This is a genomic window from Streptomyces sp. NRRL F-5727, from assembly GCF_000719555.1.
Classification (GTDB): Bacteria; Actinomycetota; Actinomycetes; order Streptomycetales; family Streptomycetaceae; genus Streptomyces.
The window spans coordinates 1-56,382 of the sequence record NZ_JOGX01000039.1 but is presented as its reverse complement, the minus strand read 5'-3'; the positions used below and the strand labels follow the sequence as shown (position 1 = coordinate 56,382).

The window sequence follows — 56,382 nt, the reverse complement described above, 5'->3', positions numbered from 1 at the left end:
ATCGTGTTTAGGTGCAGCTGACCGAGTTCTCACGGACTCCTTATTGACAGTCGGCTCACGGGGGAGTGGTTCCGCATGCCCGGTGGAGGGTTCTGCAAGTTGCCGGGAGGCAGTGTGGTGGTCGCGATAGGACTGCCCAGTCCGGCCGGAGACGGCGCGACCGTACGCTTCCTCGTCCACGCCGCGAACCGCGCCCGGGCCCTGACCAGGCTCCGAAACCTGGGCCTGCGGTCGGTTTACCTGCGGGGGAACGCCGAGCCGCCCACGGGGGACGAGATCACGGCCGTGCTGCACCACCCGGACGGGCTGCTGTGGAGATCCACGCCGGGCGCCGCCCAGGAGCTGTGGCACCCGGCCCGCGCCCTGCCGAAGGCCCCGGCGGCCTGAGCCCCGGCGGCCTGCGTCCCGGCGGCCTGAGCCCCGGCTTTTCGGGTCTCAGGCGACGACCGGCTCGCCGGTGAGCTCCACGCCGGCCTCCCGGAGCTCGGCGAGGGCCCGGTCGGTGGTCTCGCGGGCCACGCCGGCGGTGAGGTCGAGCAGGACGTGGACGCGGAAGCCCTCGCGGGCCGCGTCCAGGGCGGTCGCCCGGACGCAGTGGTCGGTGGCGATGCCCACCACGTCGACCTCGGTCACGTCCCGCTCGCGCAGCCACCGCGCCAGCGTCTCCCCGTTCTCGTCCTGCCCCTCGAAGCCGCTGTACGCGGCGGCGTAGGCGCCCTTGTCGAAGACGGCCTGGACGGCGCCGCCGGCGACGGCGGGGGCGAAGTTCGGGTGGAAGCCGACGCCCTCGGTGCCGGCCACGCAGTGCACCGGCCAGGAGTCGACGTAGTCCGGCGCCTGCCCGGCCGGGGCGAAGTGCGCGCCCGGGTCGATGTGGTGGTCGCGGGTGGCGACGACGTGCCGGTACGCGGTGCCGGCCGCCTCACCGATCAGCTCGGTGATGGCGGCGGCGACGTCCGCACCGCCCGTCACGGCGAGGCTGCCGCCCTCGCAGAAGTCGTTCTGTACGTCCACGACGATCAGTGCGCGGTGCATGGCGGGTCCTCGGGTGGTCGGAAGGGGTGGGCCCGAGCCTAGAGACTCCGCCTCCGCTTCGGGAGGGGGAGTCACCGGGCTCTGGACGTATCTCTAGATGTACTCCGTCGGCAGCACCGGCTCGCCGCGGGAGAGCTGGATGGCGGACATCGGAAGCCCGGCGCGGGCCGCGATGTGCCGGGTCCGGGCCGCCTCCAGCGGCTCCCGGGCCACCACCTCGCCGCCCTTGACCAGCTCGACCAGGAGCTGGTCGGCGGCGAGCGCGTCCGGGACCGGTCCGGTGCCCACGACCTCGGCCGCGGCGACCCCGTCGGCGTCCTTGCGCCGCGCGGCCCACTTGCGGCCGCCGACGGACGCCTTGCCGCCCAGCGACTTCTTGGCGACCGGCACCAGCGGCGCCTTCGGGTCGGCCGAGGCGGCGCGGGCGACCAGCTTGTAGACCATCGAGCAGGTGGGGTGGCCGCTGCCGGTGACGAGCTGGGTGCCCACGCCGTACGCGTCCACCGGCGCGGCGGCCAGCGAGGCGATCGCGTACTCGTCGAGGTCGGAGGTGACCACGATCTTCGTGTCCCGGGCGCCGAGCTCGTCCAGCTGGGCCCGGACCCGGTGGGCGACGAGCAGCAGGTCGCCGGAGTCGATGCGGACGGCGCCGAGCTCGGGCCCGGCGATCTCGACGGCGGTGCGGACCGCCTCGGCGACGTCGTAGGTGTCGACGAGCAGGGTCGTGCCCCGGCCGAGGCTGTCGATCTGGGCCCGGAAGGCGTCCCGCTCGCTGTCGTGCAGCAGGGTGAAGGCGTGCGCCGAGGTGCCGACGGTCGGGATGCCGTAGCGGAAGCCGGCGGCGAGGTCGGAGGTGGCCTCGAAGCCGCCGACGTACGCGGCCCGGGAGGCGGCGACGGCGGCCAGCTCGTGGGTGCGGCGGGCGCCCATCTCGATCAGCCGGCGCCCGCCCGCCGCCGCCGACATGCGGGAGGCGGCCGCGGCGATGGCCGAGTCGTGGTTGAGGATCGAGAGGATCACCGTCTCCAGGAGCACGCACTCGGCGAAGGAGCCCTCGACGCGCAGCACGGGGGAGCCGGGGAAGTACACCTCGCCCTCGGGGTAGCCCCAGATGTCGCCGGAGAAGCGGTAGCCCGCCAGCCACTCCAGGGTCGGCTCGTCGACGATCGCCCGCTCGCGCAGGAAGCCGAGGACGGCCGGGTCGAAGCGGAAGTTCTCGACGGCGTCCAGGACCCGGCCGACGCCGGCGAGGACGCCGTACCGCCGCCCCTCGGGCAGCCGCCGGGTGAAGACCTCGAAGACGGAGCGCCGGTCGGCGGTGCCGGCCCGGAGGGCCGCCTGGAGCATGGTCAGCTCGTACTGGTCGGTGAAGAGCGCGGTCGACGGCACGTCCACCGGGAGCCCAAGGTCCGCAGCGTTCATGCCGATGATGCTACCGCAGTATTCGTCAGTTTGACGAATACTGCGCTGGAGGGGTGGCCCGTTTGTGCGACAGGGGGTCCCGGGTGGCAGCATGGGGTAAGTGAGCATCGCGCCTATCGAGATCGAACGGACCGAGTCGGCCGAGGAGGTCTCCGCGGTCGTCGAGCCCGACGTTCCCTGGGTCACCCTCGTGCACAACGACCCGGTGAATCTGATGAGCTATGTCACCTACGTCTTCCAGACGTACTTCGGCTACTCCAAGGACAAGGCGCACAGGCTGATGCTCGACGTGCACCACAAGGGCCGCGCGGTGGTCTCCAGCGGCACCCGCGAGGAGATGGAACGGGACGTGCAGGCGATGCACGGCTACGGACTGTGGGCGACGCTCTCCCAGGACCGCGGCTGATGGCCGGCCACTTCGAGGCCGTCCCGGGCGGCGGAGCGGCCGTCGCCCTCGACGAGGTCGAGGTCTCCATCCTGCGCTCGCTCGCCGTGCAGCTCCTGGAGCTGGTCGGCCCGGGCGACGAACCCGACGCGGACGCCGACCCGCTCGCCGCCCTCTTCGCCGAGGGACCCAGCGAACCGCCGTCCGACCCCGCCCTGCGCCGCCTCTTCCCCGACGCGTACGCGGACGACAGCGAGGAGCTGCGGGCCGCCGCGGCCGACTTCCGCCGCTTCACCGAGAACGACCTGCGGGCCCGCAAGCGCGAGGACGCCCTCGCGGTGGTGCGCGCCCTGGACGGCCTGGCCAGCGAGGGCCCGGAGGAGTCCGCGGTCCTCAAGCTGACCCCGGACGAGTCCCGCTCCTGGCTCGGCACTCTCAACGACCTGCGGCTGACCATCGCCACCCGGCTGGACATCACCGAGGACGAGGAGAGCGAGCGGCTCTACCGGCTGCCGGACAGCGATCCGCGCAAGCCGATGGTGATGGCGTACCTCTGGCTCGGCGCGCTTCAGGAGTCACTGGTCGAGACGCTCATGTCCTGACGGACGGCGAGGGCGGGATGTTCGCTCAGCGGACGCTCAAATCCGGATAACGAACTTGTTATCAGGGCGTGCACCTCGCCCTCTTGTGTCCCTTTCGCCCCCTCCTTTTCGTGGCGTGCGCCACACGCATCTCCGCCGATCACCCCTCACGCCGTGATAAATCTTCACGACCACTCGGGGACGCCACCCCTGTTCCCGAGGGCGCTTGAGCCGGCTGACCGCCGGTGGCACTCCATCCATATCCGGGGGGATCAGGACCTGATCCGCAGCAGACACCGTCGCGCGGATCAGCATGGAGAAAGGCGCACCACCATGACCTCAGTGCGGGTCGACAAGCAGCACGACGGCAATGAGGCCGCGGACTCCGCCTCCGGCGAGGGTTACCACCGGGCACTCGGCGCCCGCCAGATCCAGATGATCGCGATCGGCGGCGCCATCGGCACGGGCCTCTTCCTCGGAGCGGGCAAGGGCATCTCCAAGGCGGGCCCCAGCCTGATCCTCGCGTACGCCCTCGCGGGCCTCGTCATCTTCTTCATCATGCGGGCGCTCGGCGAGCTCCTCATGTACCGCCCCGTCTCCGGCTCCTTCTCGGAGTACGCGCGGGAGTTCATCGGCCCCTTCGCGGGCTTCGTCACCGGCTGGACGTACTGGCTCTTCTGGGTCGTCACCGGCATCACCGAAGTCACCGCCGCGGCCACCTATATGACGTACTGGTGGGACATCCCGCAGTGGATCTCCGCCCTCGTCTTCACCGTGATCCTCTACGGCGCCAACCTGATCTCCGTGAAGCTCTTCGGCGAGCTGGAGTTCTGGTTCTCCATGGTCAAGGTCACCGCCATCGTCGGCATGATCCTGATCTGCGCCGGCATCCTCACGATCGGCTTCTCCGACGCCGGTGACACCGCCTCGATCACCCACCTGTGGGACCTCGGCGGCTTCTTCGCCGGCGAGAACGGCATCGGCTCCACCCTCATGACCCTCCAGATGGTCATGTTCGCCTTCCTCGCGGTCGAGCTGGTCGGCGTCACCGCCGGCGAGTCGAAGGACCCGGAGACCGTCCTGCCCAAGGCCATCAACACCGTGCCGTGGCGCATCGCCGTCTTCTACGTCGGCGCGCTCATCATGATCCTGTCGGTCGTCCCGTGGACCGAGTTCCAGCCGGGCGTCTCGCCGTTCGTCGCCGCCTTCGAGAAGATGGGCCTCGGCATCGGCGCCGCGATCGTGAACTTCGTCGTCCTGACCGCCGCCCTCTCCTCCTGCAACTCGGGCATGTACTCCACCGGCCGCATGCTGCGCGACCTCGCGCTCAACGGCCAGGGCCCGAAGCTCTTCACCCGGCTCACCCAGAGCGGCACGCCGCTCGTCGGCACCACCTTCTCCGCCGGGCTGATGATGGTCGGCGTCTGGATCAACTACCAGTGGCCCGGCGAGGCGTTCAACTACGTCGTCTCCTTCGCCACCATCTCCGGCATGTGGGCCTGGATCATGATCCTGGTCTGCCAGATCCGCTACCGCCTCAAGGCCGACCGCGGCGAACTGCCCCAGTCCTCCTTCAAGGCCCCCGGCGGCATCTGGGCCAGCATCTTCGCCCTCGCCTTCATCGGTCTGGTCGTGGTGACCATGGGCATGGACGCAGGCAACCGCGTCGCGCTCTACGGCGCGCCGGTCTGGGGCCTGCTCCTCGCCGTCTCCTACCTGGTGCTCAAGGCCCGCAACCCCGAGGGCGCCGCCTTCGCCAAGCGCTCCTGACCTGCACCGTCTCGGCATCCGGGCCGCTCCGTACCATTCCTCGGTACGGAGCGGCCCGTCTGCTTATCCTGTCGTCATGCTGACCATCACCCGGGCCCTGTACGACCGGATCGTGGAACACGCCCGCGCGGACCACCCCGACGAGGCATGCGGCGTCGTCGCCGGACCCGTCGGTTCGGGCCGCCCCGAGCGGTTCATCCCGATGCTCAACGCGGCCCGCTCGCCCACCTTCTACGAGTTCGACTCCGCCGACCTCCTCAAGCTCTACCGCGAGATGGACGACCGGGACGAGGAGCCCGTGATCATCTACCACTCGCACACGGCCACCGAGGCGTACCCGTCCCGCACCGACATCACCTACGCCAACGAGCCCGGCGCCCACTACGTCCTGGTCTCCACGGCCGACACCGACGCCGCCGGCCCCTTCCAGTTCCGCTCGTACACGATCGTCGACGGGGTCGTCGAGGAGGAGGACGTCAAGGTCGTGGAGGAGTACGTCTAGGGAGACGGCCGGGGCACGCGCGGGCGCTGTCCGGCAGGTGGTCGGAAATCATCCAGTATCTGAGATCACACTCCGGGACCCGGTACGGGAATCGATACGATGACCGCATGGTTTCCCACGACGTGAGCGAAGAGACTCCGGGCACTGTGCTGCTCGTGGCACGCCTGCACGTCGACCTCTGCCGCCTCGCCAGCGCGATCTGTTCCTCCCGCGCCGCGCTCTGAGCGCCGGCCGAGCGCACGTACGTACGACCCCCCTCCGCGCGGGGGCCCCAGCAGCACGCCCACCACGTCACTTCCGAGTCTTCCGACAGGAGCCCACGCCATGGCCATCGAGGTCCGCATCCCGACCATCCTCCGCACCTACACCGACGGCGAGAAGGCCGTCGAGGGCAGCGGCGCGACCCTCGCCGAGCTCTTCGCCGACCTGGAGACCCGCCACAACGGGATCGAGGCCCGCATCGTGGACGGCGGCAAGCTCCGCCGCTTCGTCAACGTCTACCTGAACGACGAGGACGTCCGCTTCCTCGACGGCATCGACACCAAGCTGACCGACGGCGACAGCGTCACGATCCTGCCGGCCGTCGCCGGCGGCATGGTCTGATCCCATGCGTTACGACTCCCCGCTGGCGGCGGTCGGCAACACGCCGCTCGTCCGCCTCCCCCGGCTCTCGCCCTCGGACGACGTCCGCATCTGGGCGAAGCTGGAGGACCGCAACCCGACCGGCTCCATCAAGGACCGCCCCGCGCTCCACATGATCGAGCAGGCGGAGAAGGACGGCCGCCTCACCCCCGGCTGCACCATCCTGGAGCCGACCAGCGGCAACACCGGCATCTCGCTGGCCATGGCCGCCCGGCTCAAGGGCTACCGCATCGTCTGCGTCATGCCCGAGAACACCAGCGAGGAGCGCCGGCAGCTGCTCGCCATGTGGGGCGCGGAGATCATCTCGTCCCCCGCGGCGGGCGGCTCCAACACGGCGGTACGCGTCGCCAAGGAGCTCGCCGCCGAGAACCCCACCTGGGTGATGCTCTACCAGTACGGCAACCCGCACAACGCGGGCGCCCACTACGCCACCACCGGCCCGGAGATCCTCGCGGACCTCCCGTCCATCACCCACTTCGTCGCCGGCCTCGGCACGACGGGAACCCTGATGGGCGTCGGCCGCTACCTCCGGGAGCACAAGCCCGACGTCAAGATCGTCGCCGCGGAGCCCCGCTACGACGACCTCGTCTACGGGCTCCGCAACCTCGACGAGGGCTTCGTCCCCGAGCTGTACGACGCCTCCGTCCTCACCACCCGCTTCTCCGTCGGCTCCGCCGACGCCGTCACCCGCACCCGCGAACTCCTCCAGCAGGAGGGCATCTTCGCGGGCGTCTCCACCGGCGCGGCCCTCCACGCCGCGATCGGAGTCGGCAAGAAGGCCCTCAAGGCCGGCGAAACCGCGGACATCGCCTTCGTCGTGGCCGACGGCGGCTGGAAGTACCTGTCCACCGGCCTCTACACGGCCGCGACGACAGAGGAAGCCATCGAAACGGTCCAGGGCCAGCTCTGGGCGTAGACCCCGGTGCGGGACATGCGTTCCGCTCGGGGGTCCCCCTGGACGAAGCCCTCGGGGCCCACGCGCCGGAACCCGCACCCGCGGACGGCCCGCCCCGCTAGCGCGCGAGATGGCGGACCTGGTCCCACACGACCGGGTCCGCCTCACCCGCCCGCCGCCGAAACCCCCGCAGCGGCACGTCCCGCAACTCGTCCGTCTCCAGAAAGCTCGGCCGCCCCCGCGCGTCCCCCACGGCCCCCGGCGGCAGCGCGATCACCCCGGGCCGCTCGTCGTGGTACCTGCTGGTGATCTTCGCGACGAGCGCGCTGTCCCCCCGTACGGACAACACCAGGCACGGCCGGTCCTTCGCGCCGGGCCCGTCCTCGAACGGCACCTCGGCCCACCAGATCTCGCGCGCCCGCGGCTCCCGCGCACCCGATCCCCGGACCGGAGGCCGCCCCGGCGGACGGGTCCCTCCCGACGGCCGACCCGACGGCCGGGCCCGTACGGACGACCGCGTCCGCCCACCCGCGACCGCCACCACCAGCGCGATCACCACGACCGCGACCAGCGCGGGCCACCACGACGTGTCCATACCCCATGACGTTACCGGCGCCCGGCACACCGCGCCGCCGCGCCCCGCCGTCCATCCGAACCGGTGACAGAGCCCGTGAGTTCGCCCACAACGGGCCGTCACGAAGGAGCGACCGGCCCCCGTGCGCCTTACGCTCGTCTGACCGCACGGCCTCCCCCTCCCCTTTGCGTGCCTGACCGCACCCGTCCACGGAGGTTCACGCTCCTATGAAGCTCACCGTCGTCGGCTGCTCCGGGTCGTTCCCGTCCGCGGAATCGGCCTGTTCGAGCTACCTCGTCGAGGCCGACGGCTTCCGGCTGCTCCTCGACATGGGCAACGGCGCCCTCGGCGAGCTGCAGCGCCACATCGGCCTGTACGACCTGGACGCGATCTTCCTCAGCCACCTCCACGCGGACCACTGCATCGACATGTGCGGCTACTTCGTCGCCCGCTACTACCGGCACGAGGGCGGCCGCTGCGACGCGATCCCCGTGTACGCCCCCGAGGGCGCCGAGCAGCGGCTCACCACGGCGTACGCGGACACCCCGTCGCCGTCCTCGATGAGCGAGGTCTTCGACTTCCGGACGCTCGGGTCGGGCACCTTCGAGCTGGGCCCGTTCACGATCCGTACCGAGAAGGTGTGCCACCCGGTGGAGGCGTACGGCATCCGGATCGAGCACGGCGGCCGGTCCCTCGCGTACTCCGGCGACACCGGCGTCTGCGACGAGCTGGACGAGCTCGCCCGGGGCGTCGACCTCTTCCTCTGCGAGGCGTCCTTCACCCACGGCAAGGAGGACATCCCCGAGCTGCACCTCAACGGGCGGGAGGCCGGGGCGCACGCGGCCCGCGGCGGGGTGGGCCGGCTCGTCCTCACCCACATCCCGCCGTGGACGGACGGCGAGCGCAACCTCGCGGACGCCCGCGCGGTGTACGACGGCCCGGCGGAACTGGCGAAGGCGGGCGCGGTCTACGAGGTCTGACCGCACCGGTCACACGGGAAGGGCCCCGGAACCAGACAGGTTCCGGGGCCCTTCCGCGTGCGGGGTGAGGCTCACGCCTTGGTGAGGTCCTCGACCTCCTCCTCGGGCTCGCGGCCCGGGGTGGGGAGGTTGAACTTGGTGATCGCGAAGCGGAAGACCACGTAGTAGATCGCCGCGAAGACGAGACCGATCGGGATGATCAGCCACGGCTTGGTCGCGAGGTTCCAGTTCAGCAGGTAGTCGATGCCGCCGGCGGAGAAGGTGAAGCCCGCGTGGACACCGAACGCCCAGGTGACGGCCATCGAGACGGCGGTCAGGACCGCGTGGATCGCGTACAGGACCGGCGCGATGAACATGAAGGTGAACTCGATCGGCTCGGTGATACCGGTGACGAAGGAGGTCAGCGCGAGCGAGAGCATCATGCCGAGGACGGCCTTGCGGCGCTCCGGGCGGGCGGCGTGCGCGATGGCGAGCGCGGCGGCCGGGAGACCGAACATCATGATCGGGAAGAAGCCCGACATGAAGATTCCGGCGCTCGGGTCACCGGCGAAGAAGCGGTTGAGGTCACCGTGGACGACCTCGCCGGCGGCGTTGGTGAAGTCACCGATCTGGAACCAGGAGACGGTGTTCACGAACTGGTGCATGCCGACCGGGATCAGCGCGCGGTTGATGAGGCCGAAGAGGCCGGCGCCACCGGCGCCGAGGCCGGTCATCCACTCGCCGAAGTCGGAGATGCCGTTGCCGATGGGCTCCCAGACCAGGCCGAAGACGACACCGACGGCGGTGCCGACGAAGGCCATGATGATCGGGACGAGGCGGCGGCCGTTGAAGAAGCCGAGCCAGTCGACCAGCTTGGTGCGGTGGAACCTCTGCCACAGGACCGCGGAGAGCAGACCCATGAGGATGCCGCCGAGGACGCCGGGGTTGTTGTACTTCGCGGCGACGTCGGCGCCGTCCTGGATGACGGCCTCGGCGACCGGGAACGCCTTCAGCACGTTGCTGTAGACCAGGAAGCCGACCAGGGCGGCCAGCGCGGTGGAGCCGTCGGCCTTCTTGGCGAAGCCGATGGCGACGCCGATGCAGAAGAGCAGCGGCAGGTTGTCGAAGACCGCGCCGCCGGCGGTGGCGAAGACCGAGGCGACCTTGTCCCAGCCGAGCCCGTCCTTACCGAAGACGTCGGGCTGGCCGAGACGGAGCAGAATACCCGCGGCCGGCAGCACGGCGATCGGCAGCTGCAGGCTGCGACCGACCTTCTGCAGGCCCTGGAACAGGCCGGATCCGCGCTTCTTCGCGGGAGCGGCGGCCTGGGCGGTGGCCGTACTCATCAACTTCCTCCAGTAGGCAAGGCGCCGCCAGAGGACAGTGGAAAGGGGGTGACGGCGGCGTCTCGGGAACGCGGTGGTCTGGACCGCGTGGTCTACACCAATGAGTGGTGTAGACCAGTTGTAGCACGTGAGACTTAGATAAGGAACCTGCGAATTTTCGGCGCGGGGGCATAGTGATGAAGGCGTGACAAAAGGCCCCCGGACCATGAGGTCCGGGGGCCTTCCGCGGCTCCCGTCAGGGGTTCGAACGCCCCGGGACGGACAGCCCTACTTCACGTTCTCGCGCTCCATCGCGTCGCCCACCTCGTCCGGCTCGCGCCCCGGGGTCTGGAGGTCGAACCGGGTGATCGCGACCCGGAAGATCACGTAGTACACGGCCGCGAAGGCCAGACCGATCGGAATGATCAGCCACGGCTTCGTCGCCAGGTTCCAGTTGATGACGTAGTCGATCAGACCCGCCGAGAAGCTGAAGCCGTCCTTCACGCCGAACGCCCACGTCACCGCCATCGACACACCCGTCAGCACCGCGTGGATCGCGAACAGCACCGGCGCGATGAAGAGGAACGAGTACTCCAGCGGCTCCGTGATGCCCGTGACGAACGAGGTCAGCGCCACCGACAGCATCAGACCGCCGACCTCCTTGCGGCGGTGCGGCTTCGCGCAGTGGGTGATCGCCAGAGCCGCCGCCGGCAGCGCGAACATCATGATCGGGAAGAAGCCCGTCAGGAACTGACCGGCATCCGGGTCGCCCGCCAGGAACATCGGGATGTCGCCGTGCACCACCGTGCCGTCCGGCTTCTCGTACGTGCCGAACTGGAACCAGATCGGCACGTTCAGGAACTGGTGCAGACCGATCACCAGCAGCGCCCGGTTGGCCACGCCGAAGATGCCCGAACCCCAGGCCCCCAGCCCCACCAGCCAGTCGCTGAAGTTCTCCAGGGCGTCACCGATCGGCGGCCAGATCCACAGGCAGAGCGCCGCGAACGCGATCCCCACGAACGTCATGATGATCGGCACGAGACGACGGCCGTTGAAGAAGCCCAGCCAGTCCACCAGCTTCGTCCGGTGGTACCGCTGCCACAGATAAGCGGTCAGCAGACCCATCACGATGCCGCCGAAGACCCCCGGGTTCTGGTACGTGTACCCCGCGAAGGCGTCCTCGGCGCCCAGGCAGCCCCCGCCGATGTCCCTCGTCCCCGGCGGGCAGTCCTTCGGGAACTGGCGCAGCACCGTGTAGTAGACGAGGAAGCCGACCACCGCGGCGAGCGCGGTCGACCCGTCCGCCTTCTTCGCCATGCCGATCGCGACACCGATGCAGAACAGCAGCGGCAGACCGAGGTTGCCGTCCAGCAGCGCACCGCCCGCACCCGCCATCACCTTGGCGACGTTGTCCCAGCCCAGGCCCTCGGCCCCGAAGACGTCCGGCTGGCCGAGCCGGTTGATGATGCCCGCGGCGGGAAGCACGGCGATGGGCAGCTGCAGACTGCGGCCCATCTTCTGCAGCCCCTGGAAGAAGCCTCCCCACGAGACCTTCCTGGAGCCGGCTGCTGTGCTGTCGGTACTCATCGGCGACCTCCCTGTCCCGGAACAACCCCGGGCCGCGTCTCGTTGCACACTGGTGTAGACCACTTGCGGTAGGCTCCGGGAGCCCGCTGAGGACAGGCCGCCGGTGATCGTCATCATTCGGCAGAACGGCGGCACTCGCTCGCGAAGTTGGGCCAACCGTGGGTTACCGTGACATCGCGGACCGTCGGTGCGCCGAGATTCGCGTGTCCCGCGAACGGAACGGACAGGGAGAAACACATGGCCAGCAAGGCTGAGAAGATCGTCGCCGGGCTCGGCGGCATCGACAACATCGAAGAGGTCGAGGGCTGCATCACCCGCCTGCGCACCGAGGTCGCCGACGCCAGCCTCGTCGACGACGCCGCCCTCAAGGCCGCCGGCGCCCACGGCGTCGTGAAGATGGGCACCGCCATCCAGGTCGTCATCGGCACCGACGCGGACCCGATCGCCGCCGAGATCGAAGACATGATGTGAGCAGCTGACACCCGGCTGACGAGGGCCCGTTCCGGCAGGGGAACGGGCCCTCGTGCGTGCCCGCCGCCGGATCTGGACCGGGTACGGAAACGGCTAGGCTCGTCCCATGTCTCGCATCGACGGCCGTACCCCCGAACAGCTCCGCCCCGTCACCATCGAACGCGGCTGGAGCAAGCACGCCGAGGGCTCCGTCCTCATCTCCTTCGGCGACACCAAGGTCTTCTGCACCGCCTCCGTCACCGAGGGCGTCCCCCGCTGGCGCAAGGGCAGCGGCGAGGGCTGGGTCACCGGCGAGTACTCCATGCTCCCCCGCTCCACCAACACCCGCGGCGACCGCGAGTCCGTCCGCGGCAAGATCGGCGGCCGCACCCACGAGATCTCCCGCCTCATCGGCCGCTCGCTCCGCGCCGTCATCGACTACAAGGCCCTCGGCGAGAACACCATCGTCCTCGACTGCGACGTCCTCCAGGCCGACGGCGGCACCCGCACCGCCGCCATCACCGGCGCCTACGTCGCCCTCGCCGACGCCGTCGCCTGGGCCCAGGGCAAGAAGCTGGTCAAGGCCGGCCGCAAGCCGCTCACCGGCACCGTCTCCGCCGTCTCCGTCGGCATCGTCGGCGGCGTCCCGCTCCTCGACCTCTGCTACGAGGAGGACGTCCGCGCCGACACCGACATGAACGTCGTCTGCACCGGCGACGGCCGCTTCGTCGAGGTCCAGGGCACCGCCGAGGCCGAGCCCTTCGACCGCGCCGAACTCAACGCCCTCCTCGACCTCGCCGCCGCCGGCTGCGCCGACCTGGCCGACCTCCAGCGCAAGGCCCTCGACGCCACCCTCTGAGGAACTGCCCACCCCTGAGCTGCGTCCTTTACGGCAAGGGGCGCGCGGCCGTACCGTGCGCCCCGTCGATATGTACGCAGCCAGGGGAGGACCCGAACAGTGAAGCGCCGCCGCACCATAGCCCTCGCCGTCGCCACCGCGGCAGCCGTCACGACCGTGCTGACCGGCTGCGGAGCCCTCGACAAGGCGATGGACTGCGTGAAGACCGCCGACGCGATCGCCACCTCGGTGGGCAAGCTCCAGGACGCCGTCTCCAACGCCTCCAACGACGTCACCCAGATCGAGGAGTCCCTGAACTCCATCTCCACGGAGCTCGGCAACCTCAAGAACACCACGGACAACGCCGACCTCTCGAAGGCGGTCGACGACCTCACCAAGGGCGTCGAGTCGGTCCGCGACGCGGTGAAGAACGGCGACGCCACGCCGGACATCACCCCGATCACCTCCGCCGCCACCGAGATCGGCAAGGTCTGCACCCCGGGATAATCGGGGGCATGACCCGACAGCGCCTGATCCTCGCCACCCGCAACGCGGGCAAGATCACCGAACTCCACGCGATCCTCGCCGACGCGGGCCTCGACCTCGACCTCGTCGGCGCGGACGCCTACCCGGAGATCCCCGACGTCAAGGAGACCGGCGTCACCTTCGCCGAGAACGCCCTGCTCAAGGCCCACGCGCTGGCCCAGGCGACGGGCCTCCCGGCGGTGGCCGACGACTCCGGCCTCTGCGTCGACGTCCTGAACGGCGCCCCCGGCATCTTCTCCGCCCGCTGGTCCGGCACCCACGGCGACGACAAGGCCAACCTGAACCTGCTCCTCGCCCAGCTCTCCGACATCGCCGACGAGCACCGCGCCGCCCACTTCGCCTGCGCGGCGGCCCTGGCCCTCCCCGACGGCACCGAGCGCGTCGTGGAAGGCCGCATGGAAGGCACCCTCCGCCACGAGCCGACCGGCACCAACGGCTTCGGCTACGACCCGATCCTCCAGCCGGCAGGCCGCACCGTGACGTGCGCGGAACTCACCCCCGCCGAGAAGAACGCCATCAGCCACCGAGGCAAGGCGTTCCGCGCGCTGGTGCCGGTGGTACGGGAGCTGCTCGCGTAAGTGCGGCCGGGGGGACTCGAACCCCCACGGGTGTTACCCCACTGGGACCTAAACCCAGCGTGACTGCCAATTCCACCACGGCCGCTCGCGTGCGCCAGGCCATGCTACTGGCCTGGCGCCACGCCCAGAAGGTCCCGCTCAGATGCCCAGGTCGCGGATGATCTTGGCTACGTGGCCGGTGGCCTTGACGTTGTAGAAGGCGTGTTCCACCTTGCCGGCCTCGTCGACCACGACCGTCGAGCGGATGACGCCCGTCACGACCTTGCCGTAGAGCTTCTTCTCGCCGAAGGCGCCGTACGCCTCCAGGGTCTCCTTGGAGGGGTCGCCGACCAGGGTGACCTTCAGGTTCTCCTTCTCGCGGAACTTCGCGAGCTTCTCCGGCTTGTCGGGGGAGACGCCGATGACGTCGTAGCCGGCCGCGGCCAGCACGTCGAGGTTGTCGGTGAAGTCGCACGCCTGCTTGGTGCAGCCGGGGGTGAGGGCGGCCGGGTAGAAGTAGACGATGACCTTGCGGCCCTTGTGGTCCGCGAGGGAGACCTCGTTGCCGTCCGCGTCGGGCAGGGTGAAGGCGGGGGCGGTGTCGCCGGGCTGCAGTCGCTCGCTCATGGCTCGCTCTCCTCGGGGTTGTGCGCGTACGCGATGAGCCTAATGGGGGTCGGGGACAGCCTCCCGGCGGCGGAACTGACAGACTGTCCACCAACGACCGATTACGACTACGGAGGCAGCGCGGTGTCGGACGCCAGGACCCCTGCGCAGATCGAGGCGGACATCGTCCGCCGGCGCGACCAGCTCGCCGTCACGCTCGACGAGATCGGCATTCGGATGCACCCGAAGACGATCATCGGAGACGCCAAGGCCAGGGTCGCCTCGACCGTCGAGGAGACGGCCGGACGGGCGTTCGTCGCCGTGAACCGCGTCGTCTCGGACGTGAAGGCACGTTTCACCCACGAGGACGGCGCCCCGCGCCTGGAGCGCGTGGTCCCGGCGGCCCTGGTGGCCGTCGCGGTCGTCGGGCTGCTCTTGTCCTCCTCCCGGCGGCACAAGGGCTGAGCGCGGCCGGTAGGTTCGTCACCGTGAGCGAGAACACCCACGACAAGCTGCCCATCCGGATGCTCCACGACCGGGTCCTGGTCCGCACCGACTCCCCGGAGGGGGAGCGGCGCTCCGGGGGCGGGATCCTGATCCCGGCGACCGCCGCGGTCGGCCGTCGCCTGGCCTGGGCCGAGGTGGTCGCGGTCGGGCAGAACGTCCGGACCGTCGAGATCGGCGACCGGGTGCTGTACGACCCCGAGGACCGTGCCGAGGTGGAGGTGCGGGGCGTCGCCTACGTACTGATGCGGGAGCGGGACCTGCACGCGGTGGCGGCGGACCGGTTTCAGAGCTCGGACTCGACCGGGCTGTACCTGTAGCGGCCGCGCGAAGGCCCTGGTGACCGGTGTCACCAGGGCCTTCGCGCGTTCCTTGCTAGGCTGGAGACACCCCGACGAGACGCGCCGTACCGGGTCACGCGAAAAGACGACGCACTCCTGTTGTCCGTCTCGCGGAGGTGTCGTCGTCATGGCCTGGGTTCTTCTGATCGTCGCGGGTCTGCTGGAAGTCGGCTGGTCGATCGGGATGAAGTACACCGAGGGCTTCACCCGGCTCTGGCCCAGTGTCTTCACCGCGGCCGGGATCGTCGCCTCCATGATGCTGCTGTCGCAGGCCGCCAAGACCCTCCCCATCGGTACCGCCTACGGCGTCTGGGTCGGCATCGGCGCGGCCGGTGCGGCGGTGCTCGGCATGGTGGTGCTCGGCGAGCCGGCGACCGCCGCCCGGATCTTCTTCGTCGTGCTGCTGCTGGTGGCCGTGGTGGGCCTGAAGGCGACCTCCGGGCACTAGGGCCTGTCTTCGGCGTGTCTCTCCGGCCGTTGCAGGCTCTCCGCACGAGGCGGGACGCGGCGGGGCCTGTGGGCGGCGGTGCCTCACACAGGCGATTCCCTGCCGGGAAGGGGCGGTTCGCGCCCGCCGCACGGAACGAAACCGTCCCCCCTCGCCGTTGGGCCGTTGGGCTACTCTCCTTCCTCGTGGACCAGTTGACCGCCGATGACCCGCCGCGCATAGGCCCTTACCGCCTCATCGCCCGCTTAGGTGCCGGCGGCATGGGGCGGGTCTACCTCGCCCGCTCCGAAGGCGGGCGGACTGTCGCGGTCAAGGTCGTGCAGACCGAGTTCGCCCAACACGCGGAATTCCGCTCACGGTTCGCCCGCGAGGTCACCGCCGCGAAGCGGGTCGGCGGAGCCTGGACCGCGGCCGTGCTCGACGCGGACACGGACGCGGAGACGCCCTGGGTCGCGACCCAGTACATTCCCGGACCCGATCTGCACGCCGTCGTGGCCGAGCGGCACGGGCCGCTGCCCGAGCGGTCGGTGCGGGTCCTGGCCAACCGGCTCGCGCTCGCCCTGCAGGCCATCCACGGGGCGGGCCTCGTCCACCGCGACCTCAAGCCGTCCAATGTCCTGGTCACCGTGGACGGGCCCCGGGTCATCGACTTCGGTATCGCCCGGGCGCTGGACAGCATCAGCGGGGACAGCCTGCAGACCCGCACGGGCATGGTGATCGGTTCGCCCGGCTTCATGTCCCCGGAGCAGGTGCGGGGGCTCCACGTCACCACCGCCTCCGATGTGTTCTGCCTGGGTTCGGTCCTCGCCTACGCCGCCACGGGGCGCCAGCCCTTCGGGGCGGCCGGCAACGGGCTGCACGCCCAGCTGTTCCGGGTCGCCGAGGAGGAGCCCGATCTGGACGGGCTGCCGGAGACGCTCCTCGGACTCGTACGGGAATGCCTGCGGAAGGACCCGGCACAGCGCCCCACGCCGGAGCAGATCGCCGCCCGCACCGCCACAGAAGGCGTCGACGAATGGCTGCCGGGCGCGCTGCTCGGCCAACTGGGACGGCACGCGGCGCAGTTGCTGGACTTCGATCCGCTGCGGCCGCACACGGCCCTCGTGCCGGGCGGGGCTTCCGCTCCGCCGGCGTCCGCCCGGCCCGTACCCACCCCCCGGCCTGTGACCGCACCTCAGCCCGTGCCCGCGCCGCCCGCCGCGCCTCAGCCCGTGCCCGCGCCCGCCGCGGCCCCGTCGGACGCGCTCGCGCAGGCGCCCACGGTGGGGCCGGGACACGACGAAACGGCACGCCCGCAGGTGTCGGCGCGGCCCCCGGAACAGCGGCGTCGCCCGGCCGTCGTGGCGGGGACGGCAGCCGTCGTGGTGCTCGTCACCGTCGGTGGCCTGCTCGCGCTCCGCCCGTGGCAGGGCGGGGCGGGGGAACCACCTCCGCTGAGTGCTCCGAAGGCGTTGCAGGGGAGCTGGGAGGCGCGCCTGAGCAAGGGGGACCTGCACCGGGAGGGGGCGCTCGCCCGCCTGCTCGTCGACGCGACGGGCACCGCCCGGTACTCCCTGCTCAACGAGGTGCGGCTGTGCGTCTGGGAGAGCACCGTCACCGCCTCCAGAAGTGACGCGATCAAGCTCGGCTCGAGCCGGCTCACGAGGGTGAGCCCCCGGTCCGAGGCGGACCGTTGCGAAGACGCCACCGAGGACTACAGCTCCTCCCGTCCGGACGGGACCGGGGCGTTCGTCGCCTCATGGAACGGTGCGTTCCAGTGGGAGGACGACCCGGGCTTCTACGACCACCACAACGACGGAAAGACCTCCTACGCACCTGCCATGTTCGAGAAGGTGCCGCCCGCCACGGGCGCGCTGCCGGAGAGGTTCCGGGGCGCGTGGGGCGGCCGGGCGACGGACGGCACCTACCGCTTCGACGTCACGATCGGTCAGGGCGCGGCGAAACGCGACATCCGTCTCGTGTCGATCAGCGCGGTGGGCGAGAGGTGCGCGTACAAGGCGGAGGTGTTCTCCCAGGATCCGACCCGGCTCCGCACCGCGCCCGCGGAGCTCGCCGACAGCAAGCAGCCGTCGGGCTGCTCCAGAAGCACCCCCTCCTTGACGTTCTGGGCGAGCGAGGACAAGGGAGGACGGAAGCTGTCCTCCAGTCCCCTCCTCGGCGCCGACACACCCTGGGCCGAGGCCGGCCACTGGGCGGCGGAACTGACCCCCGCAGGCACCTAGGGTGTGTCGTCGGCGGGGACGGTCTCGAAGGCCGGGGCGTCGCCCGCCCGGCCTGCGGTGACGCGGAGGGCCGGGGGCCGTGCGCGGGCGTCGCCGGCGAGAGGGACCTTCGTGCTCGGCCGCCGCGGGAGCGTCCGAGCGCGTGGTCGTCGGGTGCGGCCTGGCCTGGAGCCCCCTGAGGGCGGTTTCAGCGGCCGGGGCGCTTGCCGGGCTTCGCCGGGCCCGGGCCCGCCTCGCCCGTCTCGTACCAGTCCTCTTCCTCCCCCTCGGGCCCGTCCGGGACCGGCGGTACCTCGGGGAGTTCCGCGCCCGGCATCAGGCGCAGGTCGAAGTCGCGTACGGGGGTGTCCGCGAGGGCCTCGCGGGTGAAGCGGGCCCAGATCTCGGCCGGGGGGCCGCCGCCGTTGACGCGGGGGAGGCCGAGGGCGCCGTAGAGGGGTTCGTGGGCGCCGGTCTCGGGGTCCTGGCCCATCAGGGCGACCACGGTGGCCAGTTCGGGGGTGTAGCCGGCGAACCAGGCCGCCTTGTCGTCCTCCGCCGTGCCGGTCTTGCCGGCCGCCGGGCGTCCGGCGGCGAGCGCGGCCGTGCCCGTACCGGTCTCGACGACGCTCCGCAGCACGGCGGTGGTGGTGTCGGCGGCCTCCCGTCCGACGGCCTGCCGGGGTTCGGCGGAGGGCAGCGGCAGCGGTTCGCCGTCGCGGCTGACGGAGGCCACCAGGGTGTGGTCGCCGCGCCGGCCGTGCGCGGCGAGCGTCGCGTACGCCTGGGCCATGTCGAGGACGCTGGCGGTGGCCGGGCCGAGGGCGATGGAGGGGGAGGCGGTGAGGTCGGGGGTGGTGGCCGGCAGACCGAGGGCGACGGCGGTGCGGCGGACGTGGGCGGGGCCGACGTCGACGGCCATCTGGGCGTAGACGGCGTTCACGGAGAGGTCGGTGGCGGTGCCGACGGGGATCTCGCCGTAGCTCTCGCCGTCCTCGTTGGCGGGGTCGTAGGGGGCGCCGGGCCAGCCTTCGACGGGGCGGCGGTCGGTGCCGTCGTACAGCGTGTACGGGGTGATCGGCTCGCCGTACTGGGTCCGCGCGCCGCTCTGCACGGCGGCGGTGAAGACGAAGGGCTTGAAGGTGGAGCCGACCTGGTAGTCGCGGCGGGTGGCGTTGTTGACGTACTGCTCGGTGTAGTCGACGCCGCCGTAGAGGGCGACGACGCGGCCGGTGGCGGGTTCGACGGCGGCGGCGCCGGCGCGGACGTACCGGTCGGTGGGGTGGGCGGCCGGGTCGAGACGGTGGGTGACGCGGTCCTCGACGGCGCGGACGAGGGCGGCCTGCCGGTCGGGGTCGAGGGTGGTGACGATCCGGAAGCCGCCGCCGGCGAGGGTCTTCTCGTCGACGATCCCGCGGCCGGTGAGGTACTCCTCGACGGCCTGCACGACGTAGCCGCGCTGGCCGGAGAGGCCGGTGGCGGGACGGGCGGTCTGCGGGTCGGGGAAGCGGAGGGCGGCGCGTTCGCCGGGGGTGAGCCAGCCCTCGCCGACCATGCCGTCGAGGACGTATCCCCAGCGGGCGAGGACGGCGGGGCGGTTCTCGGGGTGGGTGGTGACGTCGTAGGCGCTGGGCGCCTTGAGGAGGGCGGCGAGGTAGGCGCCCTCGGCGGGGCCGAGGCGTTCGACGTCCTTGCCGTAGTAGGCGTGGGCGGCGGCCTGGACGCCGTAGGCGTTGCGGCCGAAGTAGCTGGTGTTGAGGTAGCCCTGGAGGATCTCGTCCTTGGTTTTCTCGCGCTCCAGCTTGATCGCGATGAAGAACTCCTTGGCCTTGCGGGTGAGGGTCTGCTCCTGGCCCAGGTAGTAGTTCTTCACGTACTGCTGGGTGATGGTGGAGCCGGACTGGCGGCCCTTGCCGTTGAGGGTGTTCCAGGCGGCGCGGACCATCGCCTTGGGGTCGACGGCGCGCGAGGTGTGGAAGTCGCGGTCCTCGGCGGCGAGGACCGCCTGCCGGACGCTGAGCGGGATCCGGTCGAGGCGGACGTTCTCGCGGTTGACCTCGCCGTCGCGGGCGAGGACGGTGCCGTCGCGGTACAGGTAGAGGTTGGACTGGGCGACGGCGGCGGCGTTGGCGGCGGGGATGTCCACGAGCAGGTAGCCGGCCACGAAGGCGCCGCCGAGGAGCAGTGCGCCGAGCAGGGTCAGTCCGGCGGCGGCGCGCAGCAGGCGGCGGGGGAGGGAGGCCCGGGGCCGGCCGCCGGCGCGGGGTGCGGCGAGGGTGGGGTCCCTCGGTTCCCAGCCCGGATCCGCGCCGCCGGGGTCGGGGGGTGGCGGGGCGGGGGAGGGGGAGCGCAAGGAAGGGGACATGGCATCACATAGTGCACACAATGCGGTCGAAACGCCCGAAGGTGACGGGTGAGCGGCGGGAGATCCGTCGGGAAAACCGCTCGCGGTGGTGTGTCCTGGGCCACTAGGGTCGTGCGCTTCGTCCTGTTCTTCCGGCCTGCCCGCGCGTCGTGGGCACGCCCCTCCCGGCATGCCCGCGCGTCATCGGCATGCCTCCTCCGCATGCCCAGCGTCATGGGCACGCCCCTTCGGCATGCCCGGCGTCCTGGGCACGCCCCTCCGGCATGACCCGCGTCCTGGGCATGCCTTCTTCCGCACGCCTTCCGACCCTCTGCCCTCGACCCCTGAAGGGAAGCTCCATGCTGCGGCTGTACGCGACCGTGGCCGCGGGCGGCTTCCGGCGGTACGCCACCTACCGGGTGGCCACGCTGGCCGGTCTGTTCACCAACACGGTCTTCGGTTTCGTCTTCTCGTACACCTACATCGCGCTGTGGGCCGAACGCCCCCAGCTCGGTGGCTACTCCATGTCCGACGCCCTCGCCTACGTCTGGATCGGCCAGGCCCTCATCACCGTCTGCGGCCTCATGGGCGGCGGCTTCGAGGACGAGCTGATCGAACGGATCAGGACCGGCGACATCGCCGTCGACCTCTACCGCCCCGCCGACCTGCAGGGCTGGTGGTGCGCGGCGAACGCCGGCCGCTCCGCCTACCAGCTGCTCGGCCGCGGCACCGTCCCGCTGCTGATCGGCGCGGCCGCCTTCGGGTTCACCCGTCCGGACGGTCCCGCCGGCTGGATCGCGTTCCTGTTCGCGGTGGTCCTCGGCTCGTTCGTCTCCTTCGCGCTCTGGTACCTGGTCGCGATGAGCGCGTTCTGGCTCCTCGACGGCCAGGGCGTGGTCCAGGTCGCCTGGCTGAGCGGCCTCTTCTTCTCCGGGATGCTGCTCCCGCTGACCGTCTTCCCCGGCGCCCTCGGCGAGCTCGCCCGGGCGCTGCCGTGGGCCGCCCTGCTCCAGGTCCCGGCGGACGTCTACCTCGGCCGGTACGGGGACGGCCGGGGTCTCCTCCGCGCGTACGGCTTCCAGCTCGGCTGGCTCGCGGTGCTGCTGGCGGCGGGCCGGGCGGCCCAGGCGGCGGCGACGCGCAAGGTGGTGGTGCAGGGTGGCTGAGCGGCTCCGTGAGGACACCTCCGCGGCGGACACCGCGCGGACGCACGGCCCGGGCGACGACGCCGTGCGGACGTACCGTTCCGGCCCGGGCGACGCCCCGCGGACGGACGGCCCGGGCGACGCCCCGCGGACGGACGGCCCGGGCGACGCCCCGCGGACGGACCGCCCCGGCCCGGGCGACGCCCTGCGGACGTACCGGATGGTCGCCGCCATGTGGATCCGCTCCACGATGGCGTACCGGACCTCCTTCGCCCTGACCCTGGTCACCTCCTTCTGCGTCACCTTCTTCGACTTCGTCGTCATCCTGCTGATGTTCGGTCAGGTGCGGGGGCTCGGCGGCTTCTCCTTCGCCGAGGTCGCCTTCCTGTACGGCACCACCGGCACCGCCTTCGGGATCGCGGACCTCACGCTCGGCTCGCTCCAGCGGATGGGGCGGCGGATCCGGGACGGTTCGCTCGACGTGTTCCTGCTGCGGCCGGCGCCGCTGCTCGCGCAGGTCGCGGCGGACAAGTTCGCGCTGCGCCGGCTCGGCCGGGTGCTCCAGGGGCTGATGGTGCTGGTGTGGAGCCTGGTGCTGCTGCGCGACGAGGTGGCCTGGACCTGGGGGAAGGTCCTGATGGTGCCCGGGATGGTGGCGTGCGGCGCGGTGATCTTCATGGCGGTGATGGTGCTGGGCGCGTCGGCGCTCTTCTGGCTCCAGGACGCCTCCGAGGTCACCAACTCGTTCACGTACGGCGGGAACACGCTGCTCCAGTACCCGCCGACCGTCTTCGCGCAGGACCTGGTGAAGGGCGTCGTGTACGTCGTCCCGCTGGCCTTCGTGAACTGGCTGCCCGCCCTGTACGTGCTCGGGCGCCCCGCCCCGGCCGGGGTGCCGTCCTGGGCGGCCTTCGCCGCCCCGCTCGTCGCGCTGGTCTGCTGCGGGCTCGCGGGCCTGGCGTGGCGCGCGGGCGTCCGTTCCTACCGATCGACAGGAAGCTGAGCGCACATGTCCCTCATCGAACTGGACGGCCTGGAGAAGACCTTCACCGTCCGCCGCAGGACCGGTGTCCTCCGCCGCGAGAAGCGGGAGGTACGGGCCGTCGACGGCATCTCGTTCACCGTGGAGCGGGGCGAGATGGTCGGCTACATCGGCCCGAACGGCGCCGGGAAGTCCACCACCATCAAGATGCTCACCGGCATCCTCACCCCCACCGGCGGCCGCCTCCGCGTCGCCGGCATCGACCCCGCGCGCGAGCGCACCCGCCTCGCCCGCCGCATCGGCGTCGTCTTCGGCCAGCGCACCACCCTCTGGTGGGACCTGCCGCTGAGGGACTCGTACCGCCTGGTGCACCGCATGTACCGGATCCCCGACGACCGCTACCGGGAGAACCTCGCCCGCTGCGTCGACCTGCTCGACCTCGGCGACCTCCTCGACGTCCCGGTCCGCCAGCTCTCCCTGGGCCAGCGGATGCGCGGCGACATCGCGGCCGCGCTCCTCCACGACCCGGAGGTGCTGTACCTGGACGAGCCGACGATCGGCCTCGACGTCGTCTCGAAGTCCCGGGTCCGCGCCTTCCTCCGCGAGCTGAACGCGGAGCGCGGCACGACCGTCCTCCTCACTACCCACGACCTCACCGACATCGAACAGCTCTGCTCACGGGTGATGGTCATCGACCACGGGCGGCTGATGTACGACGGCGACCTCGCCGGCCTGCACGAGGCCGGCGACGGCGAGCGGATGCTCGTGGTCGACCTGGCCCGCGAGCTGCCGCCGATCGACTCCGTCCCCGGCGCCCGCTTCGTTCGGGCCGACGGGCCGCGCCAGTACCTGGCCTTCCCGGCGTCCGCGTCGGCCGCCCCGCTGGTGGCCGCGGTGGCGGAGGCGTACCCGCTGGTGGACCTCTCGGTGCGGGAACCGGACATCGAGTCCGTGATCGCGAAGATGTACGGGGGAGCCCCGGGGGAACTCACGAGGAGCGCCGGGAGTCCCTGATGTGAGGAGGTGTGGCGGATGGTGAGTTTCTCGTACACGGCCGCGGACGAGGAGAAGAGCAGGGGCGTCCGCAGGATGAAGGCCCTGGCGACCGGCCTGCTGGCGCTGGTCGCCGTGGTCTACGCCCTGGCGACCTGGGCGGAGAACAGCGGGGCGGGCGCCTGGGCCGGATACGTGGCCGCGGCGGCGGAGGCCGGCATGGTCGGCGCGCTGGCGGACTGGTTCGCGGTCACGGCCCTCTTCCGCCACCCGCTCGGCCTCCCCATCCCCCACACCGCGATCATCCCCACGAAGAAGGACCAGCTGGGCGCCTCGCTCGGCTCCTTCGTCGGGGAGAACTTCCTCTCCGCCGACGTCGTACGGGGCCGCCTGCGAACCCTCGGCGTCGCCCGCCGCCTGGGCAGCTGGCTCGCGGACCCGGCGCACGCCGACCGCGTGACGGCGGAGGCGGCCACCGCCCTGCGCGGCGCGCTCACGGTGCTCCGGGACGCCGACGTGCAGGCGGTCGTCGGCGAGGCGATCACCCGCCGCGCCGACCAGGCCGAGGTCGCCCCCGGCCTCGGCAAGACCCTGGACCGCATGGTCACGGACGGGGCGCACCACCGGGCGGTGGACCTGGTCTGCGCCCGCGCCCACGACTGGCTCGTCACCCACGGCGACTCGGTGATGGACGCGGTCCAGGGCGGCGCCCCCGGCTGGACCCCCCGCTTCGTCGACCGCAAGGTCGGCGAGCGGGTCTACAAGGAGCTGCTCCGCTTCGTGACGGAGATGCGCGACATGCCGACGCACCCGGCGCGCGGGGCCATCGACCGCTTCCTCACGGACTACGCGGCGGACCTCCAGTCCGACACGGAGACCCGGGCACGCGTCGAACGCCTCAAGTCCGACCTGCTGACCCGCCCCGAGATCCAGGACGTCATCGCCTCGGCCTGGGCCTCCGTCCGCGCCCTCATCCTGGCGGCCGCCGAGGACGACCGCAGCCAGCTCCGCCTCCGCGCCCGCGCCTCCCTGATCTCCCTCGGCAAGCGCCTGGCCTCCGACCCCCAGCTCCAGCAGAAGGTCGACGGCTGGCTCGAACAGGCCGCCACCCACCTGGTCACCACCTACCGCTCCGAGATCACCTCCCTGATCACGGACACGGTGGCCGGCTGGGACGCCGACCAGACCTCGAAGAAGATCGAGGCCAACATCGGCCGCGACCTCCAGTTCATCCGCATCAACGGCACGGTGGTGGGCGCCCTGGCGGGCCTGACGATCCACACGATCAGCCACGCCCTGGGCGCCTGACGCCGGGCCGCCCAGAGGGAGGGACGGAGCCTCAGCCGCGCTCGCGGGTGGCGGCCCTCCGAGTCCGGCTCAGCCGCGCTCGCGGGTGGCGGCCCAGGACACGGCGGCCATCCCCCCGGCCACGGAGAACACCGCGGGCCAGGCCCCCACCTTCTTGGCCAACGGATGCGACCCGCCGAAGGCCGCCACGTAAGCGGCCGACAATCCGACGGCCGCCTTGACCCCACCCACCCGCTGCCACTCCCGAGCCGCCACCCCACCGGCCACGGCGAGCACCACCCCACCCAACGGCCGCTTCTTGGTCCACCGGGCAACGGCGTAACCGCCCACGAGACCGGCGGCGGCGATGGCGGGGGAGAGGGTGCGGGCGCTGGGCATGGCGGTACCTCGTGTTCGTATCGACGTGTTTGAAGGCAGCCTAACGAGGCACCGCTCCCGCACGTATGGTCAGGCGAGTAGCCGGGCGAAGAACCCGATCGAAGGATCCTCCGGTGTACCCACGAGCAGCGCACGGTCCAGCAGGGTGTTGTTGTGCTCGCAGCTCGTCTCGGGGAGCATCACGCAGGCGTGACACGCAGCGAGGTTGGTACCGGCGGTTCCCGACGCCCCGGATTCGATACAGAGGGGATCGGAGGAGCACCATGCGGACCGGTGCACGGCCCCGCGGACGGCGTCGGCCAGCCGGGAGGGCTCACCTTGGGCGACGAGACCCCCCAGGCTGCCGGCCGAGTCGCTCGTCGCCGTGTAGACCAGGATCCCCGCCATGCCCTCGTCGGCGTACAGGCGCTCGCGGAGCGCGGCCGCCGGGTATCCGGCAGCCAGGCTCCACTGGGTGATCAGCACATGGGCCAACGTGTGCAGCAGGATCATCCGCGGCCCGGCAGGGGAGGGCGGGACGAGGTCCGGGTCCGTCGCCCGTTGCCGCATGAGCCGTTCGTGTGCCGCGCGGATCCGCTCCGCCCGGGCGGCCACGGGCGCCGAGCCGGCCCATGGTTCCAGCCGGTCCTCGTCGAGTCGGAGGAAGACGCCCTCGCCGCGGACCTCCATCGCGGGCAGCCAGGACAGGGGCGAGGCCGAGAGCGCGGCCTCCTTGCCCTCGGTGGTCGAGTCGGGGTCGGCGAGCCGGGTGAACGCCTTGAGCGCTCGGACTTCGCGGAGCTTCTTCACCAGCATCGGGCCGGTGATCCCGAGGGGGGCCAGGGGTGCCGGATCGCCCACCGGTGTCTCGCAGACGAACTGTTCCTTGTGGGATCGCTCGCGCTCGTCGTTTCCCGCGCGGAGTCGCTCGTACTCCTTGTGACGCAGCGCGAGATAGCGGCGGTCGAAGGAGGGAGTTCCGTCGCCCTCCGGATCCTCCTCCCGCTCGGCGGCGAGGAGGGCCATGACCTCGTCGACGGGGACGGGGGGGTCGCCTTTGAAGACGAACCGGAGACACATCTCCACCGCGTCCCGTCCTTCGAGTTTGCGGAGCTCCTCCCAGTGCTCGTCGAGCGGGTCGGCCCGCCCGTCGCTCCACGGGGGGATGGAGAGGGCCGACTTCAGGACGGGCTGCCACACGGAGGAGGAACCGCGCTGGAGCGTGCGGGCGGACAGCACGCAGGGATCCGCGGGGACGGACGTGCCGAGCCAGGGACGTGTGCCGCGGCACCGGAGCCCCAGGTCCTTCAAGGCGTTTCGGCGGAACGAGCCCTCCATCGAGACGTCCGGCACCCCGCAGGTGCACGACACGATGATGGAGCGGAGGGAGGAGCTGCGTCCGGAGGAACGCAGCCCGAGGGTGCCGCCGCACTGCCCCGATGTGGATGCTCCGCCCGCCGACGACCGATGCACCCAGTGCCAGTACGGGAACTCGTCGAGGTGCCCGGCCTCACAGGCGATCACGAAGCGGGAGGGGACGAGGTCGACCCCGCACGATCCGCACTCGCTGCGTCCCGGGGGCGGATTGAACTGGTGCCACCGGCGAAGCTCGCCGCACTCGGAACAGGAGTGCATGATCGGGAACCGGCGGACCCGGACCCCGTCCTTGCTGGTGTCCTCGGAGGCGGGCGGCAGCCGGAAGTAGTCCACCTCGAGGAGTCGGGCGAGTCGGCGCTCACTGATGCGCGGGGACTCGGCGGGCAGCCAGTGCTCGTCGGCGCCGTCGAGACCGGAGACGACGAAGGACTCGTGGTCGACCGCGATCAGGGACCCGACGCCGTACGTGGTGATCATCTGGGCACGGCGGACCGCGCCTCGTCGGGGCAGGCTCGGCGCGGGCGCGCCGTTCGCACCGGTACGGCGGCGACGCGCGGGGGGCGGGGTCATCGGGATGCCTCCAGGAACAGGGCGGATTCGGCGTCCACGTCGCGGAGGCTCCACAGGGTGGGCCACGCCTCGGCGTCCTCGGACTCGTCGTCGTACGACTTCAGCAGCGACGGCCTCCGGTCTCCCCGCTGCGGCTCGAAGAGCAGGCCGCCGTGGACGTCGGCCTCGTCGCACCACCAGTCGACGAACTCGTCGAAGGCGCGCGACGCCGCCTCGAACTCCGGCGGCGGTGTCGCGTCGTCCTCCGTGGGGACGGCGGCGACGACACGGTCGAGAAGGATCTTCTTCACGTCCTGACGGAGCCGGTGCTCGTACGAGGCGACCTTTCCGGCGGCGTCGTTGTCCCGGGCCTCGGGGAGCAGGATGCGTGCGAGGGCGACGACGACGGCGTGGAGACCGCGCTCGCGGGCGCGTGCGGAGAAGGGGGTGACGGACGTGGACTCCACCTCGCGGTAGAGAGCCGAATGGAAGTGCAGGAAGTTCTCGTAGTGCGAGCGGTCGCGGGACCGGGTGGCGTTGAGCATGACGGCGACCAGACCAGGGTGGGCACGGCCCACGCGGCTGGTCGCCTGGATGTACTCCGCGGTGGTCTGGGGCTGGCCCATCACGGCCATCAGCCCGAGCCGGTCCACGTCCACGCCGACCGCGATCATGTTGGTGGCGAGGAGGACGTCCACCGTGTCCTCGTCGGGAAGCCGCTTCTCGATGCCCTTGAGGCGGGCGGGGATGTCGCTCGCGTCGACCCGGCTGGTGAGCTCCGAGTAGTTGGTGGTGGACCGGACCTCCACGCCTTCCCGCTCGGCCAGCAGCTCCAGATAGTCCACGACGTCGTCGTGGACCTGGAGTTCGGCCGCGGACAGGAGTCGGAGGCTGTTGAAGTAGCCCACCAGGCTCCAGTAGGCGTCGCGGACCTGGTCGCTCGTCCGGGCCTGCCGGGCCCGGTGCATCAGGACGGCATAGGTGCGGATGAGCAGGGTCGACTGGCTCGTGCCGGGGGCCAGCAGACCCACGTACAGGCGGCTGGCCTTCTCCTCCCGTGGCGTCTCAACGGCGAACCAAGAGTCCCGGGAGTCAAGTCCGGCCGGCGGGAACTGGCGTACTTCGCGCGCGAAGAGGCTGCGCCCCTGCTCGACCGCGCGGCGGATGGTCGCCGTGGAGGCGATCACCTTGGGACGGTCGGAGAGGGCGTCGACGGCGGTCTCGTACAGGCCGGTGAGAGTGCCCAACGGTCCCGAGATGAGGTGGAGTTCGTCCTGGACGATGAGTTCGGGCGCAGGCGTGGGGTCCTTCGGGTCGTCCCGGTTGAAGAGCGCCGCGGTTTCCGGCCGCCAGGGCATCGAGGCGAACTTGTCGACAGTGGCGATGACCAGGGTCGGGCGGGCGTCATAGACGGCCTCGTCGACCAGGTGGACCGGGAGGCCGTCCGCGAAGTCACAGCCCTCGCCGGGACAGCGCACGTGCATCCGCCGGGCGCCGAGGTCGACCGCGTAGGCTCGCGCGTCCAGCCTGGTCCCGCACCAGGGGCAGGCGTGCAGTTGGACGGGGTTCTCTGTGGCGAGCCGCCGGCCGAGGTCACGGCGGAGCTCGTCCAGCTTCTCGTCGGCCTTCTCCAGGGTGTTGGGTGTCGCCGACTTGCCGACCCACATCCCGATGGAGAACTCCTCGGTGCCCAGTTCTGAGGGAAGGTCCCGGCGCATGCGCTCCATGGCGCAGAGCAGGATCGCGGCCCGCTCGAACTGCTGGAGGGTGAGCAGTCGCAAGGTGTAGCGCATGAGGACGGTCACGCCCCCGCCGTCGGCTCCCTTCCGGATGCGGCGGAGGAACGCCGTGAAGGCGATCAGTCCGAGATACGCCTCGGTCTTCCCGCCGCCCGTGGGGAACCAGAGCAGGTCGGCGATCTTGCGGTCAGGGTGCTTCGGGTCGTCGATCCCGGACAGGCAGAGGAGGACGAACGCGATCTGGAAGGGGCGCCAGCGGCCGACCGCCGGGTCCGGCACGCCGTTTTTGCCCGCCTTGACCCACGCACTCCGAGCCCGCTGATCGGCCATGGCCCGGTTGGCAAGGCGGAAGGCCCGCATCAGTTCAGGCTTCTCGGTGTCGGCGAGGAGTGCGATGCCCGCACGGATCCTGCGCAGCGCCTCGCCGCAGCTGTCGACCTGATCGGCCGCGGACCTCGCGTGCGGAGTGGCCGCGAGGAGGCCCGCCTCGGACCGCTTGCGCTCGATCCACTGCTCGTACCCGTCGGCGAGTGCGCGCAGCGCGCTCAGGATCTCGGTGTCCGAGCCCTCGGCGAGCCCGAGCATGGACAGAGCCGAACTGTCGATCTCGGGGTTGGAGTCGGCGAGCAGCACCTCGACGGCGGGCACGAACTCGCTGCGGATCTCGTCCACAGCGGCCTTCCTGGCGTCCGTGACTCCGATCGGTGGCGCGGGCCAGTCCCAGTCGGCGGCGCACCCGTGCCCGACTGCGAAGGTCGGTGCGTGGCGGTGCAGCAGACGGCTGGTGGCCACCTCCTCGTCGTGGGAGGTGTGCGGGGCAGGGCGTTCGACGAAGGCTCCGGAACCGTTCGATGCCCGGACCGTGAGGCCGCACTGGAAGAGGGAGGCGGCGTCCTGCAGGTCGTACTCGCCGACCCGCTGGGTGTTGACCAGCGTCACGGTGACGGTCACGGTGCCGGTGGCCGCGTGAGGGCGACGGACGTTGACCCGGAGAGCGGCCCCGTGCCCGAGTTCGACCTCGATCTTCGGGTTAGGGGTGGTCACATCGATGGTGGTGTCCGGCAGCGACAGGATCGTGCGATGCCACTGTTCCTGCTGGTCGGAGGTGGTACGTGCTTCGGCCCGGCGGGCCGGGACGGGACGCCCGGCCGCGTCGGTGGGCACGTAGGCGGCGGCCCGGGCACCGACGACGATCGACCGGCTCTCCTCCGGATCGACCGCGAACGTGAGGCCCATCGATGAGGGGCGCCGGGATCCGGAGGTGCCCGCCTCGTCGGAGGCGGCCGGCTCGTCGATGTCCTTGCGGGACATCACAGGTGCGTCGTCCGGGCTGTTCTGCTCCTGCTCCGCAGCGCGGAGCAGGTCCGCAGCGGCCGGATCCGTCGACCGGGGGTAGAGGACGCCGACGACGTAGCGGTCGATCGGCGCGTCCTGGACGAGGACCTCGGCCAGGTCCTCGGGAGCATCGTCGGGGGCCGGTCCCAGAAGCTCACGGCGCAGCCCGACGAGGAGCTCCTCGTCCCGGACCCGGTAGTGCTCGGCGTGTCGGCCTGCCACGTGCGTCATGTGTTCCTCTCCTTCTCGTCGAGCTCCTCGCCGGCGCCGGCCCTCCGAAAGCGGCCGAGGCCGGTGAGCCGGGGGGCGATCCACACGCCGCGGTCACCCAGGCCGGCGTTGGCGCCGGCGGCCGCGCTGCCGGTCACAGCCTCCAGGGCGTCGACGCGTATCCCGTGGATCTCGTCCGGCCACCAGGGGTCCCAGGTCCGGTTCACCTTCTGGACCTGGAACAGGTCCTCGCGGAAGCGCTCGGAGACCTCTCCGATCTCCCGGCCCTCGTGCAGCAGGGCGTACGGCGGACTCTGATGCTCGCCCATCGGTACGTCGTGGCGCCGGCGCAGCACCACGGCGTCCCCGGGGGCCACCCGCTCCAGCAGATACGCCTGGGCCGCCGGGGCGTCCTGCCCAGGGCACGCGGGCACGTCACGGGCGACGTCACCGGCCTCGGCGACGATTCCGAACCGGTCGTAGGGCCGCCACCCGGCCACGTACCGTCGCCCGACGGCCTTCCGGGCTCCCGCGCGCCGGACGAGCGGCAGTTCGGGAACGGCCACGTGGTGGAGGTCCTGGCGGGCCCGTGTCATCGCCACGTACAGGGCCCGGGCCTCTGCGGGCAGGTCGAGGTCGTCCTTGTACTGCTTGCGGAGTTCGCCGACGGACGGAGGGGTGAGCACGATCACGCGGTCGAACTCGAGCCCCTTGGCCCGGTGCACGGTGGAAACGACGAGCCGTTCCGTCTCCGGGTCGGCGGCCTCGTCGGGGAAGCGCCCGTCGGCGACGACGCGACGGAGCTGCTCGAGGTCGAGTACGTGCCGACCGGCGCCGCGGGCGACGCGGCGCAGCACCGTCCACAACGCGGCCGGGTTCGCCTCGTACCGCAGGGGGATTGCGGCGAGCAGGGAGCGGAAGCGGTCCTCGGTGAGGCTGTTCGCCTCGGTACGGCGCAGTAGTTCGGCGACCCAGAACGGGACCGGTCGTTCCTCGAGCGGGCGTCGCAGCCGATGGGGCACACCGTGCGCGTGCAGCAGCTCGGACACGGCGAGGGCTTGGCGGTTGTCGCGGGTGAGGACAGCGCAGGTGTCGGGCGACCTGCGGAGACCGTCCAGGGTGAGCGGATCGGTGAGATCCGCCAGGACGTTGGCGGGCTCCAGGAGGAGTTCGCGCAGGTCCTCGTAGAGCCGCCCGGCCTCCTCGGGATCTGTCACCTCCTGCAGCTGTGGGCCCAGGTGAAGCGCTGTCCTGGCCTCGGGTGTGACGGCACGGAAGTTCGCCGTGAGGTGCAGCTCGATCAGGTCGTCGGGGTAGGAGGCGCGCAGCCAGTCGAAGAATCGCCCCGTCTCGTCGGCCCGTTCGGCCAAGTCGTCGATCTGGAACCCGTAGACGCTCTGGGCGGCGTCACCGACGACGGTGAAACCGCAGCTGTCCTGGTAGCGGTCGATCAGCGCCTCGACCAGCTCGCGGCGGCTGCCCAGCAGGTCCTGGACCTCGTCGATCACGACGTGGGCGGGGGGCACGGCGTCACCCACCTCCAGTGCGCCCTTCTCGACCGCCTGTGCGGCGGCCAGGATCCGCTCCTCGAAGCCGACACCGCTCCACTCCTCGTCGGGCCGTGCCTGCCGCAGGACCCCGTACGCCCAGGCGTCGAAAGTCTGGGCCCGCACGCGTGTCGCCCGGTCGCCGTGTCGGACGATCCGCTCGCGCAGTTCGCGCGCGGCGGCCCGGGAGAAGGTCAGCACCAGGATCTCGGAGGCGTCCAGGGCCTCCTCCGGGTCCGCGTGTCCGCACAGGGCGTCGAGCCGGCGCACCAACGTGTGCGTCTTGCCGGCCCCCGCTCCGGCGGTCACGAGCACCCGGGCGTCCCAGGGCTGCTCGACCACGGTCCGCTGCTCGTCGGTGAGCGGCGGACTGTCGAGGTACGTGTCGGTCACGTGCGGCTCCAGAGGTGCTCGAACTGGGTGAATGCGAGCTGGGTGTCGAAGTTCTCGATGTTGTCGCTGACGTTGAGGATCAGACAGGTGTCCTTGCCGCCGTTCCGGGGACCGCGCAGTCCACGCCCGATCATCTGCTGGTAGACGTTCGTGCTGTAGACCGGGCGTGCCACGACGACGACCCGGGTGGCCGGCGCGTCGAACCCCTGGGTGAGAACACCGTAGTTGGTGAGGACACGGATGCGACCGGAACGGAATTCCTCGATACGCCGACGACGGTCCGAGGCGCTGGTCGTCGCGTCCACGGCCGCGGAGGGCACGTCGCGGTCGTTCAGCAGAGCCGCCAGGTATTTGGCATGGTCCACCGAGGTGGCGAAGAGGAGCGTCGGCCAGTCCTCCGGCAACCTGGCCACCTCGTCGACGATGCGCCTGCTGCGGGCGTGGTCGTCGGCGAGCCGCTGCTCAGCGGCGCGCGTGAGCATCGACATCCTTTCGGCCTGCGCCCTCTCCTCTCGGGTCAGCTCGATCCGTCCGCCCTCGAGGGTCCGGTGCTCGACCTCCGCGAGCATGCCCCACTGCTGGAGATCTCGGTACGGGTCGCCGGAGGGGAAGACGCCCTCGTCGAGACGCCGGTTGCCGAACCGGCCGATCAGGCGCAGGGTCTCCTCCTCGTTGGCATTGCGGTACGGGGTGGCCGTCAGGCCCAGGAGGTGTCGTTTCGTCTCGTACCGGGTGAGTCCCAGCAGGCCGAGGATCTCCGTGTAACGCTTGGAAACGGCGGTGTGCGCCTCGTCCACGATCACCAGGGCCGCGTCCCGCAGCCACGCGTACCCGTCGGTTCCCAGGCAGCGTTCCAGCTTCGCGTCAGTGGCGACGACGAGGTGCGGATGGCCGACGACGTCGCCGACCTCGTTGGCGCTCCAGAGCCTGCTGATGGTGAGGGGGCGCTCCGCTCCTACCTTGCTCCACACGAACTTCCAGCTCTGCACCGCCTGCTCGCACAGCTCCTCGGTCTGCGCGATCCAGAGCAGTGGGCCCCGTAGGTCGCCGACCTGCTTCACCCAGCGGATGACGGCCTCCGCGGTCACCCGTGTCTTGCCTGCGCCGGTGGGCAGCGACAGCATCGCGCGCTGCGGGGCGAGCCGGTCGAGGAGGCCGCTGATGTTGCGGACCAGGTCCTCCTGGTAGTCGTGGAGGCGAGGGAAGTCCCGCGGGCCTTCCACCGTCTCGAAGGCAGGAGGCGCCGGCGTGCGGGAGCCCGCGAAGGTGACCGGGAGCCGCAGGTCCGACACGAAGGCGATGGCTGCCGACGAACCTCCGTAGGCGACGGGGGCGTTCGGGAAGCGGGCCTGGATGTCGCGGGCGTGCTGCTGGAGCACGCCGTCGCCGTGCGCGTTGAACGCCATCTGGGCGATCCGGTGCCCTGACGGTTCGGCACCGTCGGCCGCCTGCGACTCCGCCTCCATCAGACCTTCGGGCAGTCCTGCGCGGAGGGCGTCCGCGCCGATCAACAGTTCGATCTTGGTGACCACGTCCGGCGCCTCGCGGACAGCCTTGACGGCCGCCTGCATCGCGCCGTCGCGGGCCATGCGCTCCTGGAGCTCGAGGACGGCCCGGCACCCGCTCGGGCCCAGCCCCAGTTCCAGCTCCCGATCGATCAGCCGCAGCATCGGCTCGGGCTCGACGGGGACGAGGATCTTCACCGTGGTGCCCTGGCGCACCGCGTCCAGCGGCCGCGGCCGTGTGCCGTTGGGGGTACGGGTCAGCTCCTCCAGCTCGGTGCACCGCTGCACGAGGCTGCCCCGAGTGGCACTGTTCAGATGCTGACGCAGACCGGGGTAGAGCTCGACGACCGGTACCGGCTCGCCCTCGGGCACCTCCCGGGTCTCCTTGCTGACCACGTCCGCGAAGCGGAGCATCCCCCACTTCTCCACCAGCAACTCGGCGTCCTCGACGGTGGAGACCAGGAGGGCGGGCAGTTGCTCGGCGCGCAGTGCCCGGTATTCGGCGGTACCGACGGCGACGGTGATCTCCTCGTCGGGGCGGGTGCCCCAGGAATCACCGACCCGGCACCGGGTGAGGGTGTCCTCGGGGAACTCCGCACCGAACCGGGTCAGCATGACGTAGGTGGCGCCGACGAAGCTGTCGTCCTCGCTTCGGGACAGCTCGGCGAGCAGCGCGTCCCAGCGATCGGCCGGCACCTCGTCGACGGTGGTCGCGAGATGTAGTTTGCGGGCCTTCTCCGAGGAGATGTCGGCAACGGGAAGGACGTCGCGATACGCGGCCAACTGCGGCCCGACCGCTTCCGTCAACGGCTTGACTCCCTGAGAGGTGGCGACGTACCCGTGCTTCCGCAACATCCAACGGATCGGAGACGCCACGGACTGACGGGTGCTCGTCTGCGCACCGATCTGCAGGGTCCAGTTGTCGACCACCGCGTCGTCGGGCAGCGCCTTCAGGAAGGCGGCGCGGGACTCCTCGGACAGCGCGCGGAAGAGGTGCAGGGGACCGCCGACGGGCGAACCCTCGACCCTCATCCGGTTCAGCGAGGGGCGGGGGGCGGTGTTGGCGAGCCGCTTCAGGTACGCGGCGTGCACTGCCTCCCGATACTCCTCGAACCACCCCTCCGCCTCGGACTCGGGGCGCACCGCGGCCGACGGGCGCTCCCGCAGCCCGAGGTCGGGGAAGAAGGAGAGATCGTCGGAGTGGAACCGGACATCGACGGCGACGGCAGGGTCGCGCTCGGCCGTCACCACCGCGCCGGGCAGCATGCAGTCCCGCACGGGCCGGAACCTGCGGTCCGCGGTCCGCACGTGGAGGGTCTCCCGGGCCCGTGGCACCTTCTCCAGGACGGTGTGGGCGAGACGGCGCCCACCTGCCCGACGGAACAGCTCCCAGAACCGCTCCCACTCGGCGTCCCCGTATCCGGCGAAGCCCTGGTCGAGCACGCTGATGAACCTGCCCTCGGCATGCGCCTCCCGGATACCGAGCACGTTCAGAGCGTGGGCGAGCGACGGGTCCTGCGCGATCTCGCCGACCACGTACACGAGGGACTCGGGCAGTCCGCCCTCGTCGGCCCTTCGGAAGACCCGACCCGCCACGGGGGCGACGAGCCCGTGCTCCTCGGTGAGGACGATCTTCGCCTTGCGGGCCTCGGCGGCGTCGGGGGATCCCTTCTCGATCATGTCGGTGAGGATCCGGATCGCCGTCGCCGAGGCCACGGCGGTCTCGGAGGCCACGAGCGCCTCCAACCATGTACGGACGTCGGCCCGCTCGCGTCCGGCGGCACCGATGATGTGCTCCACCTTTCCGGAACGCAGGACGTCGGCCTCAACCGCCGGATGCAGCCAGTCGGACGGGCGGTCCGGGCAGGCGTGCCACAGCCGCAGCCAGCCCGAGAGGTGCTGTTTCGGTTCGAGACGAGGGTGGACGTGGAGTTCCGCCGGTGGGCGCAGGACTCCCTCCTGGTCGGGGAGGGACGGGCGTACGGCGGCGCGCGCCCAGATCTCCCGGGTCAGGAACTCGTCCGCCCAGCTGATGGCCTCCTTCACACGGCCGGGCAGGAGCGGGAGGTGGGCGGCGGGGTCGTCGGTGGGGGCGAGCCGGGGGAGGGAGTCCACCACGAGCTGCGCCGACACCTTGATCATCTCCTCGTTGAAGGCGGAGGAGTCGAGCAGGTTCTGACGGTCCTCGTTCGTCTTCCAGGCGCCGTTGAGGATGCCGCTCAGGGAGATCTCGTACTTCGTGGGGAAGAAGGACCAGAAGCGTCCGCGCCCGCGTGCCTTGGGCGACAGGTACAGCCCGGACTTCGGGTCCTTCTCCAGAGCTGGTACGGCCCAGGCGAGTTCGAGCGAGAGGCGATCGTGCAGTTCACCGGCGTCGGCCCGCGCGGCGGGGCCCGGCTCGTGCGTGACGGTGAAGACCCTCCAGCGGTCCGCCGTGGTCGGCTTCCCCGTGCGCTCCTCGTGCACGGTGTGCAGGTCACCTACCTGTTCGGTGGTCAGGACGCGCCGCACGACGGGCCGGGGCCGGCGGTCGTCGAGGACGACCTTCGCCACGTGTGGGGAGAGGAGTTGGAAGCCGAGGGGGAACTCCTCGCGGGACGAGATGCCCGACCGGCCGCCGTGCATGTCCTGGGCCAGTCGGTCCACGGCGCCGGGGAGCAGCGGGAGGCGCACGACCGTCGTGGCCCAGCGGAGCAGTTCGTCGAGCACGCCGTCCTGGGCACGTTCCACTGCCATGTCCAGGGGGCGGGCCATGCGCAGGACCGGGGCCTCGAAAGCCGTCCCCAGGTGTGCCTCCACCCCGGGCACCGCCCGAATGCGCTCGTACGCCCAGTCGCGGTCGAAGCCGAAGGAGCCGCTGGTGCTGAAGAACTGCGGGGCGTCCGTCACGACGAGCACCGACTTCACGCCGACGCCGAAGCGGCCGATCTGACCGCCGCGTTTGCGCGACATGCTCATCCGCAGGATGGTCTCCGCACCCTCGGGCGTGACGGGCGTGCCCTCGTTGGCGCAGTACAGGTGCGTTTCGGTGAGTACGACGTGGACCGTGCCGCCCGGTTGTGACGCGATCTCGTCGGCCGCGTTCTGCACGAGCTCGAAGAGCTGGCGGTCGCCGTACCCGCCCTGGGTGATGCGGCGCTCGCTGTTGGCATGCTCGGGGATGAGGCCGGGATCGACCGCGTAGGTCTGGAGGACGCGATCCGACTGATCGAGGACGGTCCGGATGACGGGGGAGTCCGTGGCTGACATGTCTCTGCGGCTCCTGGAGAGTCGAGGAGGGAGGGAAGAGGAGGTGCCGCGGCGGGCCGGCCCGGTTCAAGGTCCCGGGTTGCATCGGTGCCTTGCACCAGGCCGGCCAGCCGCGCGGAGGCGAGGGAGCGGTCAGCCGTCATCGCGGTGGTCAGGGTCGGGCTCGTCGATGACGAGGGCGTGGTCACTCATCATGTCGAGGTACTCGAGGGTCTCTCCGGTCATGTCGACGAGATCCTTCCGCGGAGCGCCGTGAGGCAGCGTGGAGGCGTAGAGCCCGAAGGCGCTGTGGTCCCGCCCGGACTCGGGCGAAAAGGCCCAAGCGTAGTCGTCGTCCGGGCATGCCGAATTCAGGCCCCCCGAGGAATTGTTCATGCGATTTTCCTTTCGAGAAAAGTGTGGCCGAGGAGTTTCACCCATGCGTGATGCGATTTAGGCATGGGAAATTCATGCAGCTACGCCGTGCAACTCGACGGCAGGTGTTCCTGCCTCGAGGTGTACTCGATCAACGCTAGGGCACAGCGCTCTTGCGGCGCCACACGATCCGCGAAGTTCTCCTCGTGGGATTTTTCGAGAACATGTGTCGGTGCGGTTCGGGATGGCTGAGGGTACAGCTCACCCCTTGTTTCGGAGGGCTCCTCCCCCGACTTTCACCGACCTAGATTACGAGCGATTCCAGGCCGGGTATAGAGCGAATTCAGGCCACGTGTCGCGTCGGGTGGCTGGATTCGATAGGCCGCCACTTCATATGCTTGCAAATCGTACGAGTCGGGCATTCATCTGCAAACGGGATGTTTTTCTTGATGTGTGGCCGAGTACGTTCGGCGGCGCCGCCACGTCTGTCAAGTGGAATTTGACGTTCTGCTTGGCGTCAAATTACTCTCCGTCCTGTCACCGGACACGGTCAGGAACGGAAACGGGTGGTTGCATGGAGACGGGCGAGGACTTCGGGCCCTGGTTGGCCCGCCAGCTCAAGCTCGCGGGGAAGACGCAGGCCGAGCTGGCCGATGAGCTGAATCTGACGCGCGCCGCGGTGTCGGCGTGGATCACCCGACGGTCGGTCCCGCGCCCGACGATGATGGCGGAGATCGCCAGAGCGCTCGGCACGGACATCGGCACTGTGCACACCCGCACCACCGACACTCAGGCCGGTCTCCCCATCACCTGGTACCACCGCCCCGGTTACCAGGACGGCGGGCGTGACGGCGGCAACGCCGCAGCCTTCGCCTTCGACGCCGACGTCCAGGTGCTCGCCCGCGAGACCTGCCAGAACAGCCTCGACGAGCGCTTGGTCGACAACGGGCGTCCGGTCCGCGTGCGTTACACCATCCATGAGATCACCGGCGAGACGCTCGACGCGTTTCGACAGGCCATCCTCTGGGACGAGCTCCAGCCCCACTACGAGGCGGTGTCGGAGACGGCCGCCCACCAGAAGGTCGGGCGGGTCGTCCATGCCGGCGTACGCGACATGTTCGAGAAAGGCAGGCTCGTCCTCCTCCGCGTCGACGACTACAACGCCTCCGGCCTCGTCGGCGACGACTACGACAACGGCAAGTTCGCCGCAGTCGTCCGGCGCCAGCTGGAGAGCCTCAAGTCGGACCGCGGTGCCGGCGGCTCCTTCGGCCTCGGCAAGGCGACCTTGTGGGCGACGAGCGCCCTCGGCATGGTGCTGATCAACTCCACCCTCTCGGTGCCCCACGAGGGCCGGACCGAGCGGCGTGTCATCGGGCGCCTGGAGCTGCCGTGGCGGTCCGTCGGTGACGGCACCTACGCCGGACCGGCCTGGCTCGGACGTCCCGACCCCGACAGCCCCGGGGCCCAGGTCACCCGCTCCTGGTGGGCGGACGAGGAGACCGTCGAGCGCCTCCATCTCACCCGCGACAGCGATGAGCCGGGGACCTCCTTCCTCATCGTCGGTGCCCACGACGTGGCCAGTCTCGACGAGAGCAACGCCGAACGGGCGATGGACGATGAGGACGGCCGGGGCGGCCAGGAGGACGACGGAACCCGCGACATCCGATCCATGCACCGACGCCTGGTCGAGGCCCTCGAAAGGGACTTCTGGGCCGCCATGACCGCCGGAGGGAGCAGGCTCCCCCTCCTGGAGACCTCGGTCCGCACACTCCGCAACGGCCAGGTCGTCGTCGAGGAGCAGCAGATCGATCCCACCGACGCCCAGCCGGCGCGCACCCGGGCGCTGCGCGCCTTCTACGAGGGGACGACCGTCGACCGGCTGACCGAGCCTGGGCAGGTCGCCCTGCGCACGGTCCCGCTGAGACTGCCGCTGGCGGGCGGCCGGCGCGGCACGCTCGGTACTCACCAGGCTGTTCTCCTGGTCACGGACGCGGGCGACAAGGACGGCGTCCCCAAGCAGGTTCACTCCCTGCGGGGCAATCGAATGACCATCAAACGGTCGACCGTGGCGGGGCTTCCCCTGGGCGTCAACAGCTTCCAGGCGGTGCTCCTCACTGGGACCGCAGCCGGGGAGACCGCACCCTTCGCCGAGGAGGCCGAGGAATTCCTTCGGGCCGCCGAACCGCCTGAGCACGATCGGTGGGGCCAGACGGAGGAGCTGACCCTGCGCTGGTCGCACACTGCGCACCACCGCATCGCGCGCCTGACCACCGAGGTGAACGCGGCGGTGAAGGAGCTGGTCGCCAGGCCCAAGCGGTCCGGCGACGAGGGCGGTGCCAAGCTGCGGAAGGCCCTCACCGTCTCCCCTGCCAAGAGGACGTCCCGGCGCTCCGGGGGGCCCGGGCTGCCGGAACTCGACGGCCTCGAGGCGTCCATCGGCCCGGCGGGGGAGTGGCGGATCACGGCGGAGGTGAAGCTGCCGCGCGCCGACGAACTCCCCGTCATGACCCCCGTGGTTCTGCTCGACGTGCGCTCGGGAGCTCGCCCCCGCCTGGACTGGGCGGAACTCGTCGCCGAAGAGGGCTGCGAGGTGGACGACGGTGTGTTGCGCTTCACGCCCGGCGCCCGACGCGCAGTGTTCGGCGGTGCCACCGACGTCACGAGCCACCCGGTCCGCACCGCACTGACACGGCTGGTGCTCGAACTGCGCGCCGGCAAGGGGGAATGAGGGCATGAAGTTCTACCCGTACAAGCGGCTCAACCGGCCGATCACCCTCCGGGTGACCTCGGCATCCCTCAAGCTGCCCGACAACACCCGGGACCTTCTGGACACCTCGGCATGGTCCGTGCCGCAGCGGACCGTCGCCCTGGGGGTGGCACAGCACGACGACTGGACCTCGGCCAGGATCGGCCTCTCCGCCACTCTGCCTCCGGGCGCGGTCGCCGACGACGCTCCGTGGACCGGCCTGAAGGTCCTGGTCACGCTCTCCGACAGCGAGACCAACGTGCGGACCTCCGTGGAACTCCGGCAGGACGCGCCGGGGAGCAAGGAGTGGTCCGGGTTCGTCGAGGTGAACCGGGACGACCACGTGGGCCGCGCCTTTCTCTCCGCCCAGGCCGTCGCCACCGTCGACGACGTCGCGGGCCGGTCCGTCGCGGAGACCGACGAGGACTGGACCGTCGACGTGACCGCGGACGAACCCCTCGGCGGACTGCGTCTCGACGTCAAGCAGGTCGGGTTCGCCAAGAGTTCCCGGGAGTGGCTCCAGGTGTACGCGGACGCCCCCTGGATCGTGGACGCCTCCGGCAGGGTGCCCGTCGTGCTGGTCAACACCGACGTCGAAGGCTTCGCCGACCTCCTGGACGCCGAGAGCGGCGGAATGGAGAACAAGGTCCACGAACTGCTCGTCACCCAGATGTCCACGGACGTGTGGACGGCCGTTTTCCACAGCGCCGTGGGCGACCTGGAGACGGAACCCGACGGCACGCCCGTGTTTCCCATCGACTGGCGCGGCGAGGTGCTCCGCGAAATGCTCCCCGACGTCGTCCCAGGCGTTCACGTGGAAGAAGCGCTCCGGCGGGTCCATCGACGACGCACCGGCGACGCCGGTTGGGTGGAACTTCAGACCCGCATCCACTATGCAGCCGTGCGTCGTGCCGGCGTGAGCCGGGCGCTCTCCCAGACCCTGCGCGCGCTCCAGCAGTCGAACCGAGGGGACCACGCATGATCGAGAAGCCGTACCACGTGCCCCTCCGCCTCGGTCTGCTGTCGGCGGCCGCCGCGGAGCCCTTCCTCACGGAGGACCTGCTCGGGGGGGTCGCGGGGCACGCCGGTGTCGACCTGGACAAGGTCGTCGACCGACTGCCGGAAGAGGACCCCCGATGGGAGGTCGAACCGATCCGCGACCTCATCGAGGACGCCATGCACGCGTTCGAGGACAACCGGACCCAGGCCGACGCCTGGTTGGCGCCCCGGCTGCACGCTGCGCTGCGCCTCACCCGTCGCGAGGCGGCCGACCGCAGGCTGTGGACCCACCTGGCACTGGCCGTCGCACCGGACTATGTGGCCTGGCGCCACTTCTCCCGGAAGACGTCGAAGATCAGCCCGGAGCGGTTCAGGGGCGCGGCCGACCGGCAGTGTTTCTCCCGACTGTGGTGGGCCGCCGAGATGTTCCGGGACGGTTCGGACTATGCGCCGGTGGTCACGGCCTGCGGCAACCAGGACCTCATTCACTCGGCACTCCGACGGGAGCTGATCGATCACCGGCCCACCGCACAGGCACTCGTCCAGGTCATGGAGCGGGGCGTCGCCGTCACCGGTCGTGAGATCGAGGGCCTGATGACGGCGATCAGCGCCGCCGGTGCGACTCTCGTCTACGACGCGCTGGCCCCCGACGTGCCGCGCGACCCGAGCGTGGTGCGTGAGTGGATCGAGGAGCCCGCCCGTGCTTCTGTGCCGAGGCACGTCCTGCCGGACGGGCCCCATGAGGAACCGGTGCCGAAGAAGTCGGTGAACGACCTCGCCGACTTTTTCGCCGACCTGTTCGAGACGGCGCCCGTTCGAGGGCGAGCCGTGAAGGAATGAGCGGAGGGAGGGTCACCGGCCGGTGAGCGGGTGACCCTCCAGGTCGCCCTGCTCGCGCGGCTTTGCCGTCCGCCGGGGCTTCCAGGCCATCAGCTTCTCGATGCACTGCTCCAGCCTGGCCGCGGCCTCCTTCTTCCCCAGGTCGGGTTCGAGCACGTGGCGCAGTACATGCAGGGCGAGCCGCGGAGGCACCGCGTTGCCGATCTGCTGGGAGATGTCGTTGCCGTCCCACGGATAGGCGGCGGGGAAGGTCTGCAGCACCCCGGCCTCGGCGTGATTGAAACGGGCGAGGCCGCCGTCGAGGTTCTCGTCGGTGCCCGGATGGACGAGACGGTTCCGGGAGACCTTTCCGGTGACCGTGGCGGAGGGGACGTTGTGGTCACGACGACCCCGATCATCGGGCTTGCCGCCGGTCCCGTAGTTGGAAACGACGGTGAACGGAGGACGTGCGCGCACGTCCTCCGAGTATCGACCGGCGCTCTCCAGCGCCTGCTCCATGGAGATCCACTTGTCGCGGCGCTGGTCGTCCTCGCCCCCGGCAGCCTCCACGGGCAGTGTGTCGGCGAGGACCCTTCCCCGGTGGTACAGCTCGTGCGTCTGCTTCACAGGAGGAAGAGGGGAGCGGTCGCCCCCGTCGCGGCGGGCCATCAGCACCGCGCGCCGCCTGGTCTGGGGAACGCCGAAAGCCTCCGTGTGGAGCAGCTGCGTGGTGGTGCGGTACCCGAGGGTGTCGAGGACCTCGCTGTACGCCTCCCACACCGGCATCACGGCCGGTACCTGCTCCAAGATCACGGCCTGGAAGGGCACCGATCCGGGCCTCCTGCTCCGCTCGATGATCCACCAGAGGGGCTGAAGAACGAGTCCTGTCCGTTCGTCGCCCAGCTCCTCGAGCTTGTCCTTCAGCTTGTCCAGCCGGCCCGTCAGCTCGCCGAACTCCTTGACCAGGCGCGCCACCTCGTCGTCGAGGCGGTCGATTCCCTGTGGCTCACCGAGGTCCCTCAGGAACGCCTTCGCCTCCTCCGGCGAGTTGCCCAGCTTCTCGAGCCGCTGCCGCATGGCCTTGCGCAGCTGGGTCCTGGACTGCTCCACGGCCCGCTTCTCGGCCTTGACGGCCCGGGCCTCGACCTCCTTGAGTCGGAGTTCCTCGTGGATCTTCCGCCAGGTCCGGAAGACGTGTGTCCAGGTGCCTGACGCGTCGGAGCGGTCCGTGGTGTCGCGCACCGCCCGGTGCAGGCGGTCGACGTACTGCAGCACCTGATCCAGCGCCCTGCGGCCCGCGCCGTGCCCGGCGACGGTGAACGTCTGGCACGGGGGGCCACCGGTCAGTACCTGGGCATGGGGGAAGAAGGCGGCGCGGTACTCACGGACGTCACCCTTGAAGGTGTCCATCCCGGCCTTGGCGCGGGTCGCGCACGCTCCGGCGTCCCATTCGATGCCGGTCACCTCGTGCCCCAGGACGTCTGCTGCCACATCGAGCCCGCCGGGGCCGGCGAAGAGGTCGAGGATGCGGAACCTCGCCGGGGAGGAGCTGTCCGTTTCGATGTGACTCATGGGTCCGAATTCTAGCCGGCGGGCTGAGGCGGGAAGCACGCCTCTCTATGCCCTGTGGACAGATCGCAGGGCGGTGGCCAGCGACCTTCCGAGCGCGGCGCCCACCGGCGGGGGAGTGGCGTGGCCGATCTGACGGTAGCGAGCCGTCTTGCGTCCCGTGATGTGCCAATCCGGGGGGAAGGACTGGAGAAGGGCCGCCTGGTCCACCGTGAGCTTCACCATCAGAGCGGGATCGGTCGGACGCGGCCACGTGTACTCCGGGCCGGGGACCTCGTCGGCCAGGGCTCCCGCGTTCACGCCCATCCGCGCCCAGGCCCGCTTCGTGCCCGACGGGCCGAGGTCTGCCCCGCCACGGTTCTCGGACCCGCCGACCAGCGTCGGCGCCACCGCCAGGGCCTGGGCGGCCCACGCCTCGGCGTCAGGCCACCCCCGGGCCTTCATGGACGGGAGCAGCGCTCGTCCGACGGGGACGTGCTCGGTGACCGTCGGCTGCGGCGGGGCGAAGGCGCCGAACCACGGTTCCTTGAGTGCCACCAGGATTCCCGACCGGCGTTCCTGCGGCACGCCGTGGTCGGCGGCGTTCAGTACGAACCAGAGGAATCGGTAGCCGAGGTGGGTCAGCTCCTTCTCGATGAACGACCGGATTCCGGCGTACTCGGCAGAGTCGACCAACGCGGGCAGGTTCTCCAGCAGCAGGGCGCGAGGCTGGACGGAGTGCAGCAGGTACACCGTCGCCTCGAGAAGTCGCAGCTCCCCGGCGTCGTCGGTCCCACGCGCCGCCGATGCCTTCACCCTCGGCAGACCGGCGGAGAGGAGGTCGACGTCGAGGCTCTCGGGGTGCTCGTCGGGGAGGAAGTCGACCAGGTCCTCGCAGACCACGTTCCAGTGCGGTCGGTTGGCGAGGATCGTCTCGCACGCCTGGTGCTTGTGGTCGAGGAGCAGGGCGGGCGTGAAGCCGGCGCTCTCCAGACCGGAGGCGAGGCCACCCGCGCCGGAGCAGATGTCGACGAAACGGAGCGGGTCACGCGTCATCGTGCCGGTCCTTCGTCTCCGGCGCCGTCGGCGCGCCTGCCCCCGGTGTTCCCTCTCGCCGCTTCTCCGCCACGGTCGCCCGTACCGTCGCGGCGACCTCGTCCGGCGGTATGTGTTCCCAGAAGCGCAGAACGGTCCACCCTTGGGCCTGCAAGTGCTCGGTCGTCTCCCTGTCGCGGGCCATGTTGCGGTCGAGCTTCTGCCGCCACCATGCCGCGTTCGCCTTCGGATGCGTGGCGTGTTCCGGACAGCCGTGCCAGAAGCAGCCGTCAATCAGTACGGCCACCTTCACCGAGGTGAAGGCCACGTCCATCCGGCGTCGGGGCATGCCCGGCACGGGGTACTCGACCCGATAGCGGAGGCCGGCCGCGTGGAGAAGGCGACGGACCGCGAGCTCGGCGGCCGTGTCCTTGCTGGCCTGCCGGCTCATGCGGGCCGAAACGCCTGGGGAGGAAGGGAGGGCTTCGGACACACAGGCATTCTGCCGGACGGTCGGGGGCTCACTCCGCCCCGTGGCACTCCCCGTACGTGGTCTCGGAGCCGCACCAGCACGCGTCCGTGGTCAGCGGGGGCCAGGGGAGGGCTCGGGCTCGGGCGGCGAGGGTGGTGGCGTATTGGGGGAGGAGGTCGGGGTTGGCGGGGGAGGAGGTCTCGGAGGCGGCGAAGGCTTCGTAGGAGGGGACCGTGGCGCGGACGATGCCCAGGTTGGGGGTGCCGGCTGCGGACAGTTCCCGGAGGGAGGCTTCGATGTCCGTCAGGTGGGCTCGGTAGGTGGGGTACTCCGTTTCCAGTTCCGGGTAGGCCGTGAGAAGTTCCGTGAGCTCCGGTTCCGGCCAGTGGAGGACCGCGACCGGGAAGGGGCGGGAGAGGGCCGTGCGGTAGGTGCCGAGCTCGGCGCGGAGGCGGGTGATCTCGGCCTGGAGTTCGGCCGGGTCGGAGGAGCCCAGGGACCAGAGGCGTTTCGGGTCGTGGAGCTCGTCCAGGGGGATCGGGCCGGGGTGGAGGCGGTCCGCCAGGGTGTCCCAGGTGTCGTGGTCCCTGGCCAGCATGCGGCGGACGCGGTGGCGGGTGGTGAGGAGGGAGACGGTGGGGTGGGGGAGTTCGGCGGTGTCCCCCGCCAGGAGGGTCGCCGCCTCCGTGAGGGTTGTCTCGGCCTCCTCCAGTTCGTCGTGGGCCTCCAGGGTCTGCGCGGCGATCTCCCAGGGGGCTGCCTCCGACGGACGGGCGCGGCGTACGCCGTCGATGATGGCCCTCGCCTCGGCCTCGTGCCCGTACTCCCACAGGTTCGCCGCCTTGAGGGCGCGGATCAGGTGCGGGGCGGCGGGGTCGCCGGACAGCAGGTCGTCGTAGAGGGCCGTCGCGCCCGGTCGGTCGTCCGCGAGTTCCAGGTGGGCCGCGGCCTGGAGCAGCAGGGGCTCCCGGTCGCCGGGGTATTGCGCGGCGGTGCGCAGCAGACGGTCGGCTTCGGCGGTGTGGGCTGCAGGCGTGTCGGGGCGCATGCCCTTCACCGTACTGCTGTACGGCCCTGGAGAGTTGGCGCCGCAGCGCTTATCGTGCCGGGCGTGCGGGACAGGGGGCGGGAGAGGGTGCCGGTCGTCGTCCAGGCGCGCTCGGGGCGCCGTGGACTCGCCCGCGTGCTCTGGTTCGCCGCCGAGACCGTCGTCACCTGCGGTGTTCTCATCCTGCTGCTGGTCGTCCACCAGCTGTGGTGGACCAATCAGCAGGCCCGCGCCGAGGCGGGGGAGCAGGTGGCCCTGTTGGAGCGGGAGTGGGACATCTCTCCTCCGGTCGTCGAGTCGTCGGGCCCCGCGTCCCCCGGCGTGACGGCTTCGGCTTCGGCGGCAGGGTCGGGGGCGGGGTCGGTGACAGGGGCGCCTTCCGCCTCCCCTTCCCGTTCCGCTGCGCCTTCCAGGGGCTCCGGGGAGCCTCCGTCCGCCTCCCCTCCTTCCTCCGGCGACACCTTCGCCGTGCTCCGTATCCCCCGGATCGGGCTGAGCGTGCCCGTCGCCCAGGGGATCTCCAAGAGCAAGGTGCTCGACAAGGGGTACGTCGGGCACTATCCCGGCACCGCGGCGCCCGGTGCCGTCGGGAACGTCGCGCTGGCCGGGCACCGGAACACGCACGGTGAGCCGTTCCGGTACGTCAACCGGCTGCGGAAGGGCGACGAGATCTCGCTGCGGACGCGGGAGGGGACGTACACCTACCGCGTCGACCAGATCCTGCCGGTCACCTCGCCGCGCGACACCGGCGTGATCCAGTCCGTGCCCCGGTCGATCGTCAAGCCCTCGTACGGGTACTCCCGGGCCGGTTCGTACCTCACCCTCACCACCTGCACGCCCGAGTTCACCTCCCGCTACCGGCTCGTCGTCTGGGCGACCCTGCGACGGTGAGTCCCGCGCCCGCCAGGGCGAGGGCCGCGGCGGCCGTCACGGCCGCGTCGGGGCCCGCCGCCGAGAGGGCGAGCATCAGGGCCACGCCGGCGGCCGAACCGAGGTATCGGGCCGTGTTGTTCGCGCCCGAGCCCATCGCCGCCCGCTCCGGTGGGACGGAGTCGACCGCGAGGCGGGGGAGGGCGGCGTTCAGGAGGCCGCTGCCCGCGCCCGCCACCACCAGGCCGGTGATCAGGCGCGGCCAGGGGAGGGCGGGGGAGTCGAGGGCGCCGAGGAGGGCGAGGACGCCGGCCGCCGACAGGACGAAGCCGAGAGCGAGTTGGTACGGAGCCGAGATCCGGCCCGCGAGCCTGCGGGCCTGCAGCGCGACCACGAAGGAGGTGCCCGACCAGAGGACGAACAGCCAGGCCGTCGCCAGGGGCGCCATCCCCGCGCCGCGCTGGAGCAGCGCCGGGACGACGCTGAACAGGCCGATCACCGCCAGGCCGGTGAACAGCGCCCCCAGCGCCGCCACCCGGAACTCCGGCCTCCGCAGCAGTCCCAGATCGATCATCGGCTGCGCCGCGCGGCGCTCGACCAGGAGGAAGAGGGCGGTGAGCGCCGCCGCCGCCAGCAGGAGGACGCCGATCACCGGGCGCAGCCAGCCGTCCCGGCCCAGCGTCAGGGCGGTCAGCAGCGCCGCCATCGCGAGGGCGAGCGTCGTCGCGCCCGCGAGGTCGGGGTGCGTGCGCCCCGTGGGCTGGTCCGCCGGGCGGGCCGGGGGCGCGGGTGTACGGGCTTCCGCCGGGCGGGCCGGGGGCGCGGGTGTAGGGGCTTCCGCCGGGCGGGCCGGGTCCGTGGGTGTACGGCCTTCCGCCGGGCGGGCCGGGCCGGTGAGCGTGCGGGCCCCCACCGCCGCGGTCAGCGCGGTCGCCGCGCCCAGCGTCGCGTACGCCAGACGCCAGTCCAGCAGGCTGAGCGCGCCCGTCACGAGCGGGCCCAGGGCGATTCCGCCGCTCACCGACGCGCCCCAGATGCCGGTGGCCCGGATCCGGTCGCGGCCCGAGGGGTACGCGTCGGCGAGCAGGCCCAGGCTGCCCGCGAGGACGGCCGCGCTCGCCGCGCCCTGGGCGATGCGGGCCGCGGTGAACAGCGCCGTCGAGCCGGCGAAGGCGCCGAGCGCCGTGGTGACGCCGAGGGCGAGCGTGCCGAGCAGGAAGACCCGGCGCCGGCCGTGCGCGTCGGCCAGCGCGCCCGCCACCAGGAGCAGCGCGGCGAGGCCCAGCGGGGTGCCGTTGAGCAGCCACGCCTGCGCCGAGGACGGCGTCCCGAACGCCTCCGCCGTCGCCGGGAGCGTCAGCATCGGCGCCGTGTAGTTCATCAGCGCGAGGGCGGTGGCGATGCCGGTGACGGCGAGGGTTCCCGGGCCGGGGGAGCGGGCGGGGGCGGCGGTGTCGTGTGGGGGAGCGGAGTGGGCTGTACGCACGGTGGGCCTCCACCCGAGAGAGGGAAACGACTGGGTTCGTTCACCGACTGGGTTCGTTCATCGACGACTGGGTTCGTTCATTGAACCTACTAGGGCCCACACCCTACCCTCATCGGTTCGTTGAGTGAACCCTCTTCGGTACGCTGGTGGGCATGGCCCTCGGCAAGGACTACGCCCAGCAGCAGTGCTCCATCGCCCGCGCCCTGGAGGTCGTCGGCGAGCGCTGGACCCTCCTCGTGGTGCGCGACGCCTTCTACGGCGTCCGCCGCTACAGCGACTTCCTCGCCCACCTCGGCGCCCCCCGCGCCGTCCTTGCCGGCCGGCTCCAGGCCCTCGTCGACGCCGGTGTCCTCGACCGCCGCCGCTACCAGGACTCCCCGCCCCGCGACGAGTACGTCCTCACCGAGCGCGGCCTCGCCCTCTGGCCCGTCCTGTGGGCCCTCGGCGCCTGGGGAAGGAACGAGATCCCCGGCACCCTCCCGATGCGCCGGTTCCACCACGCCGACTGCGGCACCGAGCTGGACCGGAGCGGCGCGTGTCCGGCCTGCCGCGTCCCCGTGACCCCCGCCGACGTGGAGATGCGGCCCGGCGACGGGCTCGACCCCGACCCCGCCGACCCCGTCGCCCGGGCCCTCCTCGCGCCGCGCAGGCTGCTCACCCCGCTGGACCTGACGGGTCTGTGACGGGACCCGACGGGTCGGTGACCGGGCCCGGGGTCAGTGACCGGCCGACGTCCGCGACCGGCCCGACGGGTCAGTGGCCGGGCCCGACGATTCGCCGAAACGGCGGGAACCCTCTCGTACGGCCGTTCGTCCTACCCGACGGACAGTGAAGTTCGGGGAACGGGGGGCGTGATGGGCAGGAGTCTGGTCCTGCGGCGCGTCGCGCCCCTCGTCCTCCTCCCGGTCCTCCTCGTGATCGCCTTCGCGGGGCTGGCCCTCACCGACGGCTCCGTCTCCGCGACCGTCGCCGTCGCCGTCTCCGCGGCCTCCGCCGTCGTCTGCGGCCTGGTCGGCGTCCGTACGGCTCCGGCCGCGCCGTCCACGCTCATACGCACCGCGCTGCGCGACCGGGCCCGCCGCACGGCCTTCCTCCCGCAGCGCGACCCCGACGCCGCCGGCCGCCGCCGGCCCCGGGCGCCCGGACGCACCCTCCCGACGGCCGCGTAGGGGTCCTCAGAACACGCGAAAGCGCCACCCGCGAGAGCACCCCCTCGCGCGGTCCGTCATGCCGAGACCCGTCATCCCCGGCACGACGAACCCCGGAGGGTTCCCTTGTCCGTCTTCCCGTCCCCCGTCCTCGACGCCTTCTCCGACCTCGTCGGGCGCCTCGCCGCGCTCCTCCAGCCCGCCTTCGGCGGCGCCTCGACCGCCGCCGCCGTCATCCTCCTCACCGCCCTCGTCCGGCTCGCCGTCCACCCCCTCTCCCGCGCCTCCGTCCGGGGCCAGCAGGCCCGCGTCCGGCTCGCGCCCCAGATCGCCGCGCTCCGGGAGAAGCACGGGAAGCGGCCGGAGCGGCTCCAGCAGGCGGTCCTGGAGCTGCACGCCAAGGAGAAGGTCTCGCCGTTCGCCGGGATCCTGCCGGGGCTGCTCCAGGTGCCCGCCTTCCTCCTGCTGTACTCCCTCTTCTCCTCCGGCGACCGGATGGCCGGCCACAGCCTCCTGGCCGCGCCGCTGGACGCGCGGTGGGCCGACGCCCTCGGCGACGGCGGGCCCTTCGGGCCGGCCGGACTGGTGTACCTCGCGCTCTTCGCCGTGGCCCTCGGCGTCGCCGCGTACCAGTACCTCCGGACCCGGCGGGAGATGGCCGCGGCGCCCGGCGGAGGCGGGCCCGCGGCCCTGGGGCGGGTGCTGCCGCTGCTCTCCTTCGGGACGGTCGTCACCGCCGCCGTCGTCCCGCTGGCGGTCGCGCTCTACCTCGTCACCAGCACCACCTGGTCCGTCGTCGAGCGCGCGCTGCTCATGCGGCGGCCGCTGCCTGCCCGCGTCGCTACCCGCGCGTAAGGGTCCGCAGGCTGAACGGGGTCTTGCGGGCTGAACGGGAGTCTTGGAGGATCGGACGATCCTCCGATGGCCGCACTCCATCGGCCGGGGCACCGAAGGGCCTCCCCGGGCCCACCTCGACCACAGGGAGAAGACCATGAAGCTGCTGCGAGTCGGCCCGCCGGGCGCCGAGCGCCCCGCCCTCCTCGACGGCGACGGGACCCTCCGCGACCTGTCCTCCTTCACCGACGACGTCGACGGACGGCTGCTCTCGGACACCGCCACCCTCGACCGGATCCGCGCCGCCGCCGAGGCCGGGGTGCTGCCCGCGTACGGCGGTTCCGGCGACGCCACGGGGCTGCGGGTCGGCCCGCCGGTCGGCCGGATCGGCAAGGTCGTGTGCATCGGGCTGAACTACCACGGGCACGCCGCCGAGACCGGCCAGGCCACCCCGGCCGAGCCGGTCGTCTTCCTTAAGGCCGCCGACACCGTCGTCGGGCCGGACGACACCGTGCTCGTGCCGCGCGGCTCGGTGAAGACGGACTGGGAGGTCGAGCTGGCGATCGTCATCGGCCGGACCGCCCGCTACCTGGAGACCGACGAGGAGGCCCTGGCGCACGTCGCCGGGTACGCGCTCGCGCACGACGTCTCCGAGCGCGAGTTCCAGATCGAGCGCGGCGGCACCTGGGACAAGGGCAAGAACTGCGAGACCTTCAACCCGCTCGGGCCCTGGCTGGTCACCGCCGACGAGGTGCCCGACCCGCAGGACCTCACCCTGCGCCTGTGGGTGAACGGCGAGCTGAAGCAGGAGGGGCACACCTCGGACCAGATCTTCCCGGTCGCCGAGGTCGTCCGGTACGTGAGCCGCTTCATGACCCTTTACCCGGGCGACGTCATCAACACCGGCACGCCCGCCGGCGTCGCCATGGGGCAGCCCGACCCCAAGCCGTACCTCCGCCCCGGCGACGTCGTCGAGCTGGAGATCGAGGGACTGGGCCGCCAGCGCCAGGAACTGAAGAGCGCCTGACCCGTCTCGCGCCCGACCAGTCCGGCGCCCGACCCGTCTCGCGCCGGCGGCCGGCGGGCGTCTGACCGTCCGAAAGGGGTGGCGCCCCGCGTGGGGTGCCACCCTTTTCGTACCCTTTTATGCATATTGCGGCACATGGAACCTGTGAAGACCGAACGCGTCCCCCGCCGCAGAGCCCGCCTCGTCCTCTCCGCCGCGACGGCGGTCCTCGCCGCCGGCGCCCTCGTCGGCGGCCTCGCCGCCACCGGCGCCGCCGATCCGCTGCCCGGCGGGCTCGGCCCCTGCAAGCCGGGCACGTGCCCGCCCACGTACCCCGACGTCAACAACGACGGCGTGCGGTGGCGCGACAACGGCATCAACGTCTTCGTCGGCGGCGACTTCCTGGTCCGCGAGGCCGCCGCCGAGGCCGAGGGCAAGGTCGTCGTCCTCGGCGGCTTCGACCAGGCCAAGCGCGCGGGCGTCTCGGCGGTCTACAACGTCGGCGTCGCCGGTGTCGGGTCGCGCGTCGTGCCCGACAACGGCACCCCCTTCCTCAGCGTCGGCAAGAACGTCACCGTCGCCCCCGGGCAGCGCCTCCTCACCGAGGAGGGCTCCGTCAGCGGGAAGACCGTGTACGCGGGCACGGTCACCGGCACCGTCGTCCCGGCGCCCGTCCAGGACGCCGCCGCCGTCGCCCCGTACACCGCCCTGCGCGGCGAACTCACCGCCGCCAGCCAGTGCTACGCGTACGTCGGAGGGGCCTCCCGCACCCCCACCGGCACGGCCGTCAACAACGGCTCCGAGACCCTCTTCACCGGCGACGGCACCTCCGCGCTCCAGGTCTTCACCGTCGACTTCGACCTGGAGTCGGCGAGCGGCGGGCAGCAGGGCATCCGCTTCGAGAACATCCCCGCGAACGCGACCGTCCTCGTCAACGTCCTCGGGGACGACCGGACCGTCGACTCCTACATCGGCGGCCTGCCGGGGCTCCGCGACCGGCTGCTGTGGAACTTCCCCGACGCGACCCGGGTGAAGTTCGAGGGCACCGCGCAGTTCGCGGGCAGCGTGCTCATCGGCAACCAGGCCAGCACCGCGACCCTCACCATGCCGGGCATGAACGGCCGGTTCTTCACCACCGGCGACCTCACCCACGCGTCCGAACCGGGCGGGGGCGGCGGTCAGGAGATCCACAACTACCCGTTCGACGGCGACCTGCCGTCCTGCGACGAGGACCCGACCCCGACGCCGACGGAACCGACCCCGACCCCGACCGACACCACGCCGACCCCGACGGAGCCGACCCCCACGGAGCCCACGCCCACGGAGCCCACGCCCAGCCCGACGGAATCCACCGACAGCGGCGGCACCGACAACGGCGGTACGGACAGCGGCGGTACGGACAACGGTGGCACCGACAACGGCGGTGGCTCCGACGGCGGCTACGGCGACGACACCGGCGGCCACCACGGCGGCGGCCCGGGCGGTGGCGGCGAACTCCCCGAGACCGGCGCCGGCACCGGGAAGGCCGTCATGGGCGTGACGGCGGCCGGCCTCGCCCTCGGCGGCGGCGTGCTCGTCGCCGTCAGCCGTCGGCGCCGTCGGTCGCGGGGGTCAGCCTGACCGTCACGCCCTCGCGGGCCGACCGCCGCGCCGCCTCCAGGACGTCCAGGGCGGCGGCGGCCTCGCGCGCGGTCACCGGGTTCGGGCCGGTGCCGCGCACGGCGGCGGCGACGGCCGCGTAGTACGCCGGGTAGTCCCCCGGCACCGACTCGACCGGCGTCCCGCCGCCGGTCAGCGGGGACTCCCCGGAGCCGAGCCGGCCCCACAGGGCCTCGGGCTCCACGCCCCAGGCCGTGCCGGGGCCGGGCCGCAGCCCCTCGCGGAGCGCCGCCTCCTGCGGGTCGAGCCCGTACGTCACGAAGCCGGCGCGCTGCCCGAGCACCCGGAACCGGGGGCCGAGCTGGGCGGCGGTGGCGCTCACGTACAGGTGGGAGCGGACGCCGTTCGCGTGGGTGATCGCCACGAAGGTGTCGTCGTCGGCCTCCGCGCCCGGGCGGCGCACGTCCGACTCGGCGTAGACGGAGACGGCGGGGCCGAAGAGGACCAGCGCCTGGTCGACGACGTGGCTGCCGAGGTCGTAGAGCAGTCCGCCGATCTCCTCCGGGGCGCCCGACTCCCGCCAGCCGCCCTTCAGGAGCGGACGCCACCGCTCGAAGCGGGACTCGAAGCGCTGGACCTCGCCGAGCTCGCCGTCGTCGAGGAGGCGGCGGAGGGTGAGGAAGTCGCTGTCCCAGCGCCGGTTCTGGAAGACGGACAGCAGCAGCCCGCGCTCCTCGGCCAGCGCGGCGAGGCCGCGTGCCTCGGCGGCGGTCGCGGCGAGCGGCTTGTCGACGACGACCGGCAGCCCCGCCTTCAGGGCGGCCTCGGCGATCGGGACGTGGGTCTTGTTGGGGGAGGCGACCACGACCAGGTCGAGCTCCGGGCCGCCGTCGGCCCAGAGGTCCTCCGGCCGGGCGAGCACCTGGACGCCCGGGTGGGCGGCCCGCGCCTCGGCGGCGCGCTCCGGGTTCCCGGTGGTGACGGCGGTGAGCGTCAGGTCGGGGGAGGCGGCGATCAGCGGGGCGTGGAAGACGGAGCCCGCGAGGCCGTAGCCGACGAGGCCGACGCGGAGGGGGAGGGGGGTGGTGAGGGGCGTCATGAGAAGCACTTAAGCAACGCTGTTGCCAAAGTGCAAGCAGGAGGCAGAATGGCCCGGTGACGGTGATGACGAGAGACCCCGGCGGCGGAGCCAACCTGTCGGCGCTGCGCGGCCACAACGCGGCGCTCGTGCTCGACCTGCTGCGCACGGCGGGGGAGGACGGCATCAGCCGGCTCGAACTGGCCGCCCGCACCGGCCTCACCCCGCAGGCCGTCAGCAAGATCACCGCCCGGCTGCGCGCCGAGGGCCTGGTGGCGGAGGCCGGCCGGCGCGCCTCGACCGGCGGCAAGCCCCGCACCGTCCTGCGTCTCGTCCCCACCGCCGCGTACGCCGTCGGCGCCCACCTCGACCGCGACGGCCTCACCCTCGCCCTCACCGACCTCACCGGCACCCCCGTCGCCGTCCGTCACCGCCCGCTGACCCTGGCCGCCGGCCCGGAACCGGTCCTCGCGACCGTCGCGGAGGAGGTACGGGCGCTGCTGACGGCGACGGGCGGGGAGCCGGCGCCGGCGGGCCCGGAGGCGCCGGCGCCCGGTAGGGAGGCGGCGGCCGGCAGGGAGGCGGCGGCCGGCGCGGAGACGGCGGCCGGCGCGGAGACGGCCGCCGGCGCGGAGACGGCCGCCGCGCCCGTCCTCGGGGTCGGGCTCGCCATGCCGGGGCCGCTGGACCACCGGCGGGGCGTGCCGGGGCGGGTGACGGGGGCGCCGGTGTGGGACGGCTTCCCGGTACGGGACGAGCTGGCCGCGCGCCTCGGGCTGCCCGTCACGCTCGACAAGGACACCAACGCCGCCGCCCTCGGCCTCGCGGTCCGCCCCGGCGCGCCCCGCTCCTTCGCCTACGTCCACCTCGGTACGGGGCTCGGCGCGGGCCTCGTCGTCGGCGGCGCCCCGCTGCGCGGCGAGCGGACGGGCGCGGGCGAACTCGGCCACCACACGGTCCAGCTCGACGGGCCGGCCTGCGGCTGCGGCGCGCGCGGCTGCCTGGAGGTGCTCTGCCTCGCGGCGGTGGCCAGGGGCGAGCTGCCCGAGGCCGCGCGGATCCTCGGCACCGGCGCGGCGAACCTGGTCCGGCTCCTCGACATCGACCGGGTCCTGCTCGGCGGCCGGGTGGTCCTCGCGGCGCCCGAGGTCTTCACGGCGGGGGTGGCCGCCGTGCTGGCCGGCCTCCGCCTCCCGACCCCGGTGGAGGTGACGACCGCCCCGCACGCCGTGGCGCTGGGCGCGGCCCACCTCGTCCTGGCCCCTGTCTTCGGCCTGGCGCCGGTCTTCGGCCTTGCGCCGACGGCGGAGCCGCGCCCCCTGGTCCCGCGTTCATCAGATGGTCCGACCATAGGCTGATCGGGCGGATTCGGCGGTCCGGCCGGGCCACCCGGGAGTGTCGTCGCCCGTCGCGGGGCGGACGGCATGGCAGCGTCGCGGGCGATCCGTACGTCCGCGAGCACAAAGGCACCCGCACATGGCACCCGCCCCCCGGCCCCTGCGCAGCGCCCCCGCCCTCGCCGCCGTGGCCGTCTCCCTGACGCTGACCCTGCCACCCGCCTCGGCCTCGGCCGCCCCCTCGGGCGTGGCCGCCCCCGCGCCCGCCCCCACCTGCGGGGGTGCGGCGGACACCGGGTTCCCGCTCGACACGCGGATCCACGGCGGGCCCTCCGACTACCCCGCCGGAGGGGCCTTCCGGACCTGGGAGCTGGAGGTGCGGAACACCACCGGCAGCCCCTGCACCGGGGTGCATCCGGTGCTCGTCCTGGTCGACGAGGAGCGGGTGCTGCGGCCCGAGCAGATCCGGCTGGAGTTCTACGACGCGGAGGCCGAGCGCTGGCGGGCGGTCACCTTCGAGGCGACCGAGGAGGCCGAGAGCGTCGGCGCGTTCACCGGCTTCGGCGGCTTCGCCGTGCCCGCCCGACGGGCCGTCACCGTGCCGGTCCGGATGGCCTTCCGGGCGGACGCCGTACCGGAGGAGGTCGTCGTCAACGCCGCGCTCGTCCAGCGCCGGGGCGCCGACGGCGACTGGGTCGGCCGCTCCGACGACTACCGCCTCGCGATCGGTCCGCCCGACCCGGCCGACCCCCCGGCCCCCACCGCCACGCCCACCCCCACACCCACCCCCGTGCCCGACGGG

Annotated in this window: 51 protein-coding genes, 1 tRNA gene and 1 riboswitch; of the genes, 32 read left to right on the top strand and 20 right to left on the bottom strand. The window is 71.8% G+C overall.

All coding sequences use genetic code 11. The features are described from left to right. Positions 1-75 precede the first annotated feature (75 nt). Positions 76-387, top strand: coding sequence for a hypothetical protein (locus tag IF73_RS0124535; protein ID WP_031011690.1), 312 nt, complete (start codon positions 76-78; stop codon positions 385-387). A gap of 48 nt (positions 388-435) precedes the next feature. Here the strand turns inward: IF73_RS0124535 and IF73_RS0124530 are convergent, their stop codons facing one another. Together IF73_RS0124530 and IF73_RS0124525 are read right to left on the bottom strand one after the other, a co-directional pair. Beyond that, entirely contained in the window at positions 436-1,035 is a 600-nt protein-coding gene (locus IF73_RS0124530; RefSeq protein WP_031011688.1) for an isochorismatase family protein, read from the bottom strand. Between the two features lie 93 nt (positions 1,036-1,128). Next, positions 1,129-2,457, bottom strand: coding sequence for a nicotinate phosphoribosyltransferase (locus IF73_RS0124525; protein ID WP_031011687.1), 1,329 nt, complete (start codon positions 2,455-2,457; stop codon positions 1,129-1,131). A gap of 100 nt (positions 2,458-2,557) precedes the next feature. Here IF73_RS0124525 and clpS point away from each other — a divergent pair, with 100 nt between their 5' ends. The 7 genes from clpS (at position 2,558) to IF73_RS0124490 (ending at position 7,253) form a co-directional block, all read left to right on the top strand. Then, positions 2,558-2,863 (top strand): ATP-dependent Clp protease adapter ClpS, encoded by a 306-nt coding sequence (gene clpS / locus IF73_RS0124520; protein ID WP_031011685.1) that lies wholly within the window; start codon positions 2,558-2,560, stop codon positions 2,861-2,863. Then, entirely contained in the window at positions 2,863-3,444 is a 582-nt protein-coding gene (locus IF73_RS0124515; protein WP_031011683.1) for a DUF2017 domain-containing protein, read from the top strand. Before clpS ends, IF73_RS0124515 begins: the two co-directional genes overlap by 1 nt. 312 nt (positions 3,445-3,756) lie before the next feature. After that, positions 3,757-5,193 carry an amino acid permease gene (locus IF73_RS0124510; RefSeq protein WP_031011681.1) on the top strand — a complete coding sequence of 479 codons (1,437 nt, stop codon included), beginning with the start codon at positions 3,757-3,759 and terminating at the stop codon, positions 5,191-5,193. Positions 5,194-5,269: 76 nt separating this feature from the next. Continuing rightward, positions 5,270-5,695 carry a Mov34/MPN/PAD-1 family protein gene (locus IF73_RS0124505; protein WP_031011679.1) on the top strand — a complete coding sequence of 142 codons (426 nt, stop codon included), beginning with the start codon at positions 5,270-5,272 and terminating at the stop codon, positions 5,693-5,695. 107 nt (positions 5,696-5,802) lie between these two features. Next, the gene (locus tag IF73_RS42765; RefSeq protein WP_315986240.1) at positions 5,803-5,919 is read left to right on the top strand and encodes a putative leader peptide; all 117 of its coding nucleotides are present in this window, start codon (positions 5,803-5,805) and stop codon (positions 5,917-5,919) included. Positions 5,920-6,019: 100 nt separating this feature from the next. Then, a complete protein-coding gene (locus IF73_RS0124495; protein ID WP_031011677.1) occupies positions 6,020-6,298 on the top strand; it encodes a MoaD/ThiS family protein in 279 nt (92 codons plus the stop codon). A gap of 4 nt (positions 6,299-6,302) precedes the next feature. Further along, the gene (locus tag IF73_RS0124490) at positions 6,303-7,253 is read left to right on the top strand and encodes a PLP-dependent cysteine synthase family protein (RefSeq protein WP_031011676.1); all 951 of its coding nucleotides are present in this window, start codon (positions 6,303-6,305) and stop codon (positions 7,251-7,253) included. Between the two features lie 97 nt (positions 7,254-7,350). Here the strand turns inward: IF73_RS0124490 and IF73_RS0124485 are convergent, their stop codons facing one another. After that, complete coding sequence (locus IF73_RS0124485) at positions 7,351-7,827, bottom strand: type II toxin-antitoxin system PemK/MazF family toxin (protein WP_031011674.1); 477 nt, start codon at positions 7,825-7,827, stop codon at positions 7,351-7,353. A gap of 206 nt (positions 7,828-8,033) precedes the next feature. On the opposite strand from IF73_RS0124485, the gene IF73_RS0124480 reads away from it, so the two are divergent. Next, entirely contained in the window at positions 8,034-8,786 is a 753-nt protein-coding gene (locus IF73_RS0124480) for an MBL fold metallo-hydrolase (protein WP_031011672.1), read from the top strand. 71 nt (positions 8,787-8,857) lie between these two features. Here the strand turns inward: IF73_RS0124480 and IF73_RS0124475 are convergent, their stop codons facing one another. Both IF73_RS0124475 and IF73_RS0124470 read right to left on the bottom strand, forming a co-directional pair. Then, positions 8,858-10,111, bottom strand: coding sequence for a PTS transporter subunit EIIC (locus IF73_RS0124475; RefSeq protein ID WP_031011670.1), 1,254 nt, complete (start codon positions 10,109-10,111; stop codon positions 8,858-8,860). 267 nt (positions 10,112-10,378) lie between these two features. Next, the gene (locus IF73_RS0124470; RefSeq protein ID WP_031011668.1) at positions 10,379-11,677 is read right to left on the bottom strand and encodes a PTS transporter subunit EIIC; all 1,299 of its coding nucleotides are present in this window, start codon (positions 11,675-11,677) and stop codon (positions 10,379-10,381) included. Between the two features lie 237 nt (positions 11,678-11,914). Here IF73_RS0124470 and IF73_RS0124465 point away from each other — a divergent pair, with 237 nt between their 5' ends. From IF73_RS0124465 to rdgB, 4 genes are all read left to right on the top strand, one after another. Further along, complete coding sequence (locus IF73_RS0124465) at positions 11,915-12,148, top strand: glucose PTS transporter subunit EIIB (protein WP_030760915.1); 234 nt, start codon at positions 11,915-11,917, stop codon at positions 12,146-12,148. Between the two features lie 106 nt (positions 12,149-12,254). Continuing rightward, a complete protein-coding gene (rph, locus tag IF73_RS0124460) occupies positions 12,255-12,986 on the top strand; it encodes a ribonuclease PH (protein WP_030760912.1) in 732 nt (243 codons plus the stop codon). Between the two features lie 99 nt (positions 12,987-13,085). Then, positions 13,086-13,472 carry a hypothetical protein gene (locus tag IF73_RS0124455; RefSeq protein WP_031011666.1) on the top strand — a complete coding sequence of 129 codons (387 nt, stop codon included), beginning with the start codon at positions 13,086-13,088 and terminating at the stop codon, positions 13,470-13,472. Between the two features lie 8 nt (positions 13,473-13,480). After that, a complete protein-coding gene (gene rdgB / locus IF73_RS0124450) occupies positions 13,481-14,089 on the top strand; it encodes an RdgB/HAM1 family non-canonical purine NTP pyrophosphatase (RefSeq protein ID WP_031011664.1) in 609 nt (202 codons plus the stop codon). Between the two features lies 1 nt (position 14,090). Here the strand turns inward: rdgB and IF73_RS0124445 are convergent. After that, a tRNA-Leu gene (locus IF73_RS0124445) sits at positions 14,091-14,174 on the bottom strand. A gap of 53 nt (positions 14,175-14,227) precedes the next feature. Continuing rightward, complete coding sequence (gene bcp, locus IF73_RS0124440; RefSeq protein WP_031011662.1) at positions 14,228-14,695, bottom strand: thioredoxin-dependent thiol peroxidase; 468 nt, start codon at positions 14,693-14,695, stop codon at positions 14,228-14,230. Positions 14,696-14,818: 123 nt separating this feature from the next. Between bcp and IF73_RS0124435 the strand changes: the two genes are divergently transcribed. The 4 genes from IF73_RS0124435 to IF73_RS42195 all read left to right on the top strand — a co-directional run bounded on the left by IF73_RS0124435 (position 14,819) and on the right by IF73_RS42195 (position 18,189). Further along, on the top strand, positions 14,819-15,139 hold the full coding sequence (locus tag IF73_RS0124435; protein ID WP_031011659.1) for a DUF3618 domain-containing protein: 321 nt from the start codon (positions 14,819-14,821) through the stop codon (positions 15,137-15,139). Between the two features lie 23 nt (positions 15,140-15,162). Beyond that, positions 15,163-15,498 carry a GroES family chaperonin gene (locus IF73_RS0124430; protein ID WP_031011657.1) on the top strand — a complete coding sequence of 112 codons (336 nt, stop codon included), beginning with the start codon at positions 15,163-15,165 and terminating at the stop codon, positions 15,496-15,498. Between the two features lie 42 nt (positions 15,499-15,540). Continuing rightward, positions 15,541-15,614, top strand: a riboswitch (guanidine-III (ykkC-III) riboswitch). A gap of 32 nt (positions 15,615-15,646) precedes the next feature. Next, positions 15,647-15,967: a DMT family transporter gene (locus IF73_RS0124425; protein ID WP_031011655.1), complete on the top strand. Its 321-nt coding sequence runs from the start codon at positions 15,647-15,649 to the stop codon at positions 15,965-15,967. Positions 15,968-16,152: 185 nt separating this feature from the next. Continuing rightward, a complete protein-coding gene (locus IF73_RS42195) occupies positions 16,153-18,189 on the top strand; it encodes a serine/threonine-protein kinase (RefSeq protein ID WP_107049327.1) in 2,037 nt (678 codons plus the stop codon). Positions 18,190-18,376: 187 nt separating this feature from the next. On the opposite strand, the gene IF73_RS0124415 is transcribed toward IF73_RS42195, so the two are convergent. After that, entirely contained in the window at positions 18,377-20,533 is a 2,157-nt protein-coding gene (locus IF73_RS0124415) for a transglycosylase domain-containing protein (protein WP_031011651.1), read from the bottom strand. 341 nt (positions 20,534-20,874) lie between these two features. Between IF73_RS0124415 and IF73_RS0124410 the strand changes: the two genes are divergently transcribed. The 4 genes from IF73_RS0124410 (at position 20,875) to IF73_RS0124395 (ending at position 24,940) form a co-directional block, all read left to right on the top strand. Then, positions 20,875-21,678: an ABC transporter permease gene (locus IF73_RS0124410; RefSeq protein WP_031011650.1), complete on the top strand. Its 804-nt coding sequence runs from the start codon at positions 20,875-20,877 to the stop codon at positions 21,676-21,678. Between the two features lie 199 nt (positions 21,679-21,877). Beyond that, entirely contained in the window at positions 21,878-22,660 is a 783-nt protein-coding gene (locus IF73_RS0124405; protein WP_051717263.1) for an ABC transporter permease, read from the top strand. A gap of 6 nt (positions 22,661-22,666) precedes the next feature. After that, positions 22,667-23,653, top strand: coding sequence for an ABC transporter ATP-binding protein (locus tag IF73_RS0124400; protein WP_051717258.1), 987 nt, complete (start codon positions 22,667-22,669; stop codon positions 23,651-23,653). An 18-nt stretch (positions 23,654-23,671) separates the two neighbouring features. After that, positions 23,672-24,940: a DUF445 domain-containing protein gene (locus IF73_RS0124395; RefSeq protein WP_031011643.1), complete on the top strand. Its 1,269-nt coding sequence runs from the start codon at positions 23,672-23,674 to the stop codon at positions 24,938-24,940. Between the two features lie 69 nt (positions 24,941-25,009). Here IF73_RS0124395 and IF73_RS0124390 read toward each other — a convergent pair whose 3' ends face one another. The 6 genes from IF73_RS0124390 to IF73_RS0124365 form a co-directional block, all read right to left on the bottom strand. After that, the gene (locus IF73_RS0124390; RefSeq protein WP_031011641.1) at positions 25,010-25,318 is read right to left on the bottom strand and encodes a hypothetical protein; all 309 of its coding nucleotides are present in this window, start codon (positions 25,316-25,318) and stop codon (positions 25,010-25,012) included. Positions 25,319-25,387: 69 nt separating this feature from the next. Beyond that, positions 25,388-27,244: a DUF1998 domain-containing protein gene (gene drmB / locus IF73_RS0124385; RefSeq protein ID WP_031011639.1), complete on the bottom strand. Its 1,857-nt coding sequence runs from the start codon at positions 27,242-27,244 to the stop codon at positions 25,388-25,390. Continuing rightward, positions 27,241-30,528 carry a helicase-related protein gene (locus IF73_RS0124380; protein WP_031011637.1) on the bottom strand — a complete coding sequence of 1,096 codons (3,288 nt, stop codon included), beginning with the start codon at positions 30,526-30,528 and terminating at the stop codon, positions 27,241-27,243. Before IF73_RS0124380 ends, drmB begins: the two co-directional genes overlap by 4 nt. After that, the gene (locus IF73_RS0124375) at positions 30,525-32,447 is read right to left on the bottom strand and encodes a UvrD-helicase domain-containing protein (protein WP_031011635.1); all 1,923 of its coding nucleotides are present in this window, start codon (positions 32,445-32,447) and stop codon (positions 30,525-30,527) included. The genes IF73_RS0124380 and IF73_RS0124375 overlap by 4 nt, the downstream gene beginning before the upstream one ends. Beyond that, positions 32,444-37,201 (bottom strand): DEAD/DEAH box helicase, encoded by a 4,758-nt coding sequence (locus IF73_RS0124370; RefSeq protein WP_031011634.1) that lies wholly within the window; start codon positions 37,199-37,201, stop codon positions 32,444-32,446. The genes IF73_RS0124375 and IF73_RS0124370 overlap by 4 nt, the downstream gene beginning before the upstream one ends. 132 nt (positions 37,202-37,333) lie before the next feature. Next, positions 37,334-37,576, bottom strand: a complete 243-nt coding sequence (locus tag IF73_RS0124365; protein WP_031011632.1) for a hypothetical protein — start codon at positions 37,574-37,576, stop codon at positions 37,334-37,336. A 553-nt stretch (positions 37,577-38,129) separates the two neighbouring features. On the opposite strand from IF73_RS0124365, the gene IF73_RS0124360 reads away from it, so the two are divergent. The 3 genes from IF73_RS0124360 to IF73_RS0124350 are packed head-to-tail and all read left to right on the top strand — an operon-like array spanning position 38,130 to position 42,140. Next, a complete protein-coding gene (locus tag IF73_RS0124360) occupies positions 38,130-40,283 on the top strand; it encodes a helix-turn-helix transcriptional regulator (RefSeq protein ID WP_031011630.1) in 2,154 nt (717 codons plus the stop codon). 4 nt (positions 40,284-40,287) lie between these two features. Continuing rightward, positions 40,288-41,283 (top strand): hypothetical protein, encoded by a 996-nt coding sequence (locus tag IF73_RS0124355; RefSeq protein ID WP_031011628.1) that lies wholly within the window; start codon positions 40,288-40,290, stop codon positions 41,281-41,283. Then, positions 41,280-42,140, top strand: a complete 861-nt coding sequence (locus IF73_RS0124350; protein ID WP_031011627.1) for a DUF6339 family protein — start codon at positions 41,280-41,282, stop codon at positions 42,138-42,140. Before IF73_RS0124355 ends, IF73_RS0124350 begins: the two co-directional genes overlap by 4 nt. Before the next feature lie 12 nt (positions 42,141-42,152). Here IF73_RS0124350 and IF73_RS0124345 read toward each other — a convergent pair whose 3' ends face one another. From IF73_RS0124345 to IF73_RS0124330, 4 genes are all read right to left on the bottom strand, one after another. Then, positions 42,153-43,691, bottom strand: coding sequence for a DNA cytosine methyltransferase (locus IF73_RS0124345; protein ID WP_078868229.1), 1,539 nt, complete (start codon positions 43,689-43,691; stop codon positions 42,153-42,155). A gap of 45 nt (positions 43,692-43,736) precedes the next feature. After that, the gene (locus IF73_RS0124340; RefSeq protein ID WP_031011625.1) at positions 43,737-44,723 is read right to left on the bottom strand and encodes a DNA cytosine methyltransferase; all 987 of its coding nucleotides are present in this window, start codon (positions 44,721-44,723) and stop codon (positions 43,737-43,739) included. Beyond that, complete coding sequence (locus tag IF73_RS0124335) at positions 44,713-45,153, bottom strand: very short patch repair endonuclease (RefSeq protein WP_051717256.1); 441 nt, start codon at positions 45,151-45,153, stop codon at positions 44,713-44,715. The genes IF73_RS0124340 and IF73_RS0124335 overlap by 11 nt, the downstream gene beginning before the upstream one ends. Positions 45,154-45,223: 70 nt before the next feature. Continuing rightward, on the bottom strand, positions 45,224-46,222 hold the full coding sequence (locus tag IF73_RS0124330; RefSeq protein ID WP_031011621.1) for an SEC-C domain-containing protein: 999 nt from the start codon (positions 46,220-46,222) through the stop codon (positions 45,224-45,226). Positions 46,223-46,285: 63 nt separating this feature from the next. On the opposite strand from IF73_RS0124330, the gene IF73_RS0124325 reads away from it, so the two are divergent. After that, positions 46,286-47,113 carry a class E sortase gene (locus IF73_RS0124325; protein ID WP_031011619.1) on the top strand — a complete coding sequence of 276 codons (828 nt, stop codon included), beginning with the start codon at positions 46,286-46,288 and terminating at the stop codon, positions 47,111-47,113. Here IF73_RS0124325 and IF73_RS38005 read toward each other — a convergent pair. Further along, positions 47,067-48,578 carry an MFS transporter gene (locus tag IF73_RS38005; protein ID WP_037880328.1) on the bottom strand — a complete coding sequence of 504 codons (1,512 nt, stop codon included), beginning with the start codon at positions 48,576-48,578 and terminating at the stop codon, positions 47,067-47,069. The two genes, IF73_RS0124325 and IF73_RS38005, sit on opposite strands and share 47 nt — an antisense overlap. Before the next feature lie 152 nt (positions 48,579-48,730). Here IF73_RS38005 and IF73_RS0124310 point away from each other — a divergent pair, with 152 nt between their 5' ends. The 5 genes from IF73_RS0124310 (at position 48,731) to IF73_RS0124290 (ending at position 53,186) form a co-directional block, all read left to right on the top strand. After that, positions 48,731-49,261 (top strand): winged helix-turn-helix transcriptional regulator, encoded by a 531-nt coding sequence (locus IF73_RS0124310; protein WP_031011618.1) that lies wholly within the window; start codon positions 48,731-48,733, stop codon positions 49,259-49,261. A gap of 171 nt (positions 49,262-49,432) precedes the next feature. After that, positions 49,433-49,747, top strand: coding sequence for a DUF6412 domain-containing protein (locus tag IF73_RS0124305; protein ID WP_031011616.1), 315 nt, complete (start codon positions 49,433-49,435; stop codon positions 49,745-49,747). Positions 49,748-49,852: 105 nt separating this feature from the next. Further along, a complete protein-coding gene (locus IF73_RS0124300) occupies positions 49,853-50,581 on the top strand; it encodes a YidC/Oxa1 family membrane protein insertase (protein WP_031011613.1) in 729 nt (242 codons plus the stop codon). A 136-nt stretch (positions 50,582-50,717) separates the two neighbouring features. Continuing rightward, positions 50,718-51,587, top strand: a complete 870-nt coding sequence (locus IF73_RS0124295) for a fumarylacetoacetate hydrolase family protein (protein ID WP_030497511.1) — start codon at positions 50,718-50,720, stop codon at positions 51,585-51,587. A gap of 135 nt (positions 51,588-51,722) precedes the next feature. Beyond that, positions 51,723-53,186 (top strand): choice-of-anchor A family protein, encoded by a 1,464-nt coding sequence (locus tag IF73_RS0124290; RefSeq protein WP_031011611.1) that lies wholly within the window; start codon positions 51,723-51,725, stop codon positions 53,184-53,186. On the opposite strand, the gene IF73_RS0124285 is transcribed toward IF73_RS0124290, so the two are convergent. Beyond that, positions 53,149-54,264, bottom strand: coding sequence for a Gfo/Idh/MocA family oxidoreductase (locus tag IF73_RS0124285; protein ID WP_031011609.1), 1,116 nt, complete (start codon positions 54,262-54,264; stop codon positions 53,149-53,151). The genes IF73_RS0124290 and IF73_RS0124285 overlap by 38 nt on opposite strands. Positions 54,265-54,329: 65 nt before the next feature. On the opposite strand from IF73_RS0124285, the gene IF73_RS0124280 reads away from it, so the two are divergent. Continuing rightward, positions 54,330-55,601: an ROK family transcriptional regulator gene (locus IF73_RS0124280; RefSeq protein WP_078868234.1), complete on the top strand. Its 1,272-nt coding sequence runs from the start codon at positions 54,330-54,332 to the stop codon at positions 55,599-55,601. A 118-nt stretch (positions 55,602-55,719) separates the two neighbouring features. Then, a partial coding sequence (locus IF73_RS0124275) for a hypothetical protein (RefSeq protein ID WP_037880325.1) occupies positions 55,720-56,382 on the top strand: 663 nt, incomplete at its 3' end.

Bases quoted from the DNA above. Each gene is read 5' to 3' on its own strand.
- IF73_RS42765 (WP_315986240.1), top strand. From the start codon at position 5,803: ATGGTTTCCCACGACGTGAGCGAAGAGACTCCGGGCACTGTGCTGCTC.
- bcp (WP_031011662.1), bottom strand. From the start codon at position 14,695: ATGAGCGAGCGACTGCAGCCCGGCGACACCGCCCCCGCCTTCACCCTG.
- IF73_RS0124390 (WP_031011641.1), bottom strand. From the start codon at position 25,318: ATGCCCAGCGCCCGCACCCTCTCCCCCGCCATCGCCGCCGCCGGTCTC.
- IF73_RS0124280 (WP_078868234.1), top strand. From the start codon at position 54,330: ATGACGAGAGACCCCGGCGGCGGAGCCAACCTGTCGGCGCTGCGCGGC.
- IF73_RS0124380 (WP_031011637.1), bottom strand. From the start codon at position 30,528: ATGACGCACGTGGCAGGCCGACACGCCGAGCACTACCGGGTCCGGGAC.
- IF73_RS0124330 (WP_031011621.1), bottom strand. From the start codon at position 46,222: ATGCGCCCCGACACGCCTGCAGCCCACACCGCCGAAGCCGACCGTCTG.
- IF73_RS0124335 (WP_051717256.1), bottom strand. From the start codon at position 45,153: ATGAGCCGGCAGGCCAGCAAGGACACGGCCGCCGAGCTCGCGGTCCGT.
- IF73_RS0124495 (WP_031011677.1), top strand. From the start codon at position 6,020: ATGGCCATCGAGGTCCGCATCCCGACCATCCTCCGCACCTACACCGAC.
- IF73_RS0124395 (WP_031011643.1), top strand. From the start codon at position 23,672: ATGGTGAGTTTCTCGTACACGGCCGCGGACGAGGAGAAGAGCAGGGGC.
- rph (WP_030760912.1), top strand. From the start codon at position 12,255: ATGTCTCGCATCGACGGCCGTACCCCCGAACAGCTCCGCCCCGTCACC.
- IF73_RS0124370 (WP_031011634.1), bottom strand. From the start codon at position 37,201: ATGTCAGCCACGGACTCCCCCGTCATCCGGACCGTCCTCGATCAGTCG.
- IF73_RS0124425 (WP_031011655.1), top strand. From the start codon at position 15,647: ATGGCCTGGGTTCTTCTGATCGTCGCGGGTCTGCTGGAAGTCGGCTGG.
- IF73_RS0124530 (WP_031011688.1), bottom strand. From the start codon at position 1,035: ATGCACCGCGCACTGATCGTCGTGGACGTACAGAACGACTTCTGCGAG.
- IF73_RS0124480 (WP_031011672.1), top strand. From the start codon at position 8,034: ATGAAGCTCACCGTCGTCGGCTGCTCCGGGTCGTTCCCGTCCGCGGAA.
- IF73_RS0124515 (WP_031011683.1), top strand. From the start codon at position 2,863: ATGGCCGGCCACTTCGAGGCCGTCCCGGGCGGCGGAGCGGCCGTCGCC.
- IF73_RS0124345 (WP_078868229.1), bottom strand. From the start codon at position 43,691: ATGAGTCACATCGAAACGGACAGCTCCTCCCCGGCGAGGTTCCGCATC.
- IF73_RS0124295 (WP_030497511.1), top strand. From the start codon at position 50,718: ATGAAGCTGCTGCGAGTCGGCCCGCCGGGCGCCGAGCGCCCCGCCCTC.
- IF73_RS0124470 (WP_031011668.1), bottom strand. From the start codon at position 11,677: ATGAGTACCGACAGCACAGCAGCCGGCTCCAGGAAGGTCTCGTGGGGA.
- IF73_RS0124505 (WP_031011679.1), top strand. From the start codon at position 5,270: ATGCTGACCATCACCCGGGCCCTGTACGACCGGATCGTGGAACACGCC.
- IF73_RS0124415 (WP_031011651.1), bottom strand. From the start codon at position 20,533: ATGTCCCCTTCCTTGCGCTCCCCCTCCCCCGCCCCGCCACCCCCCGAC.
- IF73_RS0124405 (WP_051717263.1), top strand. From the start codon at position 21,878: ATGGTCGCCGCCATGTGGATCCGCTCCACGATGGCGTACCGGACCTCC.
- IF73_RS0124305 (WP_031011616.1), top strand. From the start codon at position 49,433: ATGGGCAGGAGTCTGGTCCTGCGGCGCGTCGCGCCCCTCGTCCTCCTC.
- IF73_RS0124475 (WP_031011670.1), bottom strand. From the start codon at position 10,111: ATGAGTACGGCCACCGCCCAGGCCGCCGCTCCCGCGAAGAAGCGCGGA.
- IF73_RS0124360 (WP_031011630.1), top strand. From the start codon at position 38,130: ATGGAGACGGGCGAGGACTTCGGGCCCTGGTTGGCCCGCCAGCTCAAG.
- IF73_RS0124350 (WP_031011627.1), top strand. From the start codon at position 41,280: ATGATCGAGAAGCCGTACCACGTGCCCCTCCGCCTCGGTCTGCTGTCG.
- IF73_RS0124490 (WP_031011676.1), top strand. From the start codon at position 6,303: ATGCGTTACGACTCCCCGCTGGCGGCGGTCGGCAACACGCCGCTCGTC.
- IF73_RS0124340 (WP_031011625.1), bottom strand. From the start codon at position 44,723: ATGACGCGTGACCCGCTCCGTTTCGTCGACATCTGCTCCGGCGCGGGT.
- drmB (WP_031011639.1), bottom strand. From the start codon at position 27,244: ATGACCCCGCCCCCCGCGCGTCGCCGCCGTACCGGTGCGAACGGCGCG.
- IF73_RS0124400 (WP_051717258.1), top strand. From the start codon at position 22,667: ATGTCCCTCATCGAACTGGACGGCCTGGAGAAGACCTTCACCGTCCGC.
- rdgB (WP_031011664.1), top strand. From the start codon at position 13,481: ATGACCCGACAGCGCCTGATCCTCGCCACCCGCAACGCGGGCAAGATC.
- IF73_RS0124525 (WP_031011687.1), bottom strand. From the start codon at position 2,457: ATGAACGCTGCGGACCTTGGGCTCCCGGTGGACGTGCCGTCGACCGCG.
- IF73_RS0124510 (WP_031011681.1), top strand. From the start codon at position 3,757: ATGACCTCAGTGCGGGTCGACAAGCAGCACGACGGCAATGAGGCCGCG.
- IF73_RS0124290 (WP_031011611.1), top strand. From the start codon at position 51,723: ATGGAACCTGTGAAGACCGAACGCGTCCCCCGCCGCAGAGCCCGCCTC.
- IF73_RS0124485 (WP_031011674.1), bottom strand. From the start codon at position 7,827: ATGGACACGTCGTGGTGGCCCGCGCTGGTCGCGGTCGTGGTGATCGCG.
- IF73_RS0124535 (WP_031011690.1), top strand. From the start codon at position 76: ATGCCCGGTGGAGGGTTCTGCAAGTTGCCGGGAGGCAGTGTGGTGGTC.
- IF73_RS0124365 (WP_031011632.1), bottom strand. From the start codon at position 37,576: ATGAACAATTCCTCGGGGGGCCTGAATTCGGCATGCCCGGACGACGAC.
- IF73_RS0124355 (WP_031011628.1), top strand. From the start codon at position 40,288: ATGAAGTTCTACCCGTACAAGCGGCTCAACCGGCCGATCACCCTCCGG.
- IF73_RS0124285 (WP_031011609.1), bottom strand. From the start codon at position 54,264: ATGACGCCCCTCACCACCCCCCTCCCCCTCCGCGTCGGCCTCGTCGGC.
- IF73_RS0124465 (WP_030760915.1), top strand. From the start codon at position 11,915: ATGGCCAGCAAGGCTGAGAAGATCGTCGCCGGGCTCGGCGGCATCGAC.
- IF73_RS0124310 (WP_031011618.1), top strand. From the start codon at position 48,731: ATGGCCCTCGGCAAGGACTACGCCCAGCAGCAGTGCTCCATCGCCCGC.